Here is a 53190-nt window from a genome sequence, read left to right as displayed (position 1 = left end):
GACGTCTCCTTCGGCTACGGCGACGACGAGACGATCGTCGAAGACGTCGACTTCTCGGTCGACGGTGGCGACACGCTCGCCTTAGTGGGCCCGACCGGCGCGGGGAAGTCGACCGTTCTCAAGCTGCTGCTCCGGATGTACGACGTCGACGAGGGGTCGATCGAGATCGACGGGCAGAACGTCCGCGACGTGACGCTCAAGTCGCTCCGCCGCTCGATCGGCTACGTCGGGCAGTCGTCGTACCTGTTCTACGGCACGGTCCGCGAGAACATCACCTACGGCACCTTCGACGCCACCGACGAGGAGGTCCGCGAGGCCGCAGAGGCCGCCGAGGCGCACGACTTCATCGAGAACCTCCCGGACGGGTACGACACCATGGTCGGCGAGCGCGGTGTGAAGCTCTCCGGCGGCCAGCGCCAGCGCGTCACCATCGCGCGGGCGGTGCTGAAGGACCCGGACATCCTCATCCTCGACGAGGCGACCTCGGACGTCGACACCGAGACCGAGATGCTGATCCAGCGCTCGCTCGACCGGCTCACCGAGGATCGGACGACGTTCGCGATCGCGCACCGGCTCTCGACGATCAAGGACGCGGACACGATCCTCGTGTTGGAGGGCGGCGAGATCGCCGAGCGCGGCACGCACGACGAACTCCTCGACAACGACGGGCTGTACGCGCACCTCTGGGGCGTTCAGGCGGGCGAGATCGACGAGCTCCCGCAGGAGTTCATCGACCGCGCGCAGGAGCGCACCGCCCGGATCGTCGAGGACGCCGAGAGCGACGACGACTGAGCGGGAGCGGACCGCCGGCGAGACGCTCGGGTCAGCGGGGCAGTTCGGCCCAGTCGTCGGCCGACTCCGGCGACGCGTCGGCGTCGAGCGCGCGGAGGATCGCCTCGCGGACCGCCGACGGTTCGCGGAACTGCGTCTCCTCGCAGCCTTCGAGCAGGGTGCCGAACCGCGCCGTCTCCGTCCGCGTCTCCAGTGTCGCCGCGCCGTACTGCTCTCTCAGCTCCGCCGCCGTCACCGGGTAGCGGTGCTCGCGGAGCGCCCGCTTCAGCGGGCCGAACGTCACGGCGGGAGCCGGAGCGTGCGCCTCCGTGTCGTGGTCCGCGTTGTCACTGCCCATACGGTCGCGATCCGCGGGGAGCGGTATAATACCACGGGCGTCGGGCGGGCGGTGACCGCCGGCTATACGACGCCGGCCGCCGAGGTGGCGGTATGCGCCTCAGCGAAGTCGCTTGGACCGACGTTCGCGACGCCGACGTCGACGTCGCGTTCCTCCCGGTCGGCAGCACGGAGCAGCACGGACCGCACGCGCCGCTCGGCACCGACGCGCTGAACGCCGTCGCGGTCGCGGAGGCGGGCGCGGACGCCTACGAGACGGGGGAGTCGGTCGGAGCCGACGACTCGACCGACGCCGGTCGGGCCGACCGCGACGCCGCCCGCGGCGAGGTCGCGGTCGCGCCGCCGATCCGGATCGGCGTCGCCGAGGAACACCGCGCGTTCGACGGGACGATGTGGGTCTCCCCGGAGACGTTCCGCGCGTACGTCCGGGAGGCCGCCGAGTCGCTCGTCTCGCACGGGGTCGACCGCGTGGTGTTCGTCAACGGCCACGGGGGGAACGTCGAGGCGCTCGCGGAGGTCGCCCGCCGGTTCTCGCGCGACGACGCCCACGCGGGGTACGGGGTCGCGTTCACCTGGTTCGACGCCGTCGGCGACCACGCGAGCGACATGGGCCACGCGGGACCGCTGGAGACGGCGCTGTTGCGCGCGACGAACCCGGACTTGGTCCGCGAAGAGCGCGTCGAGGGGGCGAGCGCGGGCGCGGCCGAGCGGTGGGGCGAGTGGGTCGCCGGCGTGAACCTCGCGCACGACGCCGACGAGTTCACCGACAACGGCGTCGTCGGCGACCCGCGCGAGGGCGACGCCGAGCGGGGGGCAGTCCTGCTCGACCGCGCGAGCGCGGCGCTCGCGGAACTGGCGGACGCGGTCGTCGAGCGAGAGACGACCTGAGGAGGCGAGGGGGCTACTCGTCGTCGTCCGCCGCGTCCTGAAGCGCCCCGCGGATGGCGGGGACGGTGCCGGTGAGCGAGGCCACTTCGTCGGCGGCGCTCTCAATATCGCCGACGAGCGATTCGAGCTCCTCGATGTCGGCCTTCAGGTCCTCGGCGTCCTCGAAGGCGTCGGCGCGCTCGCCGAGGACGTACGCCTTCTTCGCCGAGCGCACGCTGTCGATCGCGTCGCCGGCGTCGAGCGCGGACTTCAGCCCGTTGAGCGCGCCGAGGACGTTGTCCGCGTCCGTCTCCCACACCGCGTCCGGGTCGGGGAGCTGGTCGCGCGCCGCCGCGAGGTGCTCTTCGACCTCGGCGCGGGTCTCCTCGGCCGCCTCGCCGAACAGGTCGTCGTCGTCGAACGTGGACTGGCTCATACCCGGACCGTCGTGCCCGTCCCTTTTAAAAACGCGCCCGAAAGCGGAAGTGAAACCGACCGCGAGGGCGGATCCGTCGCCGGATCGGGGGAATCTCGCGTTCAGTTTCGGTCCGCCGCCGGGCTCAGATGCGGACGAGCAGCTCCGCGGCGATCAGCGTCACGAGGAGGGCGAGGAGGCCGGCGAGGACGGCGAGCGTGCGGAGCTGGTCGAGCACCGCGTCCGTCCCGGGCGTCGCCGCGAGGAGGGCCGGACGGTCGCGGGGGCCGGACTCGCCGTCGGGGTCCGGGTCGGCGTTGGGCGAACCGTCGGCGGACGGACCGGCGTCGGTCTGCGGGTTCGGGTCCGGCACGGATACGGGTTCGACCCGAAAGCCCGTTAAACCGACTATGAGGTGGCAGTACCGGTATTGAGCGCTCCGGAGGTCAGTCGCGGTTCCACGAGGCCGCCTCGAAGTCGACGATCCGCTCGCGGCGGTCGAGCGCGTCGATCCGGGCGATCTCCGCGTCGCGCAGGTCGATCTCGCGGGCCGCCCAGTTGTCCTCGACGTGGCCGAAGTCGGCCGCCTTCGGGATGGGCGCGACGCGCTCCTTCGAGAGCAGCCACGCGAGGCTCACCTGCGCCGGCGTCGCGTCGTGGGCCGCGGCGATCTCGCGGAGGGCGTCGACCTCGGCGACGCGGTTGCGCGCGATCGGCGAGTAGGCGACGAGCCAGTGGTCGTGTTCGACGGCGTACTCGCGGAGCCGCTCCTGCGGGAGGAGGGGGTGACACTCCGCCTGGTGGGCGAACACGTCGTGGTCGAGTCGGTCGAGCGCCTCGTCGAGCTGGTCCGGCTCGAAGTTCGAGAGCCCGATCCGGTCGATCACGCCGTCGTCGACGAGGTCGTCCAGCGCGGGCAGCGTCTCCGCCGGATCGTAGCTGTCGATCGGCCAGTGGACGTACAGCAGGTCGATCGAGTCGACGCCGAGCCGGTCGCGGCTGGCGCGCGCCGTCTCGACCGCGTCGTCGTACGAGAGGTTGTCCGTCGAGAGCTTCGTCGCGACGAACAGGTCCTCGCGGTCGACGCCGCTCCGGTCGATCCCGTCGCCGACCGAGGCCTCGTTGTCGTACCCCTGTGCGGTGTCGACGTGGCGGTAGCCGGTCTCGACCGCGTGGGCGACGCCGTCGGCGCACTCCTCGCCGGCCGCCAGCTTGTACGTCCCGTACCCGAGTCTGTCGAAGGCGTCGGTCATGCCGACCCGTACCGCGGGCCGCGGCAAAAGTCCGCCCGTTCCGACAGGCGAGTCCGCGACCGAGGCGGGGACGCCGGCTGGAGACCGGTCCGCCCGCCGGACGCGGCCTACGCGGACTCCGAGTCGGAGGAGTCCGCGACGAGGTCCTCGTAGCGCGCGCCGGTCTGTTTCAGCGTCTCCGTCGAGTAGAGCCGCTCGTGGTCGAACGGGAGGTGGTCGGCGGCCAGCTCGTCGATCTTCGCGTCGACCGCCTCGGCCTCGCGGCCGTGGATCATCGTGAACAGGTTGTACTCCCACTCCTGGTCGGGGCGGCGCGGTCGGTGGTAACAGAGGGTGACGTACGGGAGGCTCCCGACCGCCTCGCCGCGCTCGTCGAGCTCCTCGTCGGGCACGTCCCAGACGACCATACAGTTGTTCGTGAAGCCGGTGACGACGTGGTTGACGACGCAGCCGATCCGCTTGATACAGCCGTCCGCGAGCAGGCGCTCAACCGCCGCGAGCACGTCGTCGACGGGGGCGTCGATCTCGGCCGCCACGTCGGCGTAGGGGGTCGCGGACAGCGGGAAGCCGTCCTGAATCGCCAAGAGGAGCTCCGCCTCGGTGGCGTTCAGGTCGCCGCGCGCGTCCTCGGAGATGCGGGTGGCGGAGACGTCGGTGTGGTCGAGCGACTCCCGCGCGAATCGGTCGCGGTTGACCACGGGGAACTCCAGGTCGATGTAGTAGTCCGTGAGCATCGGGAGCGCCAGCACCTCGCAGCCGGTCCGCTCCTCGATCTCTTCGAGAATGTCGTCGCGCGTCTCGCGGGAGCCCGCGGTGACGACGAACCACTGGTTCCACTCGTGGTCGCGCCGGTAGTTGTGGTTCACCTGCCGGTAGCCGTTGATCACCTCGGCGACCTCGTCGAACCGGTCGTCGGGCGCGCGCACCGCCGCGAGCGTCGACGACCCGATGACGGGCGGGTTGAGGACCGCGCCGAACCGCCGGAACACGCCGCGCTCGCGGAGGTCGCGGACGCGGTCGAGGAGTTCGCCGGCGTCGACCTCGACGCCCGTCTCGGCCGCGATGTCGCGGGCGACCCGCTCGAACGGACGGCGTTCGACGGGGAAGCCGCTCTGGTACTCGTCGATGAGGGCCGCGTCGACCGCGTCGAGGTCGGCCCGCCAGTCGGCGTCCAAACTCATTGCGTCCGCTACGCGGCGGTCGCACGTACGCGTTTCGGGACGCTCGGCACGGCACTTATCATGCTGTACGTGTACAATTAACACGATGTTTGAGCGTACGCGGTCCGCGCTCGCGTGGGCTGTCGACAGCTACGCCCTGTTCGTGCTCCTCGGCGTGGTCCTCGGCGCGGCCGCCGCCCCCGTCGCCGTGGACACGGCGACGGGACCCGACGGAACGGTCGCGGTCGTCCCGATTCAGGGGACGATCGACGGGGAGCTGTCGACCGAGTACCAGGCCATGCTCGCCGAGGCCCGCGCGGAGGCCGACGCGGTCGTGATCGTCGCCAACAGCGGCGGCGGGTCGGCCGCCGCCAGCGAGTCGATGTACATACAGACGCTGCGGCTACGGGAGTCGATGCCGGTGGTCGCGACGGTCGACGGCGTCGCGGCGTCCGGCGCGTACTTCGCCATCGCGCCCGCCGACGAGGTGTACGTGAAGCCGAGTTCGTTCGTCGGGAGCGTCGGCGTGATCGGGAGTCTCCCCCCCGACGTCGAGCCGAACGACGTGGTCGGGACCACCGGCCCGAGGAAGGTGGAGGGGTTCGGCGACCGCGAGTTCTTCGCCACGCTCGAGACGTCGCGGAACGCCTTCGTCGGGTCCGTGGTCGAACACCGCGGCGACCGGCTCGAACTCACGGAGAACGAGGTCGCGACGGCGAGGGTCTTCGGCGGGTCGGTCGCGGTCGAGAACGGCATGGCCGACGCGATCGGCGACCGGCGGGCGGCGATCCGGGCGGCGGCCGACCGCGCCGGACTCGACCGCCCGTCGGTCGAGGTCATCACCCCGGCCGACATCGGCGGCGGGGACTGGACCGCGACGTACGCGCTGCGGGCGGCGTACTACGCCGGAGGCGCCGACGAGAAGCGGTTCGAACCGATCCGGACTGCGAACACCCCGCGACAGGGGTCGTTCCCGACCGTCCTGATGGCCCACCCCGGAGCCGTCGCGGCCGGCGACGCGACGCTGGTGACGCTCGACTCGCGGGGGGCCATCGAGGTCGCTCCCGCGGGCGCCGAACGGCCGGTCGGGGAGACCGACTCCGACGGGGGCATGGGGGCGAACGCGACCGATGCGAACGCGACCGACGCGAGCCGGGTCGACGCCGCGGGGGTGGCCGGATGAGCGACCCTCCCGGTGAGGGCTCGGACGCCGACGCGTCCGGCGGCGGGGTCCTGAAAGGTCGGCGCGACACCGTCGCGAAGGGGCTCCTCGTCACCGTCGCCGTCGCCGTCGCGATCGCGGTCGCGGCGGCCGTCGTCCCGTCGCTGGCCGTCGACTCGCCGCCGCAGCCGGAGTTCGAGACGTTCGACCCCGACCGGACCGTCGCCGAGGGCCTCCCGTCGACGGGGACCGTCGAGCCGGAGCCGCCGGTCGTTCCGGCGGGCGGGACGGTCGTGATCGACGCCGACGGGGCCGGGCGGAGCCGGCTGGGGCCGCTGTCGGAGGCGATCTCGAAGGCCAACCACGACGTGGAGTACGACCCGGAGCGGCTCGAGTCCGCGATCGACGACGCCGACGCGCTCGTGATCGTCGACCCGGACACCGACTACTCGGAAGACGAGCTCGACGCGATCGAGGCGTTCGCGGACGAAGGGGGGCGGGTCGTGATATTCGGCAACCCGAACCGGTTCGAGGTGACCGGCGGAGCCCTCGGCGCCTCGCTCGCGGAGCGGGAGAGCGACCTGCGCGGGCTCGGCGAGCGGTTCGACCTCTACTTCGACACGCGGTACGTGTACGACCAAGAGCGAAACGACGGGAACTACCGGCACGTCGTCGCCGAGCCACCGGAGAACGCCTCGTTGACGGGCGGAAACGGGTCGATCGTCGACGCCGAGTCGGTGGTGTTGTACACCCCGACCGAGGTGCGCTCGACCGCCGACGCCGACCCGATACTGGTGACGGGGCCGACCGCGCGGACGGCCGACAGCGACACGCGACGCGAGCACACGCTCGCGGTACGGGACGGGAACGTGCTCGCGGTCGGCGACGCCCGGTTCATCGCCGCGGACCGATACAACGTCGGCGACAACGACGCGTTCCTCGCCGGCGTGGTGGAGTTCCTCGTGACCGAGGACCGGGACGCCGAACCCGGGGGGGCCGACGGCGAGGAAGGGGAGAGCGACAGCGGGGGGAGCGAGACGGCGGTCGGCGCGCGCGACCCGGCGTGACGCCCGGTGTCGACGCCGCGGCCGGGCGGTCGGCGTCAGTCGTCGGCGGGGGCCTCGGCCGGCGTCGGCGCGAACGCCCGGGCGCTCTTCTCCAACTGCGCCGTCGAACAGCCGCCGACGGTCGCGGCCTGTTTGAGCGTCAGCGTGCGGGACCGATACAGCGTGAGCGCGGTGGCGACGGATTTGGACGTCATCGGGTACGATCGCTAACTAGATGGACGAACATATAACTCTGGCGCTGTTTTAGACCCGATACAGAATACAGACGGGGTAGAACGGTATACTATTTCAGTTTTATCGGCTAGAACGAGACGTTCGTTCGCTACTATCATGCGAATGAGTACCACAGATCGGGCGGGAGCGGTCGCGTCGTCCCGGTTCGTCGCTCGCGCGCGGCGTCGCCGCGGCGGGCCGGCGGGTCGTTCGGCAGGGCAGGTCGGCAGGTCGGCCGGCGGGTCGCTCGGCGGGATCGGTCCGACTCCGTTCCCGCGACCCGGGAGTCGAACGGGGGACTTTTCGTGCGAGGAGCCCAACGGAGCGTATGGCTCAGGCGACTCAGGAGTTCGGCGACTGGCCCCTCAAGCGGCTGATGACCGAGGTCTGCGGCTCCGGCCACAAGTCGGCCGACGACCTGACGCGCGCGCAGGCGACCGAGGCGTTCGAGCGCATCCTCGCGGGCGAGCCCGACCCCACCACGCTCGGGGCGTTCTGGCTCTCGAACCGCTGGAAGCGGAACACGCCCGAGGAGCTGGGCGCGTACGTTGACGTGATGTGCGAGCGCGTCGAGTACGCCGAACCCGACGCCGACCCCGTCGACTGCGGCGCGAACTACGACGGGAAGGGGCGGACGGCGATCCTCGGCGTCGCGGCGGGCGCGGTCGCGGCCGCCGCGGGCACCCCGGTCGTCGTCCACTCGGGCGACCGCGTGCCCACCCAGAAGCAGGACTCGTACAAGCACGTCCTCGACGAGCTCGGCGTCCACACCGAGCTGACCCCCTCGGACTCCGCCGAGATGGTCGACGAGACCGGCTTCGGCTTCTACTACCAGCCCGCGTTCAACCCCGCGATCGACGACCTGTTCGACCGGCGCGACCAGATGGGCGTCCGGTCGTTCGTCAACACCGTCGAGACGCTGGCGAACCCCGCCGGCGCGTCCGTCCACCTCGGCTCCTTCTACCACCTCGCGTTCGCGAAGAAGGTGGTCGACACGTTCGTCGAGAGCGAGTTCCACGACCTCGACCGCGTCCTGATGTTCCAGGGCATGGAGGGGTACGACGACGTGCGCCCCGGCTACACCAAGGTCGCGGAGTGGGACGCGGCGGGCGACGCCGACGAGGGCAGCGAGGGCGCGTCCTTCGACGACTTCGAGATCGAGACCGCGGAGTACGGGATGGACCTCGAAGAGGACGACCTCGCGGTCGACGACGTCGCGGCCGACTCCGCCGAGATCACGGAGGAAGTGCTGGCCGGCGAGCGCGAGGGCGCCTTCGCCGACGCGGTCGCGGTCAACGCCGCGCTCCGGATCTACGCCGGCGGCGACGTCGACTCCATCGAGGACGGCCTCGACGCGGCGCGGGAGGTCATCGACGACGGCTCCGCGCACGACGTGCTCGAAGCGATGCGAGAGTTCTGAGAGCGGTGCGGTCGGGACGTTACAGTCCGCGCTCGGGGGCCGGCGGCATCGCCCGCTTGTGGGCGCTGCGCTCGTAGAGGTCGACCACGCGGTCGACGGCTTCTTCCGGCACGTCGAGTTCGCGGACCGTCGCCGACCGCGAGAGCCCGCCGTCGACGTGGACGGCTAAGATCGCGTCGACGGTGTCGTAGTCGAGTCCCAGCTCCTCGGCGTCGGTCTGGCCCTCCCACATGCCCGCGGTCGGCTCCTGCATCACGAGTTCGCGGGGGACGCCGACGTGCGCGGCCAGCTGGCGCACCTGCTGTTTGTAGAGGTTGCCGACGGGGTTACAGTCGACCGCCTGGTCCCCGTACTTCGTGTAGTAGCCCGTCATCGCCTCGGCGCGGTTGCCCGTCCCGAGGACGACTCTGTTCTCCGAGTTGGCCACGAAGTAGTTCAACACGGCGCGGGTGCGGACGTAGACGTTCCCGGCCGCCATCTGGTCCGTCGCGGCCTCCGGGACCGCGTCGAAGAAGGCCTCTGCGATCGGTTGGATCTCGATCACGTCGTACTCGATGCCGAGGTCGTGGGCGACGCGCTCCGCGTCGCTCATCACGTCCGCGTCGTTCACCGCCGAGGGCATCGTGAGGCCGTGGAGGCCGTCCTCGCCGAGCGCCTCGACCGCGAGGTGGGCGGTGAGCGTCGAGTCGATACCGCCCGAGAGGCCGAGGACCGCGCCCTCCGCGCCCGCGTCGTCGACGACGTCGCGGATGAACGAGACGATGCGCTCGCGGGTCGCCGCCAGCTCGTCGTCCGAGAGGCGGAGGTCGAGCGGGGGGTCGTCCGACAGCAACACCGGCTGCTCCGAAGCGTGGCTCATATTCACGCAGATGGGTCGCAGGGACAAATACCTCCGCGTTGGCCCCGTGGACTGGACGCACGTCGGGTTTTACGCGGTTGTTGAGATGGCCCGACTGCGGGGTCTCACAGCAGGCCCTCTCGCTCGGCGAGGAGGAGTCCCTCGAGCGTCGCGTCGTTCGTCGGCGGTTCCCGGGCGATCTCCAGCGCCTCGTCGACCGGCACGGCGCGCGGGGCGAGGAACTCGTTGCTGTCGTGGTCGACGTCGACCGGCTCCAGCCCCTCGGCGAACACGTAGCCGCGCCGGTGTCGCAACACGCCCGTCGAACACCACACCTCCTGGAGCAGCGACGTGGCAGACGGCGCGAAGCCGGTCTCCTCGGCGAGCTCGCGCGCGCCGGCCTCGGTGTACGACTCGCCCGACTCCACGATCCCCGCGGGGAGTTCGAGCTGCGTGTTCCGGACGGTGGGACGGTACTGCTCGACGAACAGCACCTGCCCGTCGGCGACCGCGACGATCACCGTCGCGGGCGACAGCTCCGCCCAGTAGTACTTCTTCTCCGTCCCGTCCGGCTGCTCGACGCGGTCGTAGCCGCCGACGAACCAGCCCTCGTCGTACTCGACGGCGACCTCGCGGACCGGCCACTCCGGCTCGCCCGGCAGCGAGTGGTTTCGCCCGTCGGCGAACGCGGGGAGGTCCCGGAGGTCGGCGGCGGGAGCGTCGTCGACCGTCTCGGGCTCTGCCGGGGAGTCGTCGGGTTCGACGGGGGAGTCGTCTCGATCGCCCGTCACGGACGGACCACCTCGACGCGGTACTTCTGCCCGTCGCGACGCACTCGCACGCCGGTCTCCGTCGCGGCGTCCGGGGACTGTTGGGCGATCGCGTCGACCTCGTCGAACGGCGTGTGGGTGAACCACTCCTTCATGCCGAAGGGCCCGGTCTGATAGCCGTCGGAGCGCCCGTCCGCGCTCTCTATCGCGCCGATGAGGAACGGGTACCGCCGGTCGGAGACGTTGTTCACGTCGGCGGCGGTGCCGTTCGTCTCGATCGGTTCGACCGTGAGGTAGTACGGGTCGCCGCTCCCGAGGTAGCTCGGGAGCGCGCCGAGCGCGAGCAGCGCGACGACGACCAGGGCGATGGCGACGAGGAGGTTCCGGGTGACCCGGCGCATGGCCGTCGTACGGTCCGGCGGGGAATACCGGTTTCGACCCGGGGCGCGAACGCCGTCGGAACGGAGCGAAGCCGGGACTCGGGAGGCGGTCGCCGACGCGTTTTACCCCGCGGCGTCCCTTCCCTCGGCATGGAGTACCGGTTCGAGCTGGCACTGTGCGCCGCGCTCGAATCGCCGGGCCGGGTCGTCGCCCGTCAGCTCGGCGCGGGCGTCGAGACGCCCGGCACGCGCATCGTCGACGTCTGCCTGCTGTCGCCGGGTCCCGGCTTCGACGACCGCGCCGCGATCAGCGCCGAGCGGATCCCCGACCCCGCCATCGAGTCCGCGGTTGGCCCGGGCGAGGCCGTCCCCGTCGCCGACGCGTTCGACCTCCCGCCGGACCGGGCCGCAGCGGTCGTCGAGCGCGCGGCCGAGGTCGGCTACCTCGAACGCGAGCGCCGGAACGGCCGAGAGGTGGTGCGCGCGACGGCGCGCTACCCGGACGACTGGGTGGGCGACCTCGTCGCCGTCGAGAACAAGCCCGACCTCGGTACGCCCGGCGATCTGGAGGCGCAACTGCGCTACGACGTCGCGCTCGGGCTCTTCGACGAGGTCGTCCTCGCGACCGCCTCCTACGTCACCCGCGCGCACCTCAACCGGATCCCGGACGCGGTCGGCGTCTGGCGCTTCGACTCGGAGACGGGCGACCGCGAGGTCGTCCGCGAACCGACGCCGCTCGACCCGGGCGCGCCGGGCGTCGAGATCCGCGACGAGCGGCCCTCCCGCACCGACGTCGCGCTCGTCGGCCCCGCGGCGAAGGCCCGCAAGCGGCGACGGATCGCCGAGCGCGCGTACGGGAAGGGATGGCGACCCGACCCGCCGGCGTGCGTCCGCGGCGAGGCGACCGCCGACGGCCGGCCGCGCTGCGCGCACTTCGACCGCGTCGTCGACCCCGGCCGCGAGTGCGGTGACGGGTGTCCCGCGTTCGAGGCGGCCGATCCGCCGGCCGCGGACCGAGACCGACTCCGCGACGAGCGGACGGCGTGGGTCGCGGCTCCCGAGGGGGACGGGCCGCGTCGCCAGTCCGGGCTCTCACGATATCTGTGAGAACGCTTATACGGTGAGGGCGGGTGTCTCCGGTATGGACGAGATCGAAGACGTCTTCGTGGCGCGGCTGATGTCGTCGGACCTCCACACCGTGACGCCGGACACGCTGGTCGAGGACGCGGCCGCCGTGCTGCTCGAGAACGACATCAGCTCGGTGCTGGTCGTCGACGACGGCGGATCGCTCGTCGGGATCCTCACCTCGACGGACTTCGTCGACATCGTCGCGAAGAGCCAGCCGAAGGCCGAGACGACCGTCGAGCGGTACATGACGCGCGACCCGATCACGGCGGGCGCGCAGGACGACGTGTCGGCGGTGGCCGCGACGATGCTCGAACACGGGTTCCACCACGTCCCCGTCGTCGACGGCGACGAACCCATCGGGATAATCACGACCTCCGACTTCGCGGCGTACGTCTCGTCGCCGGAGTCCGTCTCGACGTAGCCGGCCCGCCGGGCGACCGGGCGGTCGCGGCGATCGTCCTCGCTCGCGGCGGTCGTCGCCGCCGCGACCGCTCTCCGACCGTCCGCGACCGCGACAAGTGCCGCCACTTCCTGTGCCCGTATTACCCCGGAGCGCGTACCGATCTCCGTGTCCGATCACCTGTATCTCAACCTCTTCACCATGGCCTCGGTCGAGCACGTCTCGCCCGGGTCGTGGCGGTACCCCGGTGACCGGTCGGCGGATTACGCCGACCGGGAGTACTGGACGGAGGTCGCGCGCACCGCCGAGCGGGGCGGCTTCGACGCGGTGTTCTTCGCGGACGTGCGCGGTATCTACGACGTGTACGGCGACGACCGCGAGGTCGCCGTCGAGAGGGCGGTCCAGACGCCCGCGAACGACCCGCAGCTCGTCGTCCCCGCGATGGCGGAGGTCACGGAGGACCTCGGCTTCGCGGTGACGCGCTCGACGACGTACAATCACCCCTACCAGCTCGCGCGGGAGTTCTCGACGCTCGATCACCTCACCGACGGGCGGATCGCGATCAACGTCGTCACCTCCTACCTGGAGTCGGCCGCGGCGAACCTCGGGCTCTCGGAGCGGATGGACAAGGAGACGCGCTACGACCGCGCCGACGAGTTCCTCAACGTCTGTTACGAGCTGTGGGAGGAGTCGTGGGAGGACGACGCGGTCGAGGCCGACCGCGAGACCGGCCGCTACAGCGACCCGGAGAAGGTCCACGCCATCGACCACGAGGGCGACCACTTCTCCGTGCCGGGCCCGCACGGCTGCGAGCCGTCGCCCCAGCGCACCCCGGTCGTCTACCAGGCGGGCTCCTCCGATCGCGGACGGTCGTTCGCGGCGCGCAACGCCGAGGCCGTCTTCGCCAGCCAGCCGACCGAGGAGGGCGTCGTCGAGTACATGGCGGACGTGAAGTCGCGCGCGGCCGACGCCGGTCGCGACCCGGAGAGCCTCCGTTTCTTCATCGGCGTGGTGCCGATCGTCGGGGAGACGCAGGCGCTCGCGGAGGCGAAGTACGCGGAGTACAAGCGGCACGTCGACGTGGAGGCGACGCTCGCGCTCCTGTCCGGCTTCCTCGACATGGACCTCTCCGAGCTCGACCCGGACCAGAAGGTCGAACACATCGAGACGGACGCGATCCAAGGGACGATGAACGCGTTCACCAAGGCCCAGCCCGACCGCGAGTGGACGGTCCGCGAGGTGGCTGAGTTCTGCGGACTGGGCACCACCTCACCGAAGGTCGTCGGGACCCCGGAAGTGATCGCGGACGAGCTCCAGCACTGGCACGAGGAGGTGGGCGTCCACGGGTTCAACGTCAAGGAGGTCGTCCGCCCCGACTCGCTCGTCGACTTCGTCGACCTCGTCGTCCCGGAGCTGCGCGAGCGCGGGCTCGTCCCCCCGGCGGACGCCGAACCGCCGGGCGAGACGCTCCGCGAGCGGCTGCTCGGCGAGGGACAGACGGGTCTCCGAGCGGACCATCCCGCCCGGCAGTAGCGCGGAGCGCGGCCCCGGCGAGCCGGTGACGGTCGGGTCGCAGTCGGTCGGATCTCGTCTCGTTTCCCCGGGTGTTGTGAACGAATTGCCGCGAACTAAGACGACAACGCTGCCGCCCCCGGCACTGTTAAGTATCTACCGTTGCTTTGATTAGATGACGCTTCGCTTGGAGGGCCGAAGCGTCAGCGGGGACCTACAGAACGACACGCCCGTGCCACCTTTTCCCGGCACGGGCGTGCCGTTCGTTCCTTTACGTGCCGAGCGCGTCGCTCGGACGACCGCGCCGTCGGCACTGACCGCGGGCACCGACAGGGCGAAGTCGCTACCGACCGAGCCGACGGTATGCCGCTGTTACAGTTCGCGACGACGCTGTCGCTGTCGCCCGCGGAGCGCGAGTCGTTCGTCGCGTTCGTCACCGAATGGTACGCCGAGGAGATGGAGACGAGCGCCGGCCACGTCGCCGTGACGATCGCGGAACGCGAGCCGTCCGCGATGGCGATCGGTCGGGGCGTCGAGGGGCCGCTTCTCTTCCTGGACGCCGAGGTCCGCGAGGGACGGCCCTTCGAGTACAAGCGGGCGTTCGCGCTGGCGGTGATGGAGCGGGCGGTCGACGCGTTCGGCGTCCCCGAACCGAACTGTAAGGTCGTCTTCACCGAACACGCGGGCGAGGACATGATGGGGGTCGACCGCGTCGGCGGCGACTGGGAGGACGCGTAGCTCGGGCGCCGCTCAGAGGTGTTCCCGCTGGTACGCGCCCTCGTACGTCCCGTCGTGGTCGGCCTCGGCGAGCACCAGCTGCGCGATCCGCGCGCCCGGTTCGATCTCGATCGGGTGCCCGACGTCGAGACGCCCCTCGCCGACCCCCTCGTAGCCGGCGTCCCACACCGCGGTGTCGAGGGTACAGGCGTTCCGCAGCAGCGTCGACCGCGGGAGGACGAAGCCGATACGCTCCTCCGGGATCCGCACCGGCTCGCCGTACCGGACGACGTAGCTCCCGCGTTCGAGCCGGTAGCAGTCGCCCCGCGGCTCCAGCTCCCGTCGCTCGCCGACGCGTTTCCCGTCGCGTCCGAGCCGACCCGGTTCGGTCTGTTCGAACACCGCGTCGACGGTGAGGTCGACGCCGTTCGGCTGTCGCTGCGCGTCGTCGAGGTCGGCCCCGGCCGCGGAGAGCGCCGCCGCGACCGCGGCTCCCGAGTCGAACATGCCCGTCCGGAGCCGCGGCCGAGACTAAACGGTGTCGGCCGCGCCGCGCGCCGATCCCACGGAAAGCGGCCGATCTCGCCGCGACCGCCGAGACGGTGTTTTTCGGCCGTTTCAGGCGTTTAATGACCTAAAACACTCGGCACGGCTACGTATTTCACGGTGAGTGGTATCACGTCGAGATAGGCGCGAACGTTGCCGTATCGAACGATCTAACACGGTCGATCTTCGGGAAACTCGCGGGTTTTATATCCACGGGAGAGCCAACTGCGGATGATATGGGACAAACGATTACAGAGAAGATCCTCGATGAGCATCTCGTCGAGGGCGAGCTGACGCCCGGCGAGGAGATCGGCATCGAGATCGACCAAGTGCTGACGCAGGACACCACGGGAACGATGGTGTGGCTCCAGTTCGAGGCGCTGGACCTCGACGAGGTCCAGACGGAGCTCGCCGCGCAGTACTGCGACCACCAGACGTACCAGTTTGACTTCAAGAACACCGACGACCACCGTTTCCTCCGCTCTGCGGCCGGCACGTACGGCGCGTACTTCTCGCGGCCCGGCAACGGGATCTGCCACCAGGTCCACAAGGAGAACTTCGCGGCACCCGGCAAGACGCTGCTCGGGTCCGACTCGCACACGCCGACACCCGGCGGGCTCGGCCAGCTCGCGATCGGTGCCGGCGGGCTCGACATCGCCGTCGCGATGGGCGGCGGCCCCTACTACGTCGAGATGCCGGAAGTCGTCAACGTTCACCTCGAAGGGGAGCTCCCCGAGTGGGCGACCGCGAAGGACGTCGCGCTCCACCTGCTCGGCGAGCTGACGGTCAAGGGCGGCGTCGGCAAAATCTTCGAGTACACCGGCCCCGGAGCCGAGAAGCTCACGATCCCCGAGCGCACCACGATCACGAACCTCGGCACCGAGCTCGGAGCCACCTCCTCGATCTTCGCGACCGACGAGAAGACGAAGGACTGGCTCGCGCGTCAGGACCGCGAGGACGAGTACGTCGACCTCCAGCCCGACGCGGACGCGGAGTACGCGGAGACGATCGAGGTCGACCTGACCGAGCTCGAGCCGCTCGTGGCCGCGCCCTCGATGCCCGACAACGTCGCCCCCGTCAGCGAGTACGAGGGCACCGACGTCGAGCAGGTCATCGTCGGCTCCTGTACCAACGGCGCGTACGAGGACATCCTCCCCAGCGCGAAGATGCTGGAGGACCGCGAGGTCGCCAAGCAGACCGAGATGATCGTCGCGCCCGGCTCGAAGCAGGCCTCCGAGATGCTGGCCCGCGAGGGCTGGACCGCGGAGATGATGGCGGCCGGCGTCAACTTCTCCGAGGCGACCTGCGGCGCGTGTATCGGTATCGGCCACGTGCCCGCCTCCGACTCCGTCTCGCTGCGTACCTTCAACCGCAACTTCGAGGGTCGCTCCGGCATCGAGGACGACTCCGTCTTCCTCTGCTCGCCCGAGGTCGCCACCGCGGCGGCCATCACCGGCGAGATCGTCGACCCGCGTGACCTCGCGGACGACCTCGGCGACCTCGAAGCCCCCGGTCTGGAGATGGGGACGAAGTACGGCCCCGGGATGGGACAGGACGACTCCGACATCATCTCGCCCGACGAGTCCATCGACGACGGGCTCGTCAAGGGCCCGAACATCGGCGACGTGCCGCTGAAAGACGGGATCGACGTGGACGGCGGCGAGGCCCTCCTCAAGATGGAGGACAACATCACCACCGACCACATCATCCCGGCGACGGCGGACATCCTGAAGTTCCGCTCGAACATCGAGAAGCTCTCCGAGTTCACGCTCTCGCGCGTCGACGACACGTTCGCCGAGCGCGCGCTCGACGCCGACGGCGGCGTCCTCGTGGCCGGCGAGAACTACGGTCAGGGCTCCTCGCGCGAGCACGCCGCGCTCTGTCCGATGTACCTCGGCATCGAGGCGGTCTTCGCGCAGAGCTTCGCCCGCATCCACAAGGCGAACCTGTTCAACTTCGGGATCGTCCCGCTGGCGATCGACGAGGAGACGTACGAGGAGATCGACCAGGGCGACGACCTCGAGATCGTCGACGACGTGCCCGCGGGCGTCTCCTCCGGACAGGAGGAGTTCACGGTCAGCGTCAACGGCGAGTGGGAGTTCACCGCCGACCTGGACGCCTCCGAGCGCGAGCGCGACATCCTCGCGGCCGGCGGCAAGCTCTCGTGGGTCAAACAGCAGCACGCGGACGGCGGCTCCGGCGCGGCCCCGGCCGACGACTGAGCCGCGACCCCGCGGCCGAGATCCCGGTTTTCACTATTTCACTCTCGCGAGCGGCGGCACCGCGCGCGCCGCGACCGGTGACACCGGCGAGCGGCGCCCGACGCGACAGGCGGTCGGAACGGACCCGTCGGTGGTCGGAGAGAAAAATGCCGCAACGGAGAGCGCGTCGGCCGCCTGCGAGCCCGGATCAGCGGGCCGCGGCGGCGACGCGTTCGCGCTCTTCCTTCTGCGAGATGGAGTAGGAGCGCTCGACGTCGTAGTCGGCGGCGAAGGTGAGTTCGCTCGCGAGCGCCTCGGCGGCGGGGGTCGACGACTTGTACGTCGCGCTCGCGACGGCGTCGGAGATGAACAGCAGCGCCTGGTCGACGCGGCGCTGGGGCGCGACGTCGACAGCCTTCGGGACGGAGATGCCGCCGTACTTCAGGCGGACGGTCTCCTCGCGGGGCGCGGCGTTCTCGACGGCGCTCACGAGGATCTGGACCGGGTTCTCCTCGGTCCGCTCGTGGACGATGTCGAAGGCGTCGCGGACGATCCGCGTCGCCTGCTGTTTCTTGCCCGTGTTCTCATCGGTCTGCATCAGGCGGTTGATCAGCCGCTCGACCAAGGAGATCTCGCTTTTCTTAAACTGTTTTGACGCGTGACGGCCCATGGTGTGCGCGATGGGCGTCACGGTCATGTAGCGCTTCGTCGAGGGGTCCTCGTAGGCGATCTCGGTGACATCCCAGACGCCGAACAGCTTGGCGTTCTCGTTGGCGGCCTCGCTCGACGCGGGCGCGTCCGGGTCCGGCTCGTCGGCGGCGACGTCCTCCTCGGGCGTCGCCTCGGTCTCCTCGCCGCTCATCTGACCGGCTTCTCCGCGTTGCCGCGAACCAGTTCGATCATCGACACGCCGTTGACCTTCTCGACCTTGTAGTTGACGCCGGAGAGGTCGCCCATCGCGCGGCCCTTCGCACCGCCGATCCCGGCGATGGTGACCTCGTCGTGCTCGTCGATGAAGGAGATCGCGCCGTCACCGGGACAGAACGCGGTGACCTGCTTGCCGTTCTTGATGAGCTGAACCCGAACGCACTTTCGGATCGCGGAGTTCGGCTGCTTTGCCTCGATACCGACCTTTTCGAGGACGATGCCGCGCGCCTGCGGGGCACCCTCCAGGGGGTCGGACTTCGTCTTGAGCCCGCGCTCGCGCCGAGCGTACTCGGAGTCGGACCAGCGGCGCTTCTGCCGGTCCTTTTTGAGCTTACGGGCCGCGTACTTGCCGTTCGCCATCGTACGTCTACTTCCGAACGGAGCTACTTAAGCGTCGTCTTTCTCCGCGGCGAAACGGCCTCAGATCCGCCGAGCGCTACCTCTCGACGGATCTGAGGGGGTTTCGCGAGCCAGTCGCGGACCGAAACGACGGCCGTTCGCTCCCGTTGAGCCGGTGAGCCGGCGCGAGCGCCCGTCGTTTCGGCCGGCCGGTGACGGTCAGTCGCCCGTCTCCTCGCGCGCCGTCTCGGCCCAGTCCGGCTCCGGGACCGTCGCGCCGAGGTCGCGGTAGTCGATGTCGACGTCGACGCTCGCTGACTGGCCGTCGTGTGCGCCCGCCCACGACTGTTCGAGCCGCGGGACGACGCCGGACTCGTACACGTGGACCGTCGCCGACGCCGTGTCGACCGTTTCCGGCACGTTCCGCTCCCCCTCGAAGGCGTCGGCGGTGAACCGCGCCGTCGGCTCGCCGCGCACCTCGCCCGCGCCGTCGCTCGTGGGGTTCCAGAGGTTCAGCCCCTCGTACGCCGTCTCGCCGTCCGCGGTCTGCCCCTCGACGCGGATCCCGGTGACGACCTCGGCCCGCATTGCCGACGCGAAGTCGCCGTCCGACCGGTCGACCGCGCGGCGAGCGTACCGCGTCTCGTCGCCGCTCTGCCGGCGGATGAGCGCCAGGTCGGCGGTGACGTACAGCTCCGAGACGTCGGCCCCCTCCGTCTTCGTCAGCTCCTGTCGCACGTGTTGGCGTCCGTTTTCGAGGTCGTAAGCGGCCTCGTACTCCTGGGAGGGGAGCCACGGAGTCGGCTCCGCGTCGCCGTCGTGACTCGTCGCCGCCGTCGAGAACAGCGTGGCACCCCCGGCGTCGACGAGCGCCTCGGCGTGTCGCTCCGCGAGGACGGCCACGTCGAGCCCGCTCTCCGCCCGCCACTCGGCGTCGGGGAACGGCCGGGCCGGACCGCCGTCGCCGTCGCCGTTACCGAGACAGCCGGCGACGCCGACCGCGGCCGCGGCTCCGACTCCGCTGAGAAAGCGTCTCCGGTTCATGTGACGGGGAACGGTCGCGTCGGCAAAAGAGGCGCGGGTTCCGGATCAGGTCAGCTGTACGTCGTCGACGTCGTAGTGTCGCTCCGCGAGCCGGCGGGCGGTCTCGATGTTCGCGCCGTCCGCGCCGATGGCGACGCCGCGGTCCGCCTCCGGCACCTCGACGTACGCCACGCGGTCGTTCTGCTCCGAGATGGTGACGGCGTTGACGGCCGCCGGCGCGAGCGTGCTCGCGACGAACGCCTCGGCGGTGTCGGCGTCTTCGACCAGCTCGATCGACTTCCCGAGCCGTCGCTCGGCCTCCGCCACGGTCTCGCCGCCCTGCCCGATCGCGCTCGCCATCTCGCCGGCGGGCACCACGAACACGAGTCGGTCGCTCTCCACGAGGCAGTCGGTCGGCGCGACGCCGGTCAGCTCGTCGAACCGGCCGATGTAGCGCCGCGCCTCGTCGGAGAGCTCGACGCGCATCAGTCGTCGCTCACGACGCGCGACCCCATCCGGAGGTCGACGTCGCCGGTCCCCATCGAGATGGGTTTGCCGGCGATGACGTTCTCGATGACGCCGTCGAGGTCGTCGTACTCGCCGTGGATCGCCGCGTCGAGCAGGTGGTTGACCGTCACCTCGAACGCCGCTCGCGCGAGCACCGAGTCCTTGTTGCCGGAGATGCCGTGCCGGCCGATGGACTCGATCTCGCCGTTGTTCGTCATGATGTCGGCGACGAGCATGAGGTGGCGGACGTTCACGTCGTCGAGCCCCTGCTCTTCGAGCGTGTTCTTCGTCTCGTCGATGATCGTCTCGCGGGCCGCCTCGACCCCGAGGTTGCGGTAGATCTCGTGGATGTTGTTACACGTCGTCCGCGAGGCGTCGACGCCCTCGATGTCGAGGGTGTCGCCGAACGCCGACCCCTCGGTGTAGAGGACGAACTCCTCGTCGCCGTCGATCTCCTCCTTGCGGATGACGACGCGCTCGATCTCCTCGATCCCTTTGAAGACGATCTCGCGCAGGCGCTCAACGAGCTGGAGCAGCTCGCGGTAGCTCGGCTCGTTGGGGCCGAACTCGATGACCGTGCCGGCCTGTCTGGCATCGACGCCCAGCGCGTCCTCGATCGTCTCGGCGATGATCTGCGCGATCTCCGTCGGGTCGGAGTGGGTCGGCCACCGCTCTAAGAGCGTGTCGTCGTTCAGGTCGATCCGGACCAGCATGTCCGCGACGTTCGTCGACACGTCGCCGAGCGCGAGGATGCGCGTCGCCTCGATCGACCAGACGACCTCGTGGGCCTTCTCCCGGTCGGTCGCGTACTCGCCGTCGAGGTGGACCGTCATCATCGGCGTGTCCGGCGTCTTCCGGGCGTCCACCAGCTCGATGAGCCGGGGGAGCCCCTGCGTGACGTCGATCTCCGCGACGCCCGCGTAGTGGAACGTGTTCATCGTCATCTGCGTTCCGGGCTCGCCGATCGACTGCGCGGAGACGGTCCCGACCGGGTCGAGCGGGTCGACCCGCGTCCGCTCGTAGCGGTTCTGGACGCCCTCGACGATGTCGGTCGCCTGTTCGATGGTGACGCCGCCGGCATCCTCGGCCTTCCGGTCGATGGCGTCGTACACCTTCGTCTTGAGCCGGCGGGGGAGCGCGGTCGCCTCCACGACCGCCTCCATGTCGTCGGTGACGTTGTCGTAGTCAGTCATCCGACTCCACCTCCAGCTCGGAGGCCTTGTTCAGCCCCGGACCGGCGTGCTCCGAGAGGTTCGTCGGCGGCTCGCGCTCGCCGAGGAACCGCTCTTTCTCGTCGTCGGAGGCGAACTCGGCGTCGACGACGCGGTCGACGATCCCGTCGACGTCGATCCCGTCCTCCTCGCCGGACGAGACCTTCACGGGCGAGGTGCCGTCCTCGCCGAACTCGAACTGGACGATCCGGCCCGAGGTGTCCCGGACCGTGCCGTCGTACTGCGCCTCCAGCTCGGAGAGCGCGTTGATGAGCCGCCGCTGGAGGTAACCGGACTTGGAGGTCCGGACCGCCGTGTCGACGAGCCCCTCGCGGCCGCCCATCGCGTGGAAGAAGAACTCCTGCGGGGTGAGCCCGCCGCGGTAGGAGTTCTCCACGAAGCCGTGCGCCTCCGAGGAGAGGTCGTCCGGCCGGTAGTGCGAGAGCGTCCGGTCCTCGTAGCCGCGGTTGATCCGCTCGCCGCGGACCGCCTGCTGGCCGACGGAGCCGGCCATCTGCGTCAGGTTCAGCATGGAGCCACGCGCGCCGGAGCGCGCCATCACGACCGCCGGGTTGTCGTCGCCGAAGTGCTGGTCGGCGATCTCGCCGGCCGAGTCGCGGGCCTTGCCGAGCGTCTGCATGATCTTCATCTCCAGCGTCTCGTCGACGCCGCGGCCGGGCAGCGACTCCAGCTCGCCGGCCTCGTACGTCTCGATCAGCTCCTGAACGCGGTCGTAGGCGCTCTCGATCGCCTCGTCGACCTGCTCTTCGGCCGCCGGCGGGATCGACTCGTCGTCGATCCCGATCGAGAACCCGAAGTTCATGATCGCGCGCATCGCCAGCGACGCGATCTCGTTGATGAACACCCGGGCGCGGGTCTCGCCGTACTCCTTCGTGAGGGTGTCGACGACCTCGCCGCCGAACGCGCCGACCGCGTCCTCGTCGATGGTCCCCTCGATCAGCTGTCCGTCCTCGATGACGACGTCGTCGCCGGCCGAGGAGGTGAACGAGAGGTCGAGGTCGTCCGGGAGCAGCTCGGAGAACAGCGTCCGGCCGGTCCAGAACTCCTGTCCGCCGTCGTCGACGCCGTCCGCCTCGGGCAGTTCGTCCACGCGTGTCGCGCGGAGCAGGTCGAGCGCCTGCGTCTCAGAGAACTCGGGGTTCGAGTGCGTGAGCAGGTAGGTCCCGGAGATGTGGTCCTGGATGGCCCCGATGATGTTCCCGCCGAAGCGGGGGCTCAGGATCTGCTCTTGGACGCGCATGAGGACGCGCGCCTCCGCGCGGGCCTCCTCGTTCTGGAGCGCGTGCATGTTCATCTCGTCGCCGTCGAAGTCGGCGTTGTACGGCGGACAGACGACGGTGTTGAGCCGGAACGTCTTGTACGGCATCACCACGACTTCGTGGGCCATGATGGACATCCGGTGGAGCGAGGGCTGCCGGTTGAAGATCACGATGTCGCCGTCCACGAGGTGGCGGTTCACCTCCCAGTCGGCCTCGACCTTCTCGGCGAGCTCCTCGCAGTTCTTCTCGGTCACCTTCAGCCGGCGACCGTCGGGGCGGCGCACGTAGTTGGCACCGGGGTGAGCCTCGGGGCCGTTCCGGACGTACTGCCGCGCCTCCTCGACGTTCCGCTCGGTGACGTTGAGCGTCTGGGTCATCTCCTTTGCCACGCGGTCCGGGACGCCGACCTCGTTCAGCGAGAGCGTCGGGTCGGGCGAGATGACAGTCCGGGCGGAGAAGTTGACGCGCTTCCCGGAGAGCGAGCCGCGGAAGCGGCCCTCCTTCCCCTTCAGCCGCTGGCTGAGGGTCTTGAGGGGACGGCCGGAGCGGTGTCGCGCCGGCGGCGTCCCGCTGATCTCGTTGTCGACGAACGTGGTGACGTGGTACTGGAGCAGCTCCCAGAGGTCCTCGATGATCAGCTGCGGCGCGCCGGCCTCGCGGTTCTCCATGAACCGCTGGTTGATCCGGATGATGTCGACCAGCTTGTGCGTGAGGTCGTCCTCGGAGCGCTGGCCGTTGTCGAGCGTGATCGAGGGGCGGGTGGTCACCGGCGGGACCGGGAGCACCGTCAGGATCATCCACTCCGGGCGGGAGTGCTCGGAGTCGATGCCGAGGACCTCGAGGTCCTCGTCCGGGATGTCCTCGAACCAGTCGCGGATGTCCGAGGGCATCAGCTTGTTCATGTCCTCCTCGGTGAGGTCCACGTCGAGCGCCTTCTCGATGGCGCGGCGGTCCTCCTTGCGCGGGCGGAACTCGCCGGCCATGATCTCGTTGATCCGGTCGACGGCGATGTCCGTCTTCTCGGCGAGCTCCTGCGGGGAGGTGCCCGGGTCGTCCTCCTCCTCGTCGGGCTGCATCGCGGCCGCGATGCGCTCGGAGTAGTCGCCCGAGAGCACGTCCTGGACCTCGTAGTAGGTGGTCGGCTTCTCGTGTTTGATGTCCGCCTGCGGCTCGCCGCAGAACGGGCACGTCGACGCCTTGCGGGCCTGCCGGACGGCGGCCTTCAGCACGTCGTGTTCGTCGTCGCCGAGCTCCTTCGCCCGCTCGTAGCGGTCGCGGAACTCGTCGCGCTGCGCGTCGTCCAGGGCGAGGCGGCCGCACTCCCGGCACGTCGAGCGCAGCAGCCGCCGGATGAGCTTCGTGAAGCCCACGTGGATGACCGGCGCGGCCAGTTCGATGTGGCCGAAGTGGCCGTTACAGGAGCCGGAGTGGGAGCCGCAGGTCCGACACTCCAAGCCGGGGTCGATGACGCCCAGTCGCGGGTCCATCAGCCCCATGTCGATCGGATAGCCGTCGTCGTCGTACGTGTCGGCCGTGATCACCTTCGTCGCGGACATGTCCCGGTACGTCTCCGGGTCCATGAGGCCGAAGTCGATCCCGCCGAGCACTTTCGGTGTTTGCATTGACATCTAAATCGCGTCCTCCAGTTCGAGTTTCGGTCGGATGCCGAGGGCGATCATCTCGTCGAGCAGCAGCTTGAACGCGTAGCTGACCTCGAGCTCGTGGATGTCGTCCTCGTCGCCCGTGACCGGGTCGTACACGCGGCGCTGTTCGCGGTCCTCGACGGCGACGAGCCCGGTCTCCGCGGACACGTGGACCGTCTCGGCGTCCGAAGACTCCAGCAGCCGCTCGTTGAGCACCATCGACGCGCCGTGGCCGATGATCGTGTCGCGCTCCATCTCCCCGACGCGCAGCCCGCCCTCGCGGGCGCGCCCCTCGGTCGGCTGGCGCGTGAGCACCTGGACCGGCCCGCGCGAGCGGGCGTGGAGCTTGTTCGACACCATGTGGTACAGCTTGTGGTAGAAGATCGTCCCGACGAAGATCTCGGCGTCGATCTTCTCGCCGGTGACGCCGGAGTACATGACCTCCTTGCCGGAAGACTCGAAACCGTACTCCTCCAGCTGACCGCGGAGCTCTTCCTCGTCTTCGCCCTGGAACGGCGTCCCGTCGACGCGCGAGCCGCGGAGCGAGCCGACCTTCCCGCCGAGCATCTCCAGCACGTGGCCGACCGTCATCCGCGACGGCAGCGCGTGCGGGTTCATCACCAGGTCGGGGACGACCCCCTCCTCGGTGAACGGCATGTCCTCCTGCGGCGCGAGGTGGCCCACGACGCCCTTCTGGCCGTGGCGGGACGCGAACTTGTCGCCCAGCTCGGGGACCCGCTGGTCGCGCACCTTCACCTTCGAGAGCTTGGAGCCGTCCTCGCCCTCCATCAGCGTGACGGTGTCGACGACGCCAGACTCGCCCGAGCGCATCGTCACCGAGGTCTCGCGGCGCTTCTGCGGGGAGAGCCCGCCCATGTCGTCGGGCTCTTCGAGGAAGCGCGGCGGGCTGGTCTTGCCGAGCAGGACGGACGACTCGTCGACCTTCGTCTCGGGGTTGACGAGGCCGTCCTCGTCGAGGTGCGTGTACGCGTCCTCACCGCGCGCGCCGCGCACGTCCTGGTCCGGAATCTCGAAACGGTCCTCCTGACCGCCGGGGTAGCGGCGCTCCTCGCCCTCGTAGGTCCGGAAGAAGTGCGAGCGGGTGAGCGCGCGGTCGACGGAGCCCTGGTTCATCACCAGCGCGTCCTCGATGTTGAACCCCTCGTAGGACATCACGGCGACGACGAAGTTCTGTGCCGCCGGCCGCTTGTCGAAGCTGATCTGGTCGGACGTCTGCGTCTTCACCATCGCCAGCTGCGGGTAGTGGAGGAGGTGCTGACGCGTGTCGGGCCGGATCCGGTAGTTCGCCGAGGGGAGCCCGAGCGACTGCTTCATCATCCCCGCTCCCATGGTAATCCGGGGGCTCGCGTTGTGCTCGGGGTAGGGGATCATCCCCGCGCCGATACCGAAGACGAGCTGCGGGTCGATCTCGAGGTGCGTGTGGTCCTCGGTCACGTCCCCCTCGTCGACGGCGACGAGGATGTCCTCCTCCTCCTCGGCGTCGATGAACTCGACGTAGCCGCGCTCGACGAGGTCCTCGAACTCGACGTCGCCGCGTTCGAGCGCCTCGACCTCCTCGTCCCCGAGGAGGGGTTCGCCGTTCTCGACGACGATGAGCGGGCGTCGCGCCCGCCCCGCGTCGGCGTTGACGATGACCTCGCGGGTCCGGTCTTTCACCGAGACGTTCACCATCTCCGAGACGTCGCCGCGGCGGCGCGCCTCGCGGATCTGCTCGGCGAGCTCGTCCGGGTTCTCGTGGGTGCCGACGAGGCTCCCGTTGACGTACACCTTCGCTTCGCGTTCTGCTTGTGCCATGTTAGTCGTCCGCCGTCTGTCGTTCGACGCCCTCGATGCCGGGGATCCCCTCGACACCCATCGACGCCAGTTCTCGTTTCAGCCCCTGTTCGTCCTCGACGGTCTGTGAGAGCTCCATCGCCTGCGCGAAGTTCTTCACGAGCCCGCAGTTCGGCCCCTCCGGCGTCTCGGAGGGACAGATGCGACCCCACTGGGTCGCGTGGAGGTCCCGCGCCTCGAAGTGCGGCTGCGACCGCGACAGCGGCGAGCGCAGGCGGCGCAGGTGCGAGAGCACGCCCATGTAGTCCGTCCGGTCGACGAGCTGGGAGACGCCCGAGCGCCCGCCGACCCAGTTGCCCGTCGCGATGGGGTGTTCGAGCCGCTCGGTCAGCACGTCGGAGCGGACCACCGTGTTGACGGTGAGCTGCCGGTTCCGCATGTTGGCGCGTTCGAGCTGGTACTTCACGTCGCGTGCCAGCTTGTTGAGCGCGGTGCGGAACAGGTCGCGCATCAGGTCGCCGGAGACCTTCAGCCGCTTGTTCGCGTAGTGGTCCTTGTCGTCGGCCTCGCGGCGGTCCAAGGCGAGCTCGAAGCACGCCTCGGCCATCCGGCAGAGGTAGTACGCCTTGTTGATCCGCACGTCCTCCTCGTCGACGCCCTCCTCGTGGAGGTGCGGGAGGAGGTAGCGGTCGATGACGTAGTTCGCCCGCTTGAGCTGGTAGTTCTTCCCCTGTCCGCTCGCGACGCGCTCGCCGAGGGTCTCGATGGCCTCCTCGGTCGTCTGGACCGAGGCCTCCTCTAAGTTCTCCAGCATGAACTTCACGATCTCGGGGTCGTCCGAGACGCGGTGGACGATCTCCTCGTCGGATTCGAGCCCGAGCGCTCGGACGAGCGTCACGAAGTCGATAGAGCCGGAGACGGAGGGGAACGACACTTCGAGCAGCCCCTCGCGGTTACGCTCGCAGAGCACCAGCGCGCGGTAGCCGCGGCGCTGGGAGAACGTCTTCGCGACCTGAATCTCGTCGCCGTACTTCGAGTCGTACTCCGCGAGGATCTTGTTCGGCGCGAGGTCCTCCGAGGTCATGAGCACGCGCTCGGAGCCGTTGACGATGAAGTAGCCGCCGGGGTCGACGGGGTCCTCGCCGATGTCGATGAGCTCCTCGTCGGAGAAGCCCGCCATGTTACACTTGTCCGAGCCGACCATGATCGGCATCCGACCGACCTTCGTCTCGGTCGTGTCGACGACCTGCTCGGGCTCGTCCTCGCCGCCGCGCACGATGGACATCTCCATGAACACGGGGGCCGAGTAGGTGATGTTGCGGAGGCGCGCCTCCTGGGGGTAGAGCAGCTCCTCGGAGCCGTCGGCCTCGCGGACGCGCGGCGTGACCATGCGCACGTCGCCGAGTTCGACGTACACCGGCTCCTGTCCCTCCTTGTCGCCGATGTCCGTCTCGATCGTCTCCTTTTCGTCGACGACTTCCTGCATGCCGCGGTCCAGGAAGTTGTTGAACGAGCGGAAGTGGTGTTCGGCGAGCCGTTCGTCCGAGAAATACTCGCGTGAAACCACGCGTCGATCTTGCCTGTTCATGAGACGACCAGTCGGTACACGACCGCCTCGTCGGTCGTGCGGGAGTCGCGGACGATTTTCACCACGTCGCCGACCTCGGCCTCGTCGGGGAGCGCGGGATCCGTGCGTTTGATCTTCGGTAAGTTCGTTTTCTTCACGTCGTACTCCGCCAGGACCGCCTCGACCTCCTCGGGGTCGTCGAGGAGGACGTGGTCCGGGACGAGTTCGTGTTGGCTTACGTCTACCATGGGTGCTGGTGGTGGGGAGAAGCTATCACGAGATACTACAGGTACATATATACCCCATCGTCATAAGACTTACCAAGCGCCGCCGCGCACGGCTGGCGGGTCCGGGGCGTTCGACACTCCCACACACGCGAGGTCGACAGAAAAGGATACCGGACGCGACCGCGACTGCGACCTCGACGGGCCCCCTCGCCGTCACGGCTCGGTGACCCGGATTCCCTGTCACCGACCCGCACTCCCGGTAGGGATGACAAGCCTTATTTGCCAGACAGGGGTACGAACTGATGCGACAAGCCCGGATGGTGTAGTGGCCCATCATACGACCCTGTCACGGTCGTGACGCGGGTTCAAATCCCGCTCCGGGCGTCCCCACGTTTCGGGGCGCTGTCGCTGTTTGCCCGGATGGTGTAGTGGCCCATCATACGACCCTGTCACGGTCGTGACGCGGGTTCAAATCCCGCTCCGGGCGCTCCTTCGACGCCGACTACGAGCGAGGAGCGGCCGCGACGAGCGAGTCCGGCGTCGACGAACCCAGACTGAGGGATTTGAACCAGGGAGTGAAGCGAGCGAAGCGAGCGGAACAACTGGGGTTCAAATCCCGCTCCGGGCGTTTTCGACGAACAACATGGCGAGCGGAGCGAGCCGTTCGTCGAAAACGCGAGCAGAAGGGTTTGAATCTGAGGACGAGCGAACGGAGTAAGCGGAGTCCTCCGGGTTCAAATCCCGCTCCGGGCGTTTCTGTCGACGCCGACTACAAGCGAGGAGCGGCTGCGACGACCGAGTCCGGCGTCGACGAATCCAGACCGGAGAGATGAGGACCAGAACGGAGCGGTCGGTGAAGCCGCGCGTTACAGGTCCAGTTCGGTCCGCAGGTCGTCGACGAGCGTCTCCGTCTTCCCGTCCGGCTCTTCGTCGGTGTCGACCGGGGTCCGACCGTCGTACGTCTCGTGGACCATCGAGACGCCCTCGGCGAGGGTGTCGAGGCCGTAGCCGCCCTCTAGGACGTACGCGTCGGCCGCGCCGACGTCGTCTGCGAGCGTCCGGATCCGGTCGGTCAACAGCGCGTACCCCTCGGAGGAGACGCGCATCCGCGAGATGGGGTCGTGGCGGCGCGCGTCGAAGCCCGCCGAGACGATGAACAGGTCCGGATCGAACCGGTCGACCGCGGGCGCGATCCCCTCGTCGACGGCGTACAGGTAGTCGGCGTCGCCGGCCCCGGCCGCCAGCGGGAGGTTCGCGGTCGTCCCCTCGCCGTCTCCCTCGCCGGTCTCGTCGAGAGCGCCCGTGTCCGGGTAGAGCCCGTCTTCGTGGATCGACGCGTAGAAGACGTCGCCGCTGTCGTAGAAGATGTCCTGCGTGCCGTTGCCGTGGTGGACGTCCCAGTCGAAGATGGCGACCCGGTCCGCGAGGTCCTCGTCGATCGCGGTCTGTGCGGCGACGGCGGCGTTGTTGAAGAAGCAGAACCCCATCGCGTCGTCGGTGACGGCGTGGTGGCCCGGCGGGCGGCCGATCGCGAACGGCGTCTGTCGGCCGGTGGCCCCGTCGAGCGCCTCGCGGGCCGCCCACTGGGCGAGTCCGGCGGCCGTGAGCGCCGCGTCCCACGTCCCGTCGCTCGCGACGGTGTCGGGGTCCCAGCTCCCCCCGCCGTCCGCGACGAACGACTCCAGTTCGTCGACGTAGCCGGAGTCGTGAACCGCCGTGACCGCCGCCTTCTCCGCGGGGTCGGCCTCGACGTACTCGACGCCGTGGCGCTTGGTGAGTCCGCGGCGGATCGCGCGGAGCCGATCCGGGTTCTCCGGGTGTCGTTCGCCGGTGTCGTGGTCGAGACACCGGTCGCTGTAGCCGAACCGCATCTACTCGAACAACGCGAAGTACGTCTCGATGTCCTCGGCCTGTACCGTTCGTCGGTCCGCGTGGCGGGCGAGCGTCGCGGCGGCGCTCGCGACGTTGTCGGCGTAGTCTTCCAAAATATCGGCCAGCGCGACCCGCGCGTCGACGCCGACCCGGTACCGGTCGTCGATCCGGAGTCGGGCGATCCGGTCGATGGGCGCGACCGGCAGGGTGAGGTCCTCGCGGCTGACGACCTGCTCGACGCCGAAGTCGGCCGCCATCAGCGTCTTCCGGCCGTCCGCGGTCGCCCGCTCCGCCGCGTCGACGGCGAGGTCCGCGCCGTGCGATTGGATCCGTCGGGCGAGCTCCTCGGCGGCGTCCGCGCTGACGCGGAGTTCCCCGGCGTTCCGCCGGATGATCCCGTCCACCGGCGCGAACGGCAACTCGACACTCATACACACAGTCGCGTCCGTGTATCGTATAACGCTTTCCGTTACCCGCATCGCCGCCGGGTCCGGAGCGCAACGCCCCGCGTCGGACGACCTCGACCGCGTCAGAAGACGTCGTCCGCGTCGATAGTTCCGTCGCGCTCCGGCCCGCGGACGGTTATCTCCTCGCCGAGCCGGAGGCTCGCGTCGGTGTCGACCGTCCTCGTCTGCTGTCCGTCGTCGAGGACGACCGGGTCCCCGGTCTGGACGACCGTCCCGGTGAACTCGACCGTTCCGCTCGACCGTTCCGCCGTCGCGGCCGTCGCGCCGCCGCTTCCGTCGTCGCCGCCGCTCTCGCCGGCGACGGCCTCCGCGGCCGCCTTCTGTCCGTCCTCGGCGAACGCGCCGAGGCCGGTCTCGTTCGCGCCGCGGTCGCCACCGTCACCCCCGGCGCTTCCGGACTCGGACGCGCCGCTCGCGACGCCGGCCGCCGCGTCGCTCCCCTCGTCGAGGACGGAGACGGTCGAGCGCCAGTTCGCGGACGCTTCGAGGTCGTCCTGCCAGCCGTCTTGAACCTCGACGTCGGTGAAGACGACGCGGTCGGCCAGTTCGATCTCGCGGTCGGCCTTGTCGCCCCACAGCGCGACGCGGATCTCGCCGGTCTCGTCTTTGATCCGGACGTTGCGGACCTGCCCCTCGCTGCCGTCGTCGCGGTCGAACGTCCGTTTCGGGTCGGTCTCGATGACGCCGCCGCCGACGTCGACGGTCTGGTCGATCTCGAGGTCGGCGATGTCGGTCGTCTCCGGGACGTATTCGACGTCCTCGTCGACGCGCTCGACCGTGCCGCGGTCGCCGACGTGGAGCTCGAGGTCGCCGTCGCGCTCGCGGACGTAGCCGTCGCCGACCTCGACGACTTCGCCGGCCGCGAACTCCTCGGCGAGGTCGGCCTTCCCGTCCCACAGCGTGACGCGCACGCGGCCCGTCTCGTCGCCGAGGGTGAGGTTGGCGACCCGCCCCTCGCTACCGTCGTCGCGGTCGAACGTCCGGATCGAGTCGGTGTCTAACACCTGCCCGACGAGGTCCACGTCGGACGCGCCGAGGGCGAGGTCCTCGACGCGGTAGGTGTCGAGCACCTGGACGTCGACCTCGGCGTCCTCGTCCGGTTCGACCTTGTCCGCGCTCACTTCGAGGCCGCTGTACCCCTCCTTCGGGCGACCCATGACGCGGAGGACCTGCCCGACTTCGAGCTGCTCCTCGGCCGCCGCGGCCATGTCGTCCCACAGGGCGACTCGAACGGAGCCGGAGGCGTCGGCGACGTCGACGTTACAGACGCGGCCCTCCTCGGCGTCCTCGTCGTCGCGCTCGAAGGTCCGGACCTCGCCGATGGCTGTCACCTTGCCGAGGAACTTCACGTCGTTCATCCCCTGCTCGATGTCGGCGATGGTGTCGGCCTCCTCGTCGCGCAGTTCGTGCGCGATGAGCATCGCGGCGGTCTCCTCGTCCGCCAGCCCGCCCATCTGCTCGACTTTGTCCTCGACGGCGGCCTCGAACTCCTCGAACTCGACGTCGGTGTCGAGGTCCTCGTACACCTCCTCTATGGCTCCCATACGCGTACCTCCGTGGTCGGCGAGTTCGCGCATAAGCGTTGCCGTTGGCCGGGGTTCGCGCCGGACCCCTCCCGGTCGGCGCGGGAACCGGGGCGGGTCGCGGTCGCGGCTCGAAGGCGTCTCATAGGCGTTCATGGGCCCCGTCGATACAAAAGGTGTTCATCCGGCACGGGAGGCATGCGGACCTCAGTCACGGGACCGCCGGACCGTAACCGTCTTAAGTTCAACCGCGATACGTAGAGATGAGTCCTGGTAGGGTAGTGGACTATCCTCTTGGCTTGCGGAGCCAGGGACCGGAGTTCAAATCTCCGTCAGGACGTTCACTTTGCGGCTGTCTCACTTCGTTCGATAGCCGTTGCGTTCACGTCCTGTCTTGCCCTGCGCTCGCCCGTTCGCGGCTCCGCCGCTCACTGTCGAGGGCTCCCTCCGGTCGCCCTCGCGCCGCTCGCGCAGAACTCCGTCAGGACGTTTTCGGACACGCCAAACGGCGAGCGCAGCGAGCCGTGTATCGTCTTCGGGACGAGATTTAGGGCCGGTTATCCTCACTTCGCGGACGAGCCGAACGGCCCGCTAGTCGTGCGGGTGGAACCGATCCATCGCTCGGCGGACCGAATCGGAATTACCGATGAACGTCACGTGGTCGCCGATTTCGAGGATGGTGTCCGCCGAGGGGACGTTGTTCTCGCCGCCACGGCTGACGACGGCGACGAAGGTGCCGTCGGGGATCTGTGCGTTGAGATCCCGGATGGTCTTACCCGCGAGCTCCTCGGAAGTCACCTCCACCTCCTGAACGTCGTGGCTGTCGCCGAGTTCGTTCATCCAGTGGGTGAGCGCGGGCCGCTCGATCTCGTCGTCGATGGCCACCGCGGTCGCCGTCGTGGCGTCGATACCGGTGACGCCGATGCTGTCGAAGGCGTCGACGTTGTCCGGGTCGTTCACCCGCGAGTAGACGGACGCGATGTCGAACTTAGTGATTGCGAGCTGACACGCGAGGAGGTTGATGTCGTCGTCGGCCGTCGTCGTGATGAACCGCTTCGCGTCGTCGATGTTGACGGCGCGCAGCGTCTCCGTATCGCTGCCGTCCCCCTCGTAGACGGTGAACCCATCCGTGCGCGCCCGCTCGGCGACGTCCGGGTCCGTCTCGACGATGACGACGTACTCGCCCCTGTTCTCCAGTCGTGTGGCGAGCGCCTGGCCGACCCGGCCCCCGCCGATGATTATCGTGCGCATTGGTGACACTCCGAGGAACTCGCCGATCTGCCGCGCGAACCCCGCCTCGACGAGGACCGTCGCGAAGATGACCGCGAACACCGTGCCGACGAGCAGTTCGCCGGCGGCGATGCTACCCGCGAGTTCCAGTTCGATGGCAAACAGCGTCGCCACGCTCGCCGGGATGATCCCCCGCGGACCGACGCTCGCGATGAACAGTCGCTCCGGGCGGGTGAACCGCTCGACGCCGACGGTCGCGAGGAACGCGCCCAGCGGTCGCAAGACGAACATGATGACGGCGACGATCGCGATCACGCCCGCGCCGAGCCCGGCGATCGCCTCCACGTCGATCAGCGCGGCGAGCGAGATGAACACGAACGAGAGAACGATGAGCGTCGTGTTCTGGGCGAACCGCTCGATCTCCTCGCGGTTGTCTAAGTCGAGGTTCCCGAGGAGGATCCCGCTCGTCGCCGCCGCCGCGATGCCGGCCTCCGCGGCGACGGCCTCCGCGGCGGCGAAGGAGCCGATCGCGGCCGCCAACACGAGGAACTGCGACGCCTGGACGTCGCGTTCGGGGACGATGTCGCTGTCCAGTAACACGTAGATGATGCCCGTCGCGAGCAGCCCCGCGGCGACCCCGACGCCGAACCGCTGGAGGAACGAGAGCACCGTCGCGGGGACGCCGAGGTCGTCGAGCAGCAGCGTCTCGAAGATGACGACCGCGACGATCGCGGCCGTCACGTCGTTGACGATCCCCTCCGTCTCCAGCGCGGTGGCGACGTGGTCCCGCACCCGGACCACGTTGAGGATCGGCGTGATGACGGTCGGGCCCGTCGCCACGAGCAGCGCGCCGACGAGCAGCGCGATCTCCCACTCGCCGTCGGTGAAGGCGCGGACCGCCGCCGCCGTGCCGAGGAACATCACGACCGCGCTGACGGTCACCAGGCGGAGCGAGACCGTCGACGCGCGGCGGATCCGGTCGAACTGAAGCGCGAACGCCCCCTCGAAGACGATGATCGCGACGCTGAGTCCGACGATGATCTCCAGCCCCTCGCCGAACGTCTCCAGCGTGACGAGGCCCAGCACTTCGGGCCCCAACACCACGCCGATCGCGAGGTAGAAGATGACGCTCGGCACCCGGAGTCGGTGAGCGAGTAGCTGGACCGCGAGTCCCGAGACGAGAATCACCGCGATCACCGGCAGTAGGCTACCTGACACGTCTACCACAGACGATCTACGACGACGTTAGTGTACTGGTGGACGTCCGACGACGCCACCCGGTGAAGGGGAGACCGGTCGAGCCATTGGTTCACACACACAGGGAACTATTAATTCGGTTCCGTCACTGGGTGAACACACGCCCGGTCGGTCCCCACCGCCGGGTCGAACCCATGACCGTCCGCAGCCCCATTCCGACGTTCGCCCCCCGCCGGAGCGTCCGGAAACGGGTCCGCGGGCCGGTCACCGCTCTCCTCGGTGCCGTCGCCGCGTGACCCCGACGCGGAGACGGCCCGCTCGCGACCGATGCGAGTGACGGTCTCCGACGGACTCTCCCGACGCCAGTTCGCCGCCCCCCGACCGTGCGGTACGGTCTCCGGCGGCCGAGTCGACGCCACCCGCGAGGCGCACGCCTCGCACCACCACTCCAGTCCGACGATGACAGCAGACCGATCCCCCTCCAGACGCACCGACTACCCCGACCCGAACGCGGGTCCGCACCCGTCCGAGCCCCTCCCGTCGCCCGGCGCGATGATCGCCTTCGCGGCGTTGCCGGTGACGACGGTCGCGGTCCTGTCGTTCCCGACCGCGGCCGCGGTCGCGCTGGCGGCCCTCGCCGGCGCGGTCGTCGGCGCGACGCTCCACCGCCGGTACCCGAGCGCGGTCGGCCGGACGCTCCGACTGCCGGACGGCGACGCGAGCGTCCGAGAGCCCTGATCGGACCCGCCGACGCTCAGCCCTCCCACCGCCCCGCTGGCGCTCGGCCCTCCCACCGCCCCGCTGGCGCTCGGCCCCTCCGTCGCGCCGTTCGCGGAACTCGACATTTATCCCTCGCCGTCACCGACCGCGACGCGTGAGCGACCGCGACTCCCGAGAGCGGGGCGACCGTGACGCCACCCGCGCCGACCGCGTCATCGCCGGTGTCGCGCTGTTCAACGAGAGACGCTTCCTCGCGGCGCGTCGCGTCTGGGAAGCGCCGCTGGGAACGTCGAACGACGCCCGCGGGGAAGACGCCGAGCGGCTGCTCCGGGGACTGGCCGCGACCGCGGCGGCGACGTACCGCGCGGCCGACGGCGACGCGGCGGGCGCTTCCGAGCGCGCGGAGGACGCCGTCGCGGCGCTGGCGGCCGTCTCCGACCCGGGGGGAGTCGCGGTGGCCCCCGTCGGGGAGTGGGCGGAGCGACTCGCCGTAGCTCCGGAGGAGGCGGGTTCGGCGACCCCGCCGCGGGTCCGCGTCGACGGCGAGACGCCGACGGTCGGGGACCTCCCGCTCGGCGCGGCGGGCCTCGCGGCTCCGGCGCTCGCGGGGGCCGGCGAGCCGGGTGACGCGGCGACGCTCGCGACCGCGGCCGAGTTCGCGGCCGCGGAGCGCGGGACCGGGCGGACCGAGTTCGCCGAGCTGCTGTTCGCGTACCTTCGGACGCCCGACGCGCGACCGCAGGTGGCCGCGCGACTGGGCGATCACGTCGAACGGGAAGAGCGGAAGCGGCGAGACGTCGACGGTCTGTTCTAGCGGCGCTGGTCGGGGAGAGGGCGGCGGTTGACGGTCGCTCAGGCGTCGTCGCTCGGCGCGTCCGGGTCCGTCGGGAAGTTGGGTTCGGCGGGTGCCGCGTCGCCGGCGTCGGTGGAGTCCGCGCCGGCAGCGTCGGAGGAGTCCGCGCCGACGGCGTAGCGGCCGCCGTTCGTCTCGGTGTCGCGGTCCGGCTTGGGCTCGCCCTCGAAGGTGTAGTCCGCCGAGTTGTCCGCGGGGTCGTAGCCGAGCGCCTCGCGGGCGCGTTCGATCGAGTAGTAGCGCCGGTCGTTGTTCGAGATGCCGTAGACGACCTCGTAGCCGTACGTCGCCCGGAGGCAGCGGTCGAACAGGTGCGCGCAGTCGCGATGGGAGAGCCACATCGCCTGCCCGCGCTCGTACTCGCGGGGCGGGTGGTCCTTGGTGAGGTTCCCGATGCGGACGCAGACGACGCTCATTCCGAACTCGTCGTGGTAGAAGCGCCCCAGCGACTCGCCCGCCGCCTTCGAGACGCCGTAGAGGTTCCCGGGGCGGGGGAGTTCGCTCCCGTCGAGCCGGTACTCGTCCTCGGGGCGGTACAGGTCCGGGGTGCGCTCGTCGGTCTCGTAGCCGCCGACGGCGTGGTTCGAGGAGGCGAACGCGAACTTCTCGACGCCGGCCTCGGCGGCGGCGCGCAGCACGACCTGCGTCCCGTCGATGTTGTTCCGGAGGACGGAGTCCCACGGGGCCGTCTTCCGCGGGTCGCCGGCGAGGTGGATCACCGCGCCGACGTCGGCGACCGCCTCGCGGACGGCGCGCTCGTCGGTGATGTCGGCGACGTACCGGTCGGCGTCGGTGACCCCGCTCGGCACCTTCGCGGCCGGGAGCGGCTCGCGGTCGAGGAGCCGCCAGTCGTAGTCGTCGCCGATACCGCGGAGGATGGCCTGTCCCACCCGTCCGCCGGCGCCCGTCAGGAGGACCGGCTCGTCCATTCGACTCTACGTGGGCGGGAGAACGGCATATATGACACGGTTCGGCCGGTACGCCCGAATCCCGGCCGCGAGGCCATGGTGACGGGAGGAAAACGGGGACGAGAAGTCGGGAAGACGCGCCTACAGCTTCTGCCGCGAGACCTTGACGCCGGTCGGGGTGACGATGATCTGGTCGTCGCCCTTCTGGACGATGTCGCCGTCGACCTCCTGGACCACCTGTCGGAGTTCGTCGTAGACGTGTTCTATCGTCCGGTCCGACGTGGAGTGGCGGGTGATGTCGGCGATGACGAAGTCGCCGTCGTACACCGCGTCTTTGATCGGAATGACGTCGCTCTGGTCGGCGATCTCGGCGAAGTGTACCTGTGTGCCCGTCTCCGCGTGCGCGTCGGCGAAGTCGTCCGTGTCGAGCTCGACGTAGTCGTCGACGGAGCGGCTCCCACCCCCGCCGAGGATCTTGCTCATGATGCCCATACACACCACACGACGAGGTCGGACATTAGTTCTTACGTCAGACGCACTCCGCGGCGAGCGGCCGCGAGCTCAGTCGAGGCGCTCCTGCCACTCTTGGACCCGCGAGAGCAGCTCCACCGGGGGCGTCTCCGCGACGTCGACGTCGCTCAGCTCCTCGATCACGGCGCGGGTCTCGGCGTCGAGCCGCGCCGACCCCGCAGCGTCGGACTCGGTCGCCGCGGCGGGCGCTTCCGACTCTGTCGCGGCGGGCGACTCCGACTCGGTCGCGGCGGTCCCGTTCCGCGAGGCGGAGTCCGACTCTCGGTCGGAGCCGGACGCCCCGCCGCCGGCGAACGACCCGGACGAGAGGTCGAACACGACCTGTTGCGTGTCGCCGTCGCCGCCGGAACGCTCGCCGTCCCCGCTCTCGCCCCCTCGCGACCCGCCGCGCGCCTCGATCGCCTTCTCCTCGCGGAGCCGGTCGAGGACCCCGTCCGCGCGGGAGACGACGGGGTCGGGGACGCCCGCGAGGTCGGCGACGTGGACCCCGTACGACCGGTTCGTCGGGCCGTCGCGGACGGTGCGGAGGAACGTCACCTCGCCGTCGCGCTCGTCGACCGCGACGTGGACGTTCTCGACGCGCGGGAGGTGGTCGGCGAGCGTCGTCAGCTCGTGGTAGTGGGTGGCGAAGAGCGTCCGCGCGCGAACTTCGTTGTGGAGGTACTCGGTCGCGGCCCACGCGATGGAGATACCGTCGTAGGTGGCGGTGCCGCGGCCGACCTCGTCGAGGATGACCAGCGAGTCCGCGGTCGCCGAGTGGAGGATGTTCGACAGCTCCTGCATCTCCACCATGAACGTCGAGCGCCCCTGCGCCAGCTCGTCGAGCGCGCCGACGCGGGTGTAGATGCCGTCGACGAGCCCGACCTCGGCCGCGCGGGCGGGGACGAACGACCCCGCCTGCGCGAGCAGCTGGATCAGCGCGGCCTGCCGCATGTAGGTCGACTTCCCGCTCATGTTCGGGCCGGTGACGATCAGGAAGCCGCGGTCGGCGTCGAGCCGCAGGTCGTTCGGCACGAAGTCGGTCGTCGCCTCGACGACGGGGTGACGGCCCGCCTCCACGTCCAGCCGGCGCTCCTCGGTCAGCTCGGGCCGCGTCCAGTCCCGCCGCGCCGCGTGGGTCGCGAGCGAGGCGAGCGCGTCGAGCTCGGCGACCGCCCGCCCGGCGTCCTGAAGCAGTTCGGCGCGCTCGGCGACGCGCTCGCGAAGCGCCTCGAACAGCTCGTACTCCAGCTCGCCGCGGGCCTCCTCCAGGCGGAGGACCTCGCGCTCCTTCTCCGCGAGCTCGTCGGTGACGAACCGCTTCGAGTTCTTCAGCGTCTTGATCTCGCGGTAGTGTTCCGGCACCCGGTCGGCGACCGACTTGCCGACCTGAATGTAGTAGCCGTCCGTCTTGTTGCGGTCGACGGTGACGTGGCTGAGCCCGTGCTGCCGCTTCTCTCGCTCCGCGAGGCCGTCGAGCCACGAGTTCACCGCCTCGTGGCGCTCGATCAGGCCGTCGAGCTCGTCGTCGTACCCCTCCTTCAGCAGGCCGCCGCCCGTCTTCGCCTTCGGCGGGTCCTCGGCGAGGGCGTCGGCGAGCTCCCCGCGGAGCGCGGCCGCCGCGTCGCGGTCGACCCGGCCGAGGACGGCCGCCGCGGGCGAGTCGGCGAGGGCGGTGTCGTCGACGGCGTCCGCGAGGGCCGGCAGCAGCGCGAGCGTGTCGCGGATCGAGAGCAGTTCTCGCGCGCCCGCGCTCCCGCTCGTCGTGCGCGCCGCGAGCCGTTCGAGGTCGTACGCGTCGCCGAGGACCTCGCGGAGCCGGTCGCGCGCGAGCGCCGCGGACGCCAGCGCCTCGACCGCGTCGAGCCGGTCCGCGAGCGTCTCGCGGTCGCGTCGCGGGCGGGTGAGCCACTCGCGGAGCAGGCGACCGCCGGCGGCCGTGACGGTGTGGTCCACCGTGTCGAACAGCGAGCCGTCGGCGTCGCCCCGCATCGTCTCCGTGATCTCGAGGTTGCGCTGGGTTGTCGCGTCGACGTCGACGCGGTCGTCCGCGCCGTACGCCGTCAGGCGCGTCATCGAGGCCAACACGCCCGCCCCGGTCTCCTCGACGTACGAGAGGACCGCGCCCGCGGCGCGGACGGCGAGCGTCGAGTCGAGCCCGATACTGTCGGCCGTCTCGCGGCCGAACTGCTCGCGCACGGCGTGTTGCGCGCGCCCGGCCGCGAACGCCTCCGCGTCGAAGGCGGTGACGCGCCCCGAGAGGTCCTCGCGGACCGCCCCGAGCAGGCCGTCGTCGTTCCGGACCCGCGGGCCGGGCAGCACCTCGGCCGGGTCGAACCGGTAGAGCTCGGCGCGCAGGTCGCCCCCGTCCGCGACCGTCGTGGCGAGGAAGCGCCCCGTGGTCACGTCGGCGAACGCGACTCCGTAGGGGCCGCCTTCGGGACCGTCTCCGTCCGCTCGCACGACGGCCGCGAGGTAACGCGCGTCGTCGTCGCTCGTTTCGAGGACGGTGCCCGGCGTGACGACCCGGACGATCTCGCGGGCGTGGTCGCCGCTCTCGGTCTCGTACTGGTCCGCGACCGCGACCCGGTAGCCGCGCTCGACGAGCGCGTTCACGTACGGCGTCAGCTCCGAGAGGGGCACGCCGGCCATCGGGTACGACGAGCCGTGCGAGGACTTCTGCGAGACGGAGAGGTCGAGCTCGTCGGCGACCAGCTCGGCGTCGTCCGCGAAGAACTCGTAGAAGTCGCCGCACTGCATCGCGAGGACGTCCGCGTCCGTCTCCGCCTTGAGATCGAGGAACTCCCCGACGATCCCCGTTGCCATATGTCCGTACTCCCGCCGTGCGCGGCTAAAACCCTGCGGGTGTCCGCCCGGACGGGGCGGTCGGTTCCGCGAAGGGGCGCGGCGTCATCCCAGTCGGTTCCGCTTCGTCGACGCCCGGTGAACGAGCCCGGACACCCCGAACGCGAGCGCGAAGAGCGCCGCGTACGCGTACCCGGAGACCGCGGCGAACGGGGCGGTCCCGATCCAGCCCGCCGTCGCCAACAGGCCGCACACGACGGCGAGCCCGGCGTAGTACTCGCTCCAGAGGATCTCGTTTTCCGAGACGATCTCCAGGTACACCTCGAGCTGCCGGCTCTCCTCGGTGAGCGACACCAGCCCCCGGTCCGACTCGTAGTCGATGAACCCGCTCGCCGCCAGCTTCGGCAGGTGCGACTGGTGGAGCGCGGTGTACACGCGCTTGCGCTGCTTGTACGTCACCGCCGGGACGTCGACGTCGTTCTCCCACGCGGCCAGCTGCTCGGCGATGTCTCTGACGCGCGCCTCGGCCCCGTTGGTTTTCAGGTACTTGATCACGTTGCGACGCCGCCGGTTGCTCAGCGCGGTGAAGACCTCGTCGCGCGAGGGGCCGTCACCGTCGGTGTCCGACGACACGGCTTGCGTGGAGAGTTGTGGTGTCATAGCTCATACATACGGAATAAGAGTATGATTACCATACGTCGATATATCACTTCGCATTATCGTCCGCCCGGTCGCCGACGGAAGAGTCACTGAGCAACGGTCTGGTCCCAGAGGGCCTGAAAAGCCGTTTCCGACGCGTTTCGAGACGAGAGGCGCGACACGCCCGGGCGACCTGTCCGGACGCTGTGACAAGTTTTTTCGGCCGAAAAGCGCCGCGTCGGACGCGGTAGGCGGCGCATACATAGGTCGGTGCGCACCGTCCGAACCGGCATGAACGCGTCACGAGAGACCACCTCGGACCGCCTCGGAGAGCCCGCTCGAACCGCGGTCGGTCGCCTCCGGCAGCCGGAGTACGTCGGCGCGAACCGGTGTCTCCCCTGTACGGTCGGCAACGTCGCCGTCGCGGCGGTCGGCGCGGCGGCGGTCGGCGCGGTCGGCGCGCCCCTCCTCGGAGCGACCGGGTTCGCCGGGGCGCTCGCGGCGATCTGGCTGCGCGGCTACCTCGTTCCGGGCACTCCCGAACTCACGAAGCGCTACCTCCCGGAGCGCGTGCTTCGACTGTTCGGGAAGGGAAGCGCCCCCGAGTCGTCGGCAGCGATCGACGCGGAGTCGTACCTCCTGTCGGCCGGCGTCCTCGTCGAGACGTCCGACGGGGCCGACCTCGCGTTCGCCCCGTGGTTCGCGTCGGCGTGGAACGACGCCCGCGACCGAGTGCGACGCCGCGTAGACGCCGGCGACGAACGCGCGGCGGGCGTCGACGAGTCGTCGCTCTCGCTCAGCTGGGCCGAGGGCGCGGCGTTCGCGTTCGCCGGCGGCGAGCGCATCGGACACTGGGAGTCCCGCCCAGCGTTCCTCGCCGACGTCGCCGCCGATCGGGCCCTGAGAGACGGGCTGGACGGCTGGTCCCGCCTCCCGCTCGCGGCGCGGAGCGACGTGCTCGGCGCGCTCAGACTGTTCGTCGAAGTGTGCCCGGCGTGCGAGGGGTCGGTGCGCCTCGAGGAACGCGTCGTCGAGTCGTGCTGTGCGAGCTACGACGTGATCGCCGGTCGCTGTACCGCCTGCGACGCTCGGCTGTTCGAGATGCGACTGCCGTCGTCGTTCGACGCCGACGCGGCCTGAACGCGCTTCCTCCTTCGTCGGTCGGTGGGCTGTCACCCGTCACAGACAGCGCGGCGGCGAGCGTCGGCGACGCTGCCGCGACGCGGGCGGCGCGAGCTCTACTGTCGGCGCGAGCGGGATCGGGGGCGCGGGGTCCGCCCCCGCGCCGATCCGCCCCGCCGCCCGAACTGACGGAACACCGAGAACCGGTTCACCCACAGTTGGTACGCGCTCGTGAGGGCGAACGCGCCGAGAGCGAGGCTCGTCCAGAGGATCGGGTCGACCGCGGAGAAGCCCGGGAACTCGAGGAGGATCGCGAGGATGACGACCAGGGATCCGAGGCCGAGCGCGCGGTACAGCTCCGACCACGTGACCCCGCCCTTGGCGACGATTTCGGTGTACAGGGACACGTCTCGCGCGTGTCGCGACAGCTCGATCGTCTGTGTCGCCCGGTCGTACTCGATCACGCCGAGCGCCGCGAGCTTCGGCAAGTGCGTCTGGACGAGCGACGTGTAGACGCTCTCGCGGCACCGCTTCGGCGGCGAGGGCTCGTCCGTCTCGTGGCTCGCGACGAGCGTCGACAGCTCGTGGACGGTCACCGCGCCGCCGGCGCTCTCGATGTGTTCGAGGGCGCGCCGACGGCGCTCGTTGGCGAGGATCGCGTACACCTGCTCGGCCGGAAGAATGTCGGGTCGGTATTTCATTTGTCGCTCCGACGCTCCGCTGCGCGCGAAGCCGTCAGTCGTTGCGCTCCGATACGCGGATTCGGGATATATGTATACAGTAGATACCGTCGACGCCTCCCCGGCGACGAGGCGACGGGGTATCGACGAAAGCGATAGCCCGCGGTCCGGTACGGCGTCCGTACGGCCGCGTTTCGGTCCCGGCTCCGGCGCGGCGGCGGCACGACGTTCCTACCGGTTTTTCGCCGGAGGTAGGGTGTCCGTGCCGTCGGTTTCGCGCCGGGTAGGGCCCTCGGACCGTCGGTCGAACCCCCCGTTCCACCGGATCGAACCTCGCGTTCCACAGTGGCGTGGCTGCTCGTAACTACGTGGGTAGCTCGCCGAGGGAGGGGTAACCGACTGCGGCTTCCCAACGGGAGCTCGTCGGACACCAACCAATCATGAAACCCGAAACCAACGACATCGGACTCTCGCGGCGCAAGATGCTTCTCGGCCTCGGCGCGGTCGGCGTGGCCTCCGCGGGTGCGGGACTCGGCACCACGGCGTACTTCAACGACACCGAGACCTTCGAGGGCAACACCCTCACGGCGGGGACCCTCGACATGAGCGTCACCGCGAACCTCGTGGCGGCGGACGAGTACTGGAGCGGTCAGACCGACATTCCCCTGTCCGCGACGGCCGACGGCCAGGGCGTGACCGCGGGCCTCGTGGTCGACGACGTGAAGCCCGGCGACTGGGCGATCGTCTGTTTCGACATCGAAGTCGGCGACAACCCCGGCTACGTACAGGTGCGCACGGAGAACTTCACCGAGACCGGCGGCGCGAATCCGGAGCCCGAACAGGCAGTCGAGGGCGACGCGGACAACGACGCGGACCTCGGCGAGTTCCTCCTCGCGTCCGTGTGGCAGAGCTACGACGAGAGCGGCGACAAGACCGGCCTCTCCGTCCTCGACCCCGTGTTCAACAACGCTCCGGACGCCACCGCGAACGCGTCCGGTATCACGTACAGCGCCCCCGACGTGGACGGCGTTGCCAGCCCAGACGCGCACTACACGAACGCGCGCGAGGCGGACGCCCAGCTCAACGCGGGCTACCTCATCAAGGACAACAACGGCGACCTGCTCGCGATCAACGACGCGGCGAACGAGGGCGTCTACTCGTTCTGTCTCCTGCTCGAGATCCCGTTCCAAGTGGGCAACGTCATCCAAGGTGACACCCTCTCGTTCGACCTCGTCTTCGAGACCGAACAGGTCCGCCACAACGACGACCCGTTCAACAACTCGGCGTCGGTCAACTCCGCCGGGAACTGATCGCGTGATCGGCGTGAACAGCCCGAACCGTCCCACGGCGACGCGGTAGTCGCCGCGGGAGGTCGTGACCAACCATACGGCAGATAACACACATAATGACAAACGATTCGACCAACTTCGACCTCTCGCGGCGCAAGCTCCTGGCCGGCCTCGGCGCGGTCGGCGTGGCCTCCGCCGGCGCGGGCCTCGGAACCACGGCGTACTTCAACGACACGGAGACCTTCGAGGGGAACGCCCTCACCGCGGGTGAACTCGACCTGCTCGTCGACTGGCAGCAGACGTACGACTTCGGCGAGGGCCACACCTTCGTCAACGCGCACCCCGACCACGACGGCGACGGGGAGCAGTCGATCTCGGACGGCAACGGCGGGCAGATCAAGTACAGCGACTTCCTCGACCCCGACGACCCGACGAGCACCGGTGAGAACCTCCCGATCCTGAACTGTGAGAACATTCCGCCGATCAGCGATGCGGACTTCCGAACCGACCCCGTCACGGGCGAGCCGATGGACACGCTGGTCCAGCTGTCCGACGTCAAGCCCGGCGACGAAGGCGAGATCACCTTCTCGTTACACCTCTGTGACAACCCCGGCTACGTCTGGATGCAGGCCGACAACGTCTCCGAGAGCGAGGGCGTCGACACGGATCCGGAACTGGCGGTCGACACGCCCGACGGCGGCGACCTCGCACAGTTCATCAACGCGAAGCTCTGGTACGACGCGGACTGCGACAACGTCCGCGACGAGGCGGAGCCCGCCGACATCATGCTGACGCTCGACTTCTCGGGCTCGATGCTGTACCGCCAGTACGGCGGCGTCGTCAGCGAAGACTCCATCCAGGTCAACGGCGACACCTTCACCGAGACGACGAAGATCGACCTCGTCGAGCTCGCGGCCAAAGAGTTCGTCCAGTACCTCGACGCGCAGAACGCCGACGTACAGGTCGGGGTCGCCTACTTCGACGGAGAAAAGACCGACGACACAGAGCCGCGCACGGGTATCTTACAGCCCATGACCAGCGACCTCTCGGTCGTCGACGCCTCGCTCAGCGATCTGCGGCAGAAGCTGGCGAACGTCGTCACCGGGACGCAGGTCGACGGCATTGGAGACGACTTCACTATCAGCGACCCGGCCGACGGCGACGGCGACTCGGACCCCGACAGCAACGCCGGCGGCATCGCGACCGGCACCTACATCGGCGAGGGTGTCGACGACGCACAGGACGAGCTGGCCTCTGCCGGCCGACCGGGAACGAAGGCGGTGAACATCGTACTCTCGGACGGCGAGTCGTTCAACGGCACCGGCTCCACGCAGTTCAGCTCGCCGCAGGACGCGGCGACGGACGCGCGTAGCTCCTCGCCCGGCCCGGCGACGGACCTCTACACCGTCTCAGTGGGCAGTGCCAACGACAGCGTCCTTCAGGACATGGCCGGCGCGGCGACGTCGCCGGGGAACGATCCCCAGTTCTTCTACGACGTCGACGATCCGGTAGCAGTCCCGACGGTGTTCGGCGTGCTCGCCAGCCAGTTCGTCGCCGAGAAGGTCATCATGCAAGACAGCCTCGACAACGTGCTCGCGGCGCTGTCTTCCGGGAACGGCCTCCCGCTCGACGGCAACGTTCTCACGATGTACGAGGAGCTGAACGATCCCGCGGCCGACGAGGACCGCGACGCGTTCGAGGGCAACGGCCTGATGTACTGCGTCGGACTACAGTGGGAGCTGCCCTTCGAAGTGGGCAACGTGATCCAGGGCGACACGGTCGGCTTCGACCTGGGCTTCTACACCGAGCAGGAGCGCCACAACGACGGCGCGGGGGTCTCGGCCTGACCGCGGAACGACGCCCGCTGAGACGCGGATTCCGAGCGGGCCACCCGCTCGCCGCCTCGGCGAGACGCCCGCTTCTCGACTCGGCGCTTTCGGGCGGCCGACGCGGCGGTTCACGACCGCGATCGGGGTTCCCTTCGGGGGCGCAACGAACGACGACGGGACGGCCCTCGACTCCGCGGAACACCTGCGAACCGTTCGGAGCGGGGCGCGGAACCTTTAGGTAGGATCGTCGGACCGGCTCGGTAGGAGGTCCATACATACGGACTGAGACGGCGTAGGGAGTGACATCGACGAGACGGCCGTTCGGAGCCGGGGAGGCGACCATGACACACAAAATATCTGATGAACTGACACTCACGCGGCGAAAAGCGCTCGCGGGCGCTGGGGCCGTCGGCTTCGCGACCCTCGGGGCGGCCACCAGACGGCAGACGGGGGGCGACAGCTGGGGCGACTACTCCGAGTACACGGTCGCGCAGACCGACACCCCCTGGGACCTGCTCGTCGGCTGGCGACGCACGGAGAACGGGACGCTGATCGGATCGAGCCCGACCGACTCGGAGAACGACGTCGTCTCGGACGGGATCCGTCTGGTCGCCTTGGAGAACGCGCTGCCGGGCGACACCGGCACCGCGAGCGTCGGTCTCCGGCTCGACGACCCCGCGGGCACGGCCCCGGACGGCGTCCGGGTGTGGCTGCGTATCGCGCCGAGCTTCGACGCCGCGGATCCCGCGAGCGCCGCGGTCGCGGAGCGCGTCTCGCTCGACGTGCGGTACGACACGGGCGTGCTCGGGGTCGGAGCCTGCGGCGGGGCCGAGAGCGACTTCGCCGACTACGGCGAGCGGGTCGCGGCCGGGAGCCTCGCGTCGTTCGACGGCTCCGCGCTCGCGGCGGGTATCGAGCTGAATCCCGGGCTCCTCGACAACGGCTGTCTCCTCGCCGGCGAGCAGCGGTGCCTGACCTTCGCGTGGGCGTTCGGTGACGAGGGCGGTAACGCCGGACAGGGCGGCACCGTCGAGTTCGACGTGGCGTTCGCCGCCGACGACTGCGCCGCCGAGGGGAACCCCTTCGAGCCGAGCGCCACGGCGGAGGGCGACGCCGACGGAGGGGGCGCATGAGCCCCGGAAGCGACGGCGGACGACGCCCGAGCGGACTGAGCCGGCGGCGGCTCCTCGCCGGGATCGGCGGCGTCGGCGCGGTCGGCATGGCCAGCGGCCTCGGGACGGGCGCGTACCTCTCGGACCGCGAGACGTTCTCGAACAACGTCTTCGGAGCCGGCGAGGTCGGGCTGACGGTCGACGGCGTCCCCACGGACGGGACCGTCTCGCTCGGCCCGCTGACGGTCGACCGCACTCGGTCCGACGACGGACCGGCCCCCGAGCGGTTCGCGGTCGGCGCGTCGGCGAACCCCGTTCGGGTGTGGCTCGCGACCCCCTGCCCGGACGGCGACCGCCTCGGGAACGCCCTGGAGGTCGAGGTCGTCGTCGACGGCGAGTCCGTGACCGACGGCTACCGACCCCTCGCCGAGGTCGAGCGCGACCTCGCGGCCGGGGTGCGGATCGACGCCAAGTGTCTGGGTCCCGACGACGACCCGATCATGGTCGAGGTGTTTCCGTACCTCCCGGCGGATTCGCCCGACGTGAGCGGCGAGGCGACCGACCTGACGGTCCGGCTGTACGCCGAGCAGTGCCGCCACGTCGCCGAGGCGGACGCGGCGGGGTCGAACCCCTTCGCGGGGACCGTCTGCGAGTCCGCGTGCGTCCCCTGCGAGGACGAGAACGGCGTCGCGGTCGGCTCGCTCACGCTCCGGTACCTCGGCGACGACCCGGCGACCGTGGTCGTCGTCGCCACCGGCGGCGGCGCGGGCGGCCGAGGCACCGGCGGGACGACCGTGTTCGACGGCGAGGTGGACCCGAACGGGACCTTCGTGGTCGACGGGACCGCCGCGCCGACCGACGGCAACCCGGGGTGGATCGGCCCCAACATCTACCTCGACGACGGGGGCGCGGACGCCGACTCCGGGACCGACGGGGACGGGGGGAACGGTCGGAACGGCAAGGGCCGAAATGGCGGCGGCAGCGGCAGTAGTGGCGGCGGTCACGCGGGCGTCAACGTCCACACGAGCTGTTCGGTTCCGCTCAGGGTCGGCGACGTCTACGGCGGGCTGTACGAGATCGTCGCGGCCGCGACCACGGACGGCGAGCCGCTCTGCGGCACGGAGGCGAACTGATGACAACCATACTCACATCACCACGGACGAAGCGCGCGGCGAACGTACTCGGGATCGTCCTGCTGATCGCGCTCGTCGCGCCGTTCGCGGTGTTCGCGGTCCCGGAGGTCGTCGGCGCGGACGAGAGCTTCGTCGTGCTCACGGCGAGCATGTCCCCGGCCATCGCGCCGGGCGACGTGGTGATCGTCGCCGAGCGCGACCCGGCCGCGATCGCCGAGGGCGACGTGATCACTTTCGCCCGCGGCGCGAGCGACGTGCCGGTGACCCATCGCGTGATCGACGTGGTCGACGAGGGCGGCGCGCTCGCGTTCGAGACGATGGGCGACGCCAACGAGGGGCCGGATCCGGGGCTCGTCCCCGCCGGGAGCCTCGTCGGCGCGGTGACGCTGACGATCCCGTACATCGGGTACGTGATCCAGTTCGCTGGCACCCCGGCCGGGTTCGTCGCGCTGGTGCTGCTCCCCTTCGGACTGCTCGCGGTCACGGAGATCTGGTCGATCGTCGGCGGGCGCGGCGACGCGGAGTCGCAGCCATCGACGACCGTCGACCCCGCGGACGAGCCGACCGACGGCGGGAGTCCGGCGGCGGAGACCGGTTCCGCGGTCGCGGCCGAAGCGACGCAGACGGCGGACGCGGCGGACGCGACGGACGCGACGGACGGCTCCGGAGGGATATCGGTCGACGCGGTCGGCGGCGCGGCGGCGGTGCTCGCCGCGTTCGCCCCCTACGCGGTGTACGTCGCGCTCGAACTCCGGACCGCCGCCGCGATAGCGGTCGCGGTCGGCGCGTCGACGCTCCTGCTCGGCGCGCTCGCGGCGTGGATCCCGGCCAGCGGAGTCCTCGACCGAGACGGACCGACAGCCGAGCCGGCCGCCGACGCGACCGCAGACGCGGCCGAACCGACGTCGCGCGCGGTCGTCGACGGTGGAGAGCGCGAGGGGGACCGCAGGACGCGCGAATCGGACGAAGCGGCGACGGAAGAGCCGACGGGCACCGAAGAGCGAGCGGCGACCGAGGACGGCGGTGGGTCGGACTCGTCCGACGGGGAGTCCGGCGAAGGGAGCGCGACCGCCGACGAGCCGGATTCGGTTCCGGCCGCGGCGACGACGCCGGCGCAGAGCGACGGCGTCGGGGAGGAGAGCTGATGGCCGCGAACCGCGGGTTCGTCGCGCTCCTCGCGCTCGTCGTGCTCGTGTGGGGCGTCGCGTTCTCCGGGGGGCTGACCGTCGCCCTCCTGACGTCGACGGCCGACGTGACGACGACGTTCGAGACGCCCGACGAGCTGGCGGAGATCGACGAGTCGAGCGGGAGCGGATTCGCCGTGGTGACCGTTCCGGTCGGGAACGAGACGGCCACCGCCGGGGGGAACCGCACCGCCGGTGAGGCGAACGGGACCGCGCCAGCGGCGAACGGCACGGAGACCGGTGAGAACGTCTCGATCCCGACGGATGGGAACGTCTCCGCACCGGCCGACGGGAACGTCTCCGCACCGGCCGACGGGAACGTCTCCGCACCGGCGGGCGAGAACGTCTCCGCCCCGGCCGACGGGAACGTCTCCGCACCGGCGGACGCGCCGACGCAAAACGAGTCGAGCCCGCCGAGTGACGCGCCGGGGCCGGTGACGAACGAGTCGGCCCCGGCGGGGAACGCGACCGCCGAGGAGCCGACCGCGCCCGACGCGAACGACTTCGGCGCGGTCGCGGGTCGTCACTCGCCGGAGCCGTCGCGGTTCGGGAGCGAGGCGTGACCGTGCCCGCACCGAGCCGGCCGGGAGGACGTCTCCGGAGGCGCGGCGCACAGTTCCGCGTGCGCTGCTCCCCGCCCGGAGCGAAGCTCACCGCGCTGCTGCTCCTCGCCCTGTTGGTGCTGCTCGTGTCCCTCGCCAGCCTCGTCCGGGCGCTCGGGTGAACTCCCCCACGGCTCGGAGGGGACGCCGTTCTCAACCGGTGAACGCGCCCGCCGGAGTTATGGGTGGGATCGACGTACGATCAGCGGAGAGATGGTCGCCTTCGACGCCTACGCGTTCGTCTTCGTCGCCGGCCTGATCACGGCGCTGGCGACCGGGATCGGCGCGCTGCCGTTCTTCTTCTTCGATTCGATCAGCGACCGCGGCAACGTGGTGCTGTGGGGCTTCGCCTCGGGGATCATGCTGTCGGCGTCGCTGTTCGGGCTCGTGCAAGAGGGGCTCGCGGAGGGGACGCCGGCGGAGATCGCCGTCGGGATGCTCGCGGGCGTCGTCCTCGTCGTCGTCGCCCACGAGGTGCTGACGGACGCCGAGATCGACCCGCGGGAGTACGAGGAGGCGGACTTCAAGAAGCTGATCTTGATCCTCGGCGTGCTGACGGTCCACAGCTTCCCGGAGGGGATCGCCGTCGGCGTCTCCTTCGCCGACCTCGGGCTGGAGGGCGGCACCGCGCTGTTCGGCTTCACGGTCCCGCTCCTGGCCGTGTTCATGACCGTCGCCATCTCGATCCACAACGTTCCCGAGGGGACGGCCATCTCGATCCCGCTGCGGGCGATGGGCGTCTCGAAGTGGAAGATGGTGTGGTGGGCGGTGTTCTCCAGTCTCCCGCAGCCGATCGGGGCCGTGATCGCGTTCGCGTTCGTGCGGTACGCCCGCGAGTTCCTCCCGTACGGTTTCGGCTTCGCGGCGGGCGCGATGATCTACCTCGTCCTCTCGGAGTTCATCCCCGAGGCGCTCGAAACGGGCTCCGACCTCCCGCACGGCGGCAGGCGGGTCCTCGCCGGCGGCGTCGCGCTCGGCGTCGCGCTGATGATCCCGCTCGCGTATTTATAAACGGACGAGGGCAGCGGCGAGCTATTTAATTGAACACCGTCGGTTGCGACGGCTGTTTATAACTGTGCGGTGCGGTGGCGCGCGCCTCCGAGCGCCCGAAGGGCGCGAGGAGCGCGTGCGAGGGAGTCGCGAACGCCCGCAGGGCGTGAGCGACGAGGCTGGGGAGGTGTGAGGTGCGGTGCTGCGGGGTGGGGCTCGAAGGGGCAGTCGCGAGCCGGGGGCAGGCGACGCGAGCACCGCAGGAGCGAACGGAGTGAGCGACGAGGAGCGCGGCGAGCGTGCGCCCGGCTCGCGACTGGGGCTTCGGTGGTATCGGTTCCGATCGGCCACTTATAAACGGACGCGTACTGCCGAGCGACTGGGGCTTCGGTGGTATCGGTTCCGATCGGCCACTTATAAACGGACGCGTGCTGCCGAGCGACTGGGGCTTCGGCGGTCTTCGACTCGATGAAGACCGAGTGCGAATTATCGTCTCGACCGATCGCTTCACTCCTCACCCAACACCGTCGGGTTGACCGCACCCGGGCCTTCGCCCACGTCGTAGCCGCGCCGGACCGCCTCGGTCATCTCCTCGACCGCGACACCGACGGCCTCGCGCAGCGACTCACCTCGCGCCAGCCGCGCGGCGATGGCGCTCGACAGCGCGCAGCCGGAGCCGTGCGTCGCGTCGGTGTCGATCCGCGGCGTCTCGAAGCGGTCGACGGCGACGCCGGACCGGGAGCCCTCGCCGTCACCGCCGCCGATGTCGCGCCGAACGAGGGTGTCGACGACGACCCCGTCGGCCGACTCGCCGTCGATGTGGCCGCCCTTCACCAGCGCCGCGTCCGCGCCGAGCGCGACGAGTTCGCGGCCCGCCCGCTCGGCGTCGGCCGGGGTCTCGACCGGCTCGTCGGTCAGCACCGCGGCCTCGTCGGCGTTCGGCGTGACGAGCGTCGCGGCCGCGATCAGCGCCTCGTAGGCGTCCTCGGCGGCGGGCGAGAGCAGCCGGTCGCCGGTCGCCGCGACCATCACGGGGTCGACGACGAGCGGGGCGTCCGCGTCCGCGACCAGCTCCGTCACCCTCTCGACGATCTCTGCGGTCGCCAGCATCCCCGTCTTGATCGCCGCGACGTCGAAGTCGCCGGCGACCGCCGCGTGCTGGCTCGCGACGTGGTCGGCGGGAAGGGGGTGGACGCCCTCGACGCCGCGGGTGTTCTGGGCGGTCGTCGCCGTCACGACCGCGGTGCCGAAGACGCCGTGCGCGGTCATCGCGGTCAGGTCCGCCTGGATCCCGGCCCCGCCGCCGCTGTCGCTGCCGGCGATCGCCAGCGCGACCGGCGGGTCGACCGGCTCGTACTCGGACATAGGCAGTAGTACAACTTGGTGGTATTAATTAGTGGTGTTCTGCCCGCTCGGCCGAGCTACCGGTCCTCCCGGACGGCGACGGGCGGGGCCCTCGCCGCGGACGACGGCGGGCTCAGGTCCCCTCGACGAGCCGTTCGAGCTGCTCGGGCGGGACGGCGCCGCGCGCCGCGTACCCGTCGTAGGCGAAGGTCGGCACGCCGGTTACCCCCTCCCGCTGCGCCTCGGTGAACCGCTCCCTGACCGTTTCCCGCAGCGTCTCGTCGTCGAGCGCCGACCGGACCTCGTCGGCCTCGGCGCCAGCGTCGACGGCGATCTCGACCAGCAGGTCGGCGTCGCCGATGTCCTCGCCGTCCTCCCAGAGCGCGGCGAAGACCGCCTCGTCGAAGGCGAGCCACGTCTCGTAGTCGGCGTGTTCGCGGAGGTAGTAGGAGACGATCTGGGCGGACAGCGAGTCGACGTCGGCGGCGATGTCGAGGTCCATCTCCACGCCGTACTCGTCGGCGAGCCGGCGGACGTTCTGTTTCGCCTGCTCGAAGTACTCGTCGTCTTTCCCGTCGTCGACGGAGTGGTCGATCGTCCCGTCCGGGCGGCGCTTCTGGCTCCGCAGGTCGAACGGTCGCCAGTCGATCGCGAGCTCCTCGTCGCGGTTCGCCTGATACTGTGAGAGGGACTCTCGACCCAGGTAACAGAACGGGCAGACGTAGTCCGAGTACACCGTGATGGTCCGTCGGTCGGCGCTCATACGTCCACGTAGCGCCCGGCGACACAAAACGGTGTGTTCGGCGGCGGTCCAAGGGGGTCGCTCAGTCGCTCGCGTTCGGCTCCGACGGCGGCGACTCGTCGCCCGGCTCCCCACTCGGCTCGACGCCCTCGGCCCGCGGGTCCACGGTCCGGTACGCGAGCGCGACGGAGCCGAACGCGAGCGCGAACCCGGCGACGACGTCGGTGAGCCAGTGGATGCCGAGGTACATCGTCGCGACGACGACCGACAGCGAGAGCCACACCGCGACCGGCGTCCACCGCGGGTACTCGTCGCGGGTCAGCACGGCGAACGTCCCGACGGTGACCGCGAGCGAGGTGTGGAGCGACGGGAAGACGTTCGTGTTCACGTTCACCTCGCTCGTGAGCGCCATCACGTCGGGCCGATTGGTGAAGAGGAGCGGCGTCACCATGTCGGGCATCACGTTCCGCGGTCCGTGGGCGAACACCGCCGTGTACAGCGCGAGCCCGATCCCGTAGTTGAGCGCGTACGCGACGAGGACGCGCCTGAGCGTCGTCGTCCGGGGGAGCGCGAGGTAGGCGACGACCGGGAACGCGAGCAGGAACGCGTAGCCGTACACGTACACCCACGAGAGGTACGCGGTCAGCGCGGGCGTCGCGAACGTCGCTTGGACCCACGCGACGAACCCGCCCTCGAGCGCGTAGATGAGCGCGGTCGCCTGGAGCCCGAACAGCTCCGAGACCA

51 protein-coding genes, 3 tRNA genes and 1 pseudogene (1 of these 55 cut by a window edge) are annotated in these 53190 nt (G+C 70.1%); 24 read left to right on the top strand and 31 right to left on the bottom strand.

Features of this window, described 5'->3' with window-relative positions:
- Positions 1-792 (top strand): ABC transporter ATP-binding protein (locus C464_RS00590; RefSeq protein ID WP_006111526.1); only part of this gene is annotated, 792 nt, incomplete at its 5' end.
- 31 nt (positions 793-823) lie between these two features.
- Here C464_RS00590 and C464_RS00585 read toward each other — a convergent pair.
- The gene (locus C464_RS00585; RefSeq protein ID WP_006111525.1) at positions 824-1129 is read right to left on the bottom strand and encodes a DUF5789 family protein; all 306 of its coding nucleotides are present in this window, start codon (positions 1127-1129) and stop codon (positions 824-826) included.
- A 92-nt stretch (positions 1130-1221) separates the two neighbouring features.
- On the opposite strand from C464_RS00585, the gene C464_RS00580 reads away from it, so the two are divergent.
- Complete coding sequence (locus tag C464_RS00580) at positions 1222-2016, top strand: creatininase family protein (protein ID WP_006111524.1); 795 nt, start codon at positions 1222-1224, stop codon at positions 2014-2016.
- 13 nt (positions 2017-2029) lie between these two features.
- On the opposite strand, the gene C464_RS00575 is transcribed toward C464_RS00580, so the two are convergent.
- The 4 genes from C464_RS00575 to ahbB form a co-directional block, all read right to left on the bottom strand.
- Positions 2030-2431, bottom strand: a complete 402-nt coding sequence (locus C464_RS00575) for a DUF5790 family protein (RefSeq protein WP_006111523.1) — start codon at positions 2429-2431, stop codon at positions 2030-2032.
- A 124-nt stretch (positions 2432-2555) separates the two neighbouring features.
- Positions 2556-2783, bottom strand: coding sequence for a hypothetical protein (locus tag C464_RS00570; protein ID WP_006111522.1), 228 nt, complete (start codon positions 2781-2783; stop codon positions 2556-2558).
- A 73-nt stretch (positions 2784-2856) separates the two neighbouring features.
- Positions 2857-3663, bottom strand: a complete 807-nt coding sequence (locus C464_RS00565) for an aldo/keto reductase (protein WP_006111521.1) — start codon at positions 3661-3663, stop codon at positions 2857-2859.
- Between the two features lie 107 nt (positions 3664-3770).
- Positions 3771-4844 (bottom strand): siroheme decarboxylase subunit beta, encoded by a 1074-nt coding sequence (ahbB, locus tag C464_RS00560; protein WP_006111520.1) that lies wholly within the window; start codon positions 4842-4844, stop codon positions 3771-3773.
- Positions 4845-4929: 85 nt separating this feature from the next.
- On the opposite strand from ahbB, the gene C464_RS00555 reads away from it, so the two are divergent.
- Both C464_RS00555 and C464_RS00550 read left to right on the top strand, forming a co-directional pair.
- The gene (locus C464_RS00555) at positions 4930-6006 is read left to right on the top strand and encodes a S49 family peptidase (RefSeq protein ID WP_006111519.1); all 1077 of its coding nucleotides are present in this window, start codon (positions 4930-4932) and stop codon (positions 6004-6006) included.
- Positions 6003-7052, top strand: coding sequence for a DUF4350 domain-containing protein (locus tag C464_RS00550; RefSeq protein ID WP_006111518.1), 1050 nt, complete (start codon positions 6003-6005; stop codon positions 7050-7052). Before C464_RS00555 ends, C464_RS00550 begins: the two co-directional genes overlap by 4 nt.
- A gap of 35 nt (positions 7053-7087) precedes the next feature.
- Here C464_RS00550 and C464_RS19060 read toward each other — a convergent pair whose 3' ends face one another.
- Positions 7088-7246 carry a DUF7317 family protein gene (locus C464_RS19060; RefSeq protein ID WP_006111517.1) on the bottom strand — a complete coding sequence of 53 codons (159 nt, stop codon included), beginning with the start codon at positions 7244-7246 and terminating at the stop codon, positions 7088-7090.
- Between the two features lie 347 nt (positions 7247-7593).
- Here C464_RS19060 and C464_RS00545 point away from each other — a divergent pair, with 347 nt between their 5' ends.
- Complete coding sequence (locus tag C464_RS00545) at positions 7594-8685, top strand: anthranilate phosphoribosyltransferase (protein ID WP_006111516.1); 1092 nt, start codon at positions 7594-7596, stop codon at positions 8683-8685.
- A 19-nt stretch (positions 8686-8704) separates the two neighbouring features.
- Here the strand turns inward: C464_RS00545 and C464_RS00540 are convergent, their stop codons facing one another.
- From C464_RS00540 to C464_RS00530, 3 genes are all read right to left on the bottom strand, one after another.
- Entirely contained in the window at positions 8705-9544 is an 840-nt protein-coding gene (locus tag C464_RS00540) for an NAD+ synthase (RefSeq protein WP_006111515.1), read from the bottom strand.
- A gap of 104 nt (positions 9545-9648) precedes the next feature.
- Complete coding sequence (locus C464_RS00535; protein ID WP_394296103.1) at positions 9649-10185, bottom strand: NUDIX hydrolase; 537 nt, start codon at positions 10183-10185, stop codon at positions 9649-9651.
- Between the two features lie 125 nt (positions 10186-10310).
- Positions 10311-10694, bottom strand: coding sequence for a hypothetical protein (locus tag C464_RS00530; RefSeq protein WP_006111513.1), 384 nt, complete (start codon positions 10692-10694; stop codon positions 10311-10313).
- A 129-nt stretch (positions 10695-10823) separates the two neighbouring features.
- Between C464_RS00530 and C464_RS00525 the strand changes: the two genes are divergently transcribed.
- The 4 genes from C464_RS00525 (at position 10824) to C464_RS00510 (ending at position 14451) form a co-directional block, all read left to right on the top strand.
- Positions 10824-11780, top strand: a complete 957-nt coding sequence (locus C464_RS00525) for a DUF5787 family protein (RefSeq protein ID WP_006111512.1) — start codon at positions 10824-10826, stop codon at positions 11778-11780.
- A gap of 34 nt (positions 11781-11814) precedes the next feature.
- Positions 11815-12222: a CBS domain-containing protein gene (locus C464_RS00520; RefSeq protein WP_006111511.1), complete on the top strand. Its 408-nt coding sequence runs from the start codon at positions 11815-11817 to the stop codon at positions 12220-12222.
- A gap of 147 nt (positions 12223-12369) precedes the next feature.
- Positions 12370-13734, top strand: coding sequence for an LLM class flavin-dependent oxidoreductase (locus C464_RS00515; RefSeq protein ID WP_006111510.1), 1365 nt, complete (start codon positions 12370-12372; stop codon positions 13732-13734).
- Positions 13735-14076: 342 nt separating this feature from the next.
- Positions 14077-14451, top strand: coding sequence for a tautomerase family protein (locus C464_RS00510; RefSeq protein WP_006111509.1), 375 nt, complete (start codon positions 14077-14079; stop codon positions 14449-14451).
- Positions 14452-14463: 12 nt separating this feature from the next.
- Here C464_RS00510 and C464_RS00505 read toward each other — a convergent pair whose 3' ends face one another.
- Positions 14464-14937 (bottom strand): deoxyuridine 5'-triphosphate nucleotidohydrolase, encoded by a 474-nt coding sequence (locus C464_RS00505; protein WP_006111508.1) that lies wholly within the window; start codon positions 14935-14937, stop codon positions 14464-14466.
- A 275-nt stretch (positions 14938-15212) separates the two neighbouring features.
- On the opposite strand from C464_RS00505, the gene C464_RS00500 reads away from it, so the two are divergent.
- A complete protein-coding gene (locus C464_RS00500; RefSeq protein ID WP_006111507.1) occupies positions 15213-17198 on the top strand; it encodes an aconitate hydratase in 1986 nt (661 codons plus the stop codon).
- Between the two features lie 187 nt (positions 17199-17385).
- Here C464_RS00500 and C464_RS00495 read toward each other — a convergent pair whose 3' ends face one another.
- The 9 genes from C464_RS00495 to C464_RS00455 form a co-directional block, all read right to left on the bottom strand.
- Positions 17386-18039 (bottom strand): 30S ribosomal protein S7, encoded by a 654-nt coding sequence (locus C464_RS00495; RefSeq protein WP_006111506.1) that lies wholly within the window; start codon positions 18037-18039, stop codon positions 17386-17388.
- The gene (locus tag C464_RS00490) at positions 18036-18464 is read right to left on the bottom strand and encodes a 30S ribosomal protein S12 (RefSeq protein WP_006111505.1); all 429 of its coding nucleotides are present in this window, start codon (positions 18462-18464) and stop codon (positions 18036-18038) included. Before C464_RS00490 ends, C464_RS00495 begins: the two co-directional genes overlap by 4 nt.
- Before the next feature lie 198 nt (positions 18465-18662).
- Positions 18663-19487 carry a hypothetical protein gene (locus C464_RS00485; RefSeq protein WP_006111504.1) on the bottom strand — a complete coding sequence of 275 codons (825 nt, stop codon included), beginning with the start codon at positions 19485-19487 and terminating at the stop codon, positions 18663-18665.
- A 45-nt stretch (positions 19488-19532) separates the two neighbouring features.
- Entirely contained in the window at positions 19533-19952 is a 420-nt protein-coding gene (locus C464_RS00480; protein WP_006111503.1) for a NusA-like transcription termination signal-binding factor, read from the bottom strand.
- On the bottom strand, positions 19952-21166 hold the full coding sequence (gene rpoA2 / locus C464_RS00475; protein WP_006111502.1) for a DNA-directed RNA polymerase subunit A'': 1215 nt from the start codon (positions 21164-21166) through the stop codon (positions 19952-19954). Before rpoA2 ends, C464_RS00480 begins: the two co-directional genes overlap by 1 nt.
- Positions 21159-24086 carry a DNA-directed RNA polymerase subunit A' gene (locus C464_RS00470; RefSeq protein WP_049910732.1) on the bottom strand — a complete coding sequence of 976 codons (2928 nt, stop codon included), beginning with the start codon at positions 24084-24086 and terminating at the stop codon, positions 21159-21161. The genes rpoA2 and C464_RS00470 overlap by 8 nt, the downstream gene beginning before the upstream one ends.
- A 6-nt stretch (positions 24087-24092) precedes the next feature.
- Complete coding sequence (gene rpoB / locus C464_RS00465) at positions 24093-25922, bottom strand: DNA-directed RNA polymerase subunit B (RefSeq protein ID WP_006111500.1); 1830 nt, start codon at positions 25920-25922, stop codon at positions 24093-24095.
- A 1-nt stretch (position 25923) separates the two neighbouring features.
- On the bottom strand, positions 25924-27489 hold the full coding sequence (locus tag C464_RS00460; RefSeq protein WP_006111499.1) for a DNA-directed RNA polymerase subunit B'': 1566 nt from the start codon (positions 27487-27489) through the stop codon (positions 25924-25926).
- On the bottom strand, positions 27486-27716 hold the full coding sequence (locus tag C464_RS00455) for a DNA-directed RNA polymerase subunit H (RefSeq protein ID WP_006111498.1): 231 nt from the start codon (positions 27714-27716) through the stop codon (positions 27486-27488). The genes C464_RS00460 and C464_RS00455 overlap by 4 nt, the downstream gene beginning before the upstream one ends.
- Positions 27717-28006: 290 nt before the next feature.
- Between C464_RS00455 and C464_RS00450 the strand changes: the two genes are divergently transcribed.
- Together C464_RS00450 and C464_RS00445 are read left to right on the top strand one after the other, a co-directional pair.
- Positions 28007-28079, top strand: a tRNA-Asp gene (locus C464_RS00450).
- Between the two features lie 30 nt (positions 28080-28109).
- Positions 28110-28182: transfer RNA gene (locus C464_RS00445), tRNA-Asp, on the top strand.
- A gap of 379 nt (positions 28183-28561) precedes the next feature.
- Here the strand turns inward: C464_RS00445 and C464_RS00440 are convergent.
- The 3 genes from C464_RS00440 to C464_RS00430 all read right to left on the bottom strand — a co-directional run bounded on the left by C464_RS00440 (position 28562) and on the right by C464_RS00430 (position 31578).
- On the bottom strand, positions 28562-29566 hold the full coding sequence (locus C464_RS00440) for a histone deacetylase family protein (RefSeq protein ID WP_006111497.1): 1005 nt from the start codon (positions 29564-29566) through the stop codon (positions 28562-28564).
- Positions 29567-29998: a histone family protein gene (locus tag C464_RS00435; protein ID WP_006111496.1), complete on the bottom strand. Its 432-nt coding sequence runs from the start codon at positions 29996-29998 to the stop codon at positions 29567-29569.
- Positions 29999-30096: 98 nt separating this feature from the next.
- Positions 30097-31578 (bottom strand): single-stranded DNA binding protein, encoded by a 1482-nt coding sequence (locus C464_RS00430; RefSeq protein WP_006111495.1) that lies wholly within the window; start codon positions 31576-31578, stop codon positions 30097-30099.
- Between the two features lie 246 nt (positions 31579-31824).
- Between C464_RS00430 and C464_RS00425 the strand changes: the two genes are divergently transcribed.
- Positions 31825-31897 (top strand) — tRNA-Arg (locus C464_RS00425).
- A 251-nt stretch (positions 31898-32148) separates the two neighbouring features.
- Here the strand turns inward: C464_RS00425 and C464_RS00420 are convergent.
- Complete coding sequence (locus C464_RS00420; RefSeq protein ID WP_006111494.1) at positions 32149-33984, bottom strand: cation:proton antiporter domain-containing protein; 1836 nt, start codon at positions 33982-33984, stop codon at positions 32149-32151.
- 279 nt (positions 33985-34263) lie between these two features.
- Here C464_RS00420 and C464_RS19490 point away from each other — a divergent pair, with 279 nt between their 5' ends.
- Positions 34264-34722, top strand: coding sequence for a hypothetical protein (locus C464_RS19490; protein ID WP_239640157.1), 459 nt, complete (start codon positions 34264-34266; stop codon positions 34720-34722).
- A 136-nt stretch (positions 34723-34858) separates the two neighbouring features.
- Complete coding sequence (locus tag C464_RS00410; protein ID WP_006111492.1) at positions 34859-35518, top strand: DUF309 domain-containing protein; 660 nt, start codon at positions 34859-34861, stop codon at positions 35516-35518.
- Between the two features lie 38 nt (positions 35519-35556).
- On the opposite strand, the gene azf is transcribed toward C464_RS00410, so the two are convergent.
- From azf to C464_RS00390, 4 genes are all read right to left on the bottom strand, one after another.
- Positions 35557-36486, bottom strand: a complete 930-nt coding sequence (azf, locus tag C464_RS00405) for an NAD-dependent glucose-6-phosphate dehydrogenase Azf (protein ID WP_006111491.1) — start codon at positions 36484-36486, stop codon at positions 35557-35559.
- 120 nt (positions 36487-36606) lie between these two features.
- Positions 36607-36957: a cell division protein SepF gene (locus C464_RS00400; RefSeq protein ID WP_006111490.1), complete on the bottom strand. Its 351-nt coding sequence runs from the start codon at positions 36955-36957 to the stop codon at positions 36607-36609.
- 69 nt (positions 36958-37026) lie between these two features.
- Entirely contained in the window at positions 37027-39801 is a 2775-nt protein-coding gene (gene mutS, locus C464_RS00395) for a DNA mismatch repair protein MutS (RefSeq protein ID WP_006111489.1), read from the bottom strand.
- Positions 39802-39885: 84 nt separating this feature from the next.
- The gene (locus tag C464_RS00390) at positions 39886-40440 is read right to left on the bottom strand and encodes a DUF7344 domain-containing protein (protein ID WP_049910730.1); all 555 of its coding nucleotides are present in this window, start codon (positions 40438-40440) and stop codon (positions 39886-39888) included.
- A 270-nt stretch (positions 40441-40710) separates the two neighbouring features.
- Between C464_RS00390 and C464_RS00385 the strand changes: the two genes are divergently transcribed.
- Positions 40711-41559, top strand: a complete 849-nt coding sequence (locus tag C464_RS00385; protein WP_006111487.1) for a hypothetical protein — start codon at positions 40711-40713, stop codon at positions 41557-41559.
- Positions 41560-41657: 98 nt separating this feature from the next.
- Here C464_RS00385 and C464_RS00380 read toward each other — a convergent pair whose 3' ends face one another.
- Positions 41658-42242, bottom strand: coding sequence for a DUF7344 domain-containing protein (locus C464_RS00380; RefSeq protein ID WP_006111486.1), 585 nt, complete (start codon positions 42240-42242; stop codon positions 41658-41660).
- 419 nt (positions 42243-42661) lie between these two features.
- Here C464_RS00380 and C464_RS19955 point away from each other — a divergent pair.
- The 8 genes and pseudogenes from C464_RS19955 to C464_RS00345 all read left to right on the top strand — a co-directional run.
- Positions 42662-42833, top strand: a pseudogene (locus C464_RS19955) (TasA family protein); the annotation flags it as partial.
- Positions 42834-43626: 793 nt separating this feature from the next.
- Entirely contained in the window at positions 43627-45357 is a 1731-nt protein-coding gene (locus C464_RS00370) for a vWA domain-containing protein (RefSeq protein WP_006111484.1), read from the top strand.
- Positions 45358-45680: 323 nt separating this feature from the next.
- Complete coding sequence (locus tag C464_RS00365) at positions 45681-46472, top strand: hypothetical protein (RefSeq protein ID WP_006111483.1); 792 nt, start codon at positions 45681-45683, stop codon at positions 46470-46472.
- Positions 46469-47584, top strand: a complete 1116-nt coding sequence (locus C464_RS00360; RefSeq protein ID WP_006111482.1) for a DUF7467 domain-containing protein — start codon at positions 46469-46471, stop codon at positions 47582-47584. The genes C464_RS00365 and C464_RS00360 overlap by 4 nt, the downstream gene beginning before the upstream one ends.
- Positions 47584-48729, top strand: a complete 1146-nt coding sequence (locus C464_RS00355; RefSeq protein ID WP_006111481.1) for a signal peptidase I — start codon at positions 47584-47586, stop codon at positions 48727-48729. The genes C464_RS00360 and C464_RS00355 overlap by 1 nt, the downstream gene beginning before the upstream one ends.
- Positions 48729-49331: a hypothetical protein gene (locus C464_RS00350; protein WP_006111480.1), complete on the top strand. Its 603-nt coding sequence runs from the start codon at positions 48729-48731 to the stop codon at positions 49329-49331. Before C464_RS00355 ends, C464_RS00350 begins: the two co-directional genes overlap by 1 nt.
- Positions 49332-49333: 2 nt before the next feature.
- The gene (locus C464_RS18855; protein WP_161781652.1) at positions 49334-49492 is read left to right on the top strand and encodes a hypothetical protein; all 159 of its coding nucleotides are present in this window, start codon (positions 49334-49336) and stop codon (positions 49490-49492) included.
- A 91-nt stretch (positions 49493-49583) separates the two neighbouring features.
- Positions 49584-50381, top strand: coding sequence for a ZIP family metal transporter (locus tag C464_RS00345; RefSeq protein ID WP_006111479.1), 798 nt, complete (start codon positions 49584-49586; stop codon positions 50379-50381).
- 486 nt (positions 50382-50867) lie between these two features.
- On the opposite strand, the gene thiD is transcribed toward C464_RS00345, so the two are convergent.
- The 3 genes from thiD to C464_RS00330 form a co-directional block, all read right to left on the bottom strand.
- Positions 50868-51725, bottom strand: a complete 858-nt coding sequence (gene thiD, locus C464_RS00340; RefSeq protein WP_006111478.1) for a bifunctional hydroxymethylpyrimidine kinase/phosphomethylpyrimidine kinase — start codon at positions 51723-51725, stop codon at positions 50868-50870.
- 112 nt (positions 51726-51837) lie between these two features.
- Positions 51838-52467 (bottom strand): DsbA family oxidoreductase, encoded by a 630-nt coding sequence (locus C464_RS00335; protein WP_006111477.1) that lies wholly within the window; start codon positions 52465-52467, stop codon positions 51838-51840.
- A 61-nt stretch (positions 52468-52528) separates the two neighbouring features.
- Positions 52529-53190, bottom strand: partial view of a phosphatase PAP2 family protein gene (locus tag C464_RS00330; protein ID WP_006111476.1) — the 3' portion only. Its footprint extends 205 nt past the window's final position; only the last 662 of its 867 coding nucleotides appear in the window; its start codon lies beyond the right edge, outside the window; the stop codon is at positions 52529-52531.

Source organism: Halorubrum coriense DSM 10284, assembly GCF_000337035.1.
Lineage (GTDB): Archaea > Halobacteriota > Halobacteria > Halobacteriales > Haloferacaceae > Halorubrum > Halorubrum coriense.
The sequence above is the reverse complement of the archived record's forward strand: the minus strand, read 5'-3'. Positions and strand labels throughout refer to the sequence as shown.

What these genes read in the sequence shown, in the direction of transcription:
- C464_RS00585 (WP_006111525.1), bottom strand. Translation starts at nt 1,129, where the DNA reads ATGGGCAGTGACAACGCGGACCACGACACGGAGGCGCACGCTCCGGCT.
- C464_RS00580 (WP_006111524.1), top strand. Translation starts at nt 1,222, where the DNA reads ATGCGCCTCAGCGAAGTCGCTTGGACCGACGTTCGCGACGCCGACGTC.
- C464_RS00575 (WP_006111523.1), bottom strand. Translation starts at nt 2,431, where the DNA reads ATGAGCCAGTCCACGTTCGACGACGACGACCTGTTCGGCGAGGCGGCC.
- C464_RS00565 (WP_006111521.1), bottom strand. Translation starts at nt 3,663, where the DNA reads ATGACCGACGCCTTCGACAGACTCGGGTACGGGACGTACAAGCTGGCG.
- ahbB (WP_006111520.1), bottom strand. Translation starts at nt 4,844, where the DNA reads ATGAGTTTGGACGCCGACTGGCGGGCCGACCTCGACGCGGTCGACGCG.
- C464_RS00555 (WP_006111519.1), top strand. Translation starts at nt 4,930, where the DNA reads ATGTTTGAGCGTACGCGGTCCGCGCTCGCGTGGGCTGTCGACAGCTAC.
- C464_RS00550 (WP_006111518.1), top strand. Translation starts at nt 6,003, where the DNA reads ATGAGCGACCCTCCCGGTGAGGGCTCGGACGCCGACGCGTCCGGCGGC.
- C464_RS19060 (WP_006111517.1), bottom strand. Translation starts at nt 7,246, where the DNA reads ATGACGTCCAAATCCGTCGCCACCGCGCTCACGCTGTATCGGTCCCGC.
- C464_RS00545 (WP_006111516.1), top strand. Translation starts at nt 7,594, where the DNA reads ATGGCTCAGGCGACTCAGGAGTTCGGCGACTGGCCCCTCAAGCGGCTG.
- C464_RS00540 (WP_006111515.1), bottom strand. Translation starts at nt 9,544, where the DNA reads ATGAGCCACGCTTCGGAGCAGCCGGTGTTGCTGTCGGACGACCCCCCG.
- C464_RS00530 (WP_006111513.1), bottom strand. Translation starts at nt 10,694, where the DNA reads ATGCGCCGGGTCACCCGGAACCTCCTCGTCGCCATCGCCCTGGTCGTC.
- C464_RS00525 (WP_006111512.1), top strand. Translation starts at nt 10,824, where the DNA reads ATGGAGTACCGGTTCGAGCTGGCACTGTGCGCCGCGCTCGAATCGCCG.
- C464_RS00520 (WP_006111511.1), top strand. Translation starts at nt 11,815, where the DNA reads ATGGACGAGATCGAAGACGTCTTCGTGGCGCGGCTGATGTCGTCGGAC.
- C464_RS00510 (WP_006111509.1), top strand. Translation starts at nt 14,077, where the DNA reads ATGCCGCTGTTACAGTTCGCGACGACGCTGTCGCTGTCGCCCGCGGAG.
- C464_RS00505 (WP_006111508.1), bottom strand. Translation starts at nt 14,937, where the DNA reads ATGTTCGACTCGGGAGCCGCGGTCGCGGCGGCGCTCTCCGCGGCCGGG.
- C464_RS00500 (WP_006111507.1), top strand. Translation starts at nt 15,213, where the DNA reads ATGGGACAAACGATTACAGAGAAGATCCTCGATGAGCATCTCGTCGAG.
- C464_RS00495 (WP_006111506.1), bottom strand. Translation starts at nt 18,039, where the DNA reads ATGAGCGGCGAGGAGACCGAGGCGACGCCCGAGGAGGACGTCGCCGCC.
- C464_RS00490 (WP_006111505.1), bottom strand. Translation starts at nt 18,464, where the DNA reads ATGGCGAACGGCAAGTACGCGGCCCGTAAGCTCAAAAAGGACCGGCAG.
- C464_RS00485 (WP_006111504.1), bottom strand. Translation starts at nt 19,487, where the DNA reads ATGAACCGGAGACGCTTTCTCAGCGGAGTCGGAGCCGCGGCCGCGGTC.
- C464_RS00480 (WP_006111503.1), bottom strand. Translation starts at nt 19,952, where the DNA reads ATGCGCGTCGAGCTCTCCGACGAGGCGCGGCGCTACATCGGCCGGTTC.
- rpoA2 (WP_006111502.1), bottom strand. Translation starts at nt 21,166, where the DNA reads ATGACTGACTACGACAACGTCACCGACGACATGGAGGCGGTCGTGGAG.
- C464_RS00470 (WP_049910732.1), bottom strand. Translation starts at nt 24,086, where the DNA reads ATGCAAACACCGAAAGTGCTCGGCGGGATCGACTTCGGCCTCATGGAC.
- rpoB (WP_006111500.1), bottom strand. Translation starts at nt 25,922, where the DNA reads ATGGCACAAGCAGAACGCGAAGCGAAGGTGTACGTCAACGGGAGCCTC.
- C464_RS00460 (WP_006111499.1), bottom strand. Translation starts at nt 27,489, where the DNA reads ATGAACAGGCAAGATCGACGCGTGGTTTCACGCGAGTATTTCTCGGAC.
- C464_RS00455 (WP_006111498.1), bottom strand. Translation starts at nt 27,716, where the DNA reads ATGGTAGACGTAAGCCAACACGAACTCGTCCCGGACCACGTCCTCCTC.
- C464_RS00440 (WP_006111497.1), bottom strand. Translation starts at nt 29,566, where the DNA reads ATGCGGTTCGGCTACAGCGACCGGTGTCTCGACCACGACACCGGCGAA.
- C464_RS00435 (WP_006111496.1), bottom strand. Translation starts at nt 29,998, where the DNA reads ATGAGTGTCGAGTTGCCGTTCGCGCCGGTGGACGGGATCATCCGGCGG.
- C464_RS00430 (WP_006111495.1), bottom strand. Translation starts at nt 31,578, where the DNA reads ATGGGAGCCATAGAGGAGGTGTACGAGGACCTCGACACCGACGTCGAG.
- azf (WP_006111491.1), bottom strand. Translation starts at nt 36,486, where the DNA reads ATGGACGAGCCGGTCCTCCTGACGGGCGCCGGCGGACGGGTGGGACAG.
- C464_RS00400 (WP_006111490.1), bottom strand. Translation starts at nt 36,957, where the DNA reads ATGGGCATCATGAGCAAGATCCTCGGCGGGGGTGGGAGCCGCTCCGTC.
- mutS (WP_006111489.1), bottom strand. Translation starts at nt 39,801, where the DNA reads ATGGCAACGGGGATCGTCGGGGAGTTCCTCGATCTCAAGGCGGAGACG.
- C464_RS00390 (WP_049910730.1), bottom strand. Translation starts at nt 40,440, where the DNA reads ATGACACCACAACTCTCCACGCAAGCCGTGTCGTCGGACACCGACGGT.
- C464_RS00385 (WP_006111487.1), top strand. Translation starts at nt 40,711, where the DNA reads ATGAACGCGTCACGAGAGACCACCTCGGACCGCCTCGGAGAGCCCGCT.
- C464_RS00380 (WP_006111486.1), bottom strand. Translation starts at nt 42,242, where the DNA reads ATGAAATACCGACCCGACATTCTTCCGGCCGAGCAGGTGTACGCGATC.
- C464_RS00370 (WP_006111484.1), top strand. Translation starts at nt 43,627, where the DNA reads ATGACAAACGATTCGACCAACTTCGACCTCTCGCGGCGCAAGCTCCTG.
- C464_RS00365 (WP_006111483.1), top strand. Translation starts at nt 45,681, where the DNA reads ATGACACACAAAATATCTGATGAACTGACACTCACGCGGCGAAAAGCG.
- C464_RS00360 (WP_006111482.1), top strand. Translation starts at nt 46,469, where the DNA reads ATGAGCCCCGGAAGCGACGGCGGACGACGCCCGAGCGGACTGAGCCGG.
- C464_RS00355 (WP_006111481.1), top strand. Translation starts at nt 47,584, where the DNA reads ATGACAACCATACTCACATCACCACGGACGAAGCGCGCGGCGAACGTA.
- C464_RS00350 (WP_006111480.1), top strand. Translation starts at nt 48,729, where the DNA reads ATGGCCGCGAACCGCGGGTTCGTCGCGCTCCTCGCGCTCGTCGTGCTC.
- C464_RS00345 (WP_006111479.1), top strand. Translation starts at nt 49,584, where the DNA reads ATGGTCGCCTTCGACGCCTACGCGTTCGTCTTCGTCGCCGGCCTGATC.
- thiD (WP_006111478.1), bottom strand. Translation starts at nt 51,725, where the DNA reads ATGTCCGAGTACGAGCCGGTCGACCCGCCGGTCGCGCTGGCGATCGCC.
- C464_RS00335 (WP_006111477.1), bottom strand. Translation starts at nt 52,467, where the DNA reads ATGAGCGCCGACCGACGGACCATCACGGTGTACTCGGACTACGTCTGC.